The sequence below is a fragment of the Microcystis sp. BLCC-F209 genome, from assembly GCF_041928595.1.
Taxonomy (GTDB): Bacteria; Cyanobacteriota; Cyanobacteriia; order Cyanobacteriales; family Microcystaceae; genus Microcystis.
Window position 1 is genome coordinate 1 of record NZ_JBHFLL010000093.1, and the last position, 51,826, is coordinate 51,826.

Here is a 51,826-nt window from a genome sequence, read left to right on the forward strand (position 1 = left end):
CAAATGGAGAGAATTCTTGTCCATTAAGAAATGTTACAAATTACATGGGTACATTAAGAAAAGTTAAGGGGGTGCATCCATTGATGGATAAGGGTTTTCGGCTATTGTAGTATATATGTATGGGGGGAAGTTCAGATATAAGGCACAACTCACCGCCAAAGATACGGAAATTGCCATCTATCGCCAACAAAGTGTTGATATGATGGAAATTACCAAAACCCTCGCCAACCGTCCCATCCATGTAGAGGCAAAAGCCATGAGCCACAGTAACGACAGTTCCCAAAATATTACCATCCGCGATATTAATAATTCCGCCGTCAATTTCGGCGAAATCATCGGCGATGTAACTAATACCATTAACCAAATTGCAGCCGATGCTTCCCCAGAAAATGCCCAACTTAAAGCTTTACTGCAAGAAGTAACCCAGGCGATTGAAATTGACAGCCATTTAGATGAAGAAGAAAAAGCCGAAGCCGCCAATCAAGTGAAAAAGATTGCCCAAGCTAGTCAAAATCCTGATGATGCCGGATTGCAAAAGAAAGCCCAACGAGCGGTTAATTTTCTTGAAACAATTGCTAAAGCTTTGGAACCTGCCAGCAAACTTGCCCAAGCCTGTCAAAAAGCCTTACCGATAATTTTGGGAATATTAGGCTTCTGATAGGTTTGTAGTTGCGCTTTAGCGCAGTTCTAGTTAGGGCTATAGCATCGACTTGCCGCACTTTTTTTTAGTCCAAACTTGCGCCATTTCTAACATATTAGTAACTCCAATAAAGAATCATCCTCAAGATAACAAATCGATGGCAATTCTCGATGATAGCTGAGATTCTATCACTTGATGACCGAGATTAACCGGTCGAGCATTTCCCTCTACCGGCGCGCAATAACGGGGAATTGGGCTAGAAACGAGGCTAATATGACGGTCACTCACCGCTAATCCATGGGTAGGATCATAACCTTTCCAGCCGCCCCCCGGCAAATACACCTCTACCCAAGCGTGTAAATGTCTTTCTTCTTGGTCTAAATCTCCTTCTTGATAGCCACTGACAAAACGGGAAGCCAATCCCACACAGCGACACACATCCATAAATAAAACCACAAAATCGCGACAGGAACCCTGCTTATTTTTCCAAGTGTTTCCGGGTAGATAGGGTTCCCCGGTAATACGAATAATTTGCTGACAATTTCGGTAAATTTTGTCATTAAGATTAAACAAGAAAGATAGCACCTGTCCTTCGGTTTCCTGCATAATTTCTTGGGCTAATGCTGCCACATCGGGGTCATTAGCTAACCCATAAAATTGTCTGTAGGGTTGTAATTGACTGTGGAGATAAATAGGATAATCAAAGGGTAAACAGGTCGCCCAAGGTTCCAATAAATACTGGAAAGGATTAACCCCATGGGTTTCTACTTCACTCACCACATCAATCAATAATTCTTCCGTCGGTTGATTAAACCAAATTTGTAAACAAGAATTGCCATCGAGGTCGATAATATTAGTTATCGTTAAAGGTTCTGGGTTAATTTTGAGCGTGAACTCTCGCAAAGTTTGCCCACCATCGGATTTTGGTCGCAAGCGCAGCAGATGGGGTGATAAAATCACGGGTTGATTATACAAATAATTAGTTTGATGCCGAATGTGATAACGCATTAAGTTGTTAATTGGGATTGATATTGAAAGTTAGTTACTGGCAGAGTTGAGGCAAGTTCGGGATTAAAAACAAAGAAAGTTTCTGTCATTTTTATTCCCACATCATTAACTCTTTTTTGAATATGGTCGAGGAATTCATGCAATCCCATTTCAATAATATCCTCGATAGTTAGATAGCTCATTTCCGCACAAAGTCGCCCTAAACTTCTTTCTACCGAATTCCCCCAAGTTCCTACAGGAGTACCAGTAACTTGATGCAAACAGTGGTCTAATTCCCGCAGACAAAAGTGAATTGAACGAGGAAATTCTCGATTAAGAATTAAAAATTCGGCCACGTCACTAGGAGTAATCCGTCGTTGACATTTACGATACATTTCGTAGGCACTCACCGACCGCAGTAAAGCAATCCATTGAATTTGGTCTAGAGAAGTTCCTACCCATTGGGCGGAAGGTAAGAGATAATAGTATTTAACATCAAGAATTCTGGCGGTTTTATCGGCGCGTTCCTGTAATCTTCCCATAACGCCAAAATGCCAACCTTCATTATGAGTCATCGTCGCATCCATCACCCCCGCAAAACGGTGACTAGCCAATTTAACTTGGGTAAAAAAGTTCGGTAAAGTAGTTTGAGGATGGTAAGAGGAAGCATCTTTTACCATCAAGAAAAAACCATTAACCTGTTCCCACATTTCCGAAGAAATAATCTCGCGAACTGACCGAGCATTTTCTCGCGCCCAGCGCAAACAAGAGATAATTGAGTTACTATATTCCGTGTCAAATGTCAAGAAATTGATCACATTTTCTGCGGTGGCTGTGCCGTAACGTTCCTTGAATTGTTCTAAATCTCCCGTGGTTAAAACCAAAGGTTCCCACTGCTGCAAAACACTGGTGGGAATATCTAACATTAAATTAAGGTTAACATCCATAAACCGGGCGACATTTTCTGCCCGTTCAATATAGCGATTTAACCAATAAATTGAATCGGCAACTCTACTAAGCATAATTAACCAGGAAAAAGTGAAAAGGAAAAAGAAAAGGGTAGGGTGGGTTAGTAACCCACCAAAATTTTGATTATTGTCCTGATTACTTGGTTAAAACCCAAGTGTCTTTACTGCCACCACCTTGAGAAGAATTAACCACTAAAGAACCCTTTTTCAAAGCTACGCGAGTTAACCCCCCGGGATGCACATAAATTTCATCGCCACGATGGAGAATATAGGGACGTAAATCCACATGACGACCTTCAACTTCCGTGTCAATTAAAGTGGGAACCCGAGAAAGACTTAACACCGGTTGAGCGATATAATTGCGGGGATTAGCGGCAATGCGCGGGGCAAATTCTGCCCTTTGTTCGGGGGTGGATTGAGAACCGACTAACATCCCATAACCTCCCGACTCATTGGCAGCTTTTACAACTAATTTATCGAGATTATTTAAGACATAATCTAAGTCCTTTTCTCGCCAACAAAGATAGGTGGGAACGTTATTTAAAATCGCTTCTTCTCCCAGATAATAACGAATCATATCCGGGACAAAAGCATAAATAACCTTATCATCTGCGACTCCCGTACCCGGGGCATTAGCTAAAGCGACGCGGCCTTCCTGAAAAACTTTTAATAATCCGGGTACACCTAACATCGAATCGGGACGAAAAACCGCCGGATCTAAAAAGTCATCATCGAGGCGACGATAGACCACATCTACCCGTCTTAATCCCTTGGTGGTTTTCATTTGTAGATAACCATCAAAGACGACTAAATCACGCCCTTCCACCAGTTCTACCCCCATTTGTTGGGCGATAAAAGAATGTTCAAAGTAGGCAGAATTATAGGTTCCGGGGGTTAAAACCACCACGGTGGGATTAGGTAATTGGGCTGGGGCTAAATTGAGGAGAGTTTCCAACAGATGGGAAGGATAATCATCCACCGGTTTAACATTCATTGTCTGGAAAATATCGGGGAAAGTGCTTTTCATTACCCGACGATTTTCCAGGACATAGGAAATACCAGAAGGAACCCGCAAATTATCCTCTAAAACATACCATTGACCATCTTTATCGCGGACTAAATCGGTTCCCGTGATGTGACACCAGATACCTCCGGCGGGTTTCAGTCCCAGACAGGGTTTCAGAAATCCCGTCGCCGAGGCGATTAATTCGGGGGGAATAATGCCATCTTTAATGATTAACTGGTCATTATAGATATCGGAGAGAAAAAGATTGAGAGCTTTGATGCGTTGTTTCAGTCCTCTTTCTAAATAATCCCAGTCCTCAGCCGAGACAATTCGGGGAATAATATCAAAAGGAAAGATTTTTTCCACCCCTTGATTGTCGCTATAGACATTGAAAGTCACCCCCAATTCAAACAGGGCCGACTGAGCGGTTTCCCGGTGTTGTTGAAGTTCTTGGGGCGGCAGATTCTGCAACCATTTGATTAAAGGGGACGAGTGGGGACGAGGTTGACCATCATCTAAGAATAGTTCGTCGTAGAAGCCTTCGGGATCGTAGGTATTTAATAGCACGCTGACCTCATTTCATACCTTACCTATTCCCAGTGTCGGACAATTAGCCCGATTTTTTGTAGTCTAGGAGACATTTTAAGGGAAATTTTAGGAAGTTACGTTTTTCGGGGCTGGCGATCGCCAATTGATCCCCACCGGTGGAGAAACCTGACCGGAGCGAGAATTAGCCCTGAAAACTGTGTTACATTTTTTAAAGGTCACACCTTAAATCTTTCATTTTTCTTACTGGTTACGCGATGTTTACCAAACAAGTAACGGATTCTAAAGCCTATCAATGGTTTGAGGAACGCTTAGAAATTCAAGGGATCGCTGATGATATCAGCACCAAATACGTTCCCCCCCACGTCAATATCTTCTACTGTCTGGGTGGCATCACCCTTGTGTGCTTCGTGATCCAGTTTGCCACTGGTTTCGCCATGACCTTCTACTACAAACCCACCGTAGCAGAGGCCCTCTCCTCGGTACAGTACATCATGAACGAAGTTAACTTTGGTTGGTTAATTCGTTCTATCCATCGCTGGTCTGCCAGTATGATGGTCTTAATGATGATCCTGCACGTTTTCCGCGTTTACCTGACCGGTGGCTTCAAAAAACCTCGGGAATTAACCTGGGTCACTGGGGTTGTCCTGGCCGTGATCACCGTTAGCTTCGGTGTCACCGGTTACTCCTTACCCTGGGATCAGGTGGGTTACTGGGCGGTTAAAATTGTTTCCGGTGTACCTGCTGCTATTCCCGTCGTCGGTGATCAACTCGTCACCCTGATGCGCGGTAGCGAAAGCGTCGGTCAAGCAACTTTAACCCGTTTCTACAGCTTACATACTTTTGTACTACCCTGGTCGATCGCGGTCTTCATGTTGCTACATTTCTTGATGATCCGTAAACAAGGCATTTCTGGGCCTCTATAATTCAGAAAAATATCTCTGTCGATCCGAAATCATTTTTAGGAGACATTATCCATGTCCACATTAAAAAAGCCCGATCTCAGCGATCCCGCTCTGCGCGCTAAGTTGGCTAAAGGGATGGGTCACAACTACTACGGTGAACCCGCTTGGCCTAACGATCTGCTCTATGTCTTCCCGGTGGTTATCTTCGGTACGATCGGACTCTGCACCGGTTTAGCGATTATGGATCCCACCATGATCGGTGAACCTGCCGATCCTTTCGCTACTCCCTTAGAAATTCTGCCAGAGTGGTATCTTTATCCCGTTTTCCAAATTCTCCGCATTCTTCCTAACAAACTCTTAGGTATCGCTTGCATGGCTGGCGTTCCCCTAGGCTTGATGTTAGTTCCTTTTATTGAAAGCGTCAATAAATTCCAAAATCCTTTCCGTCGTCCCGTCGCCACCGCTATCTTCCTATTCGGTACTGTGGTCACGATTTGGTTAGGTATTGGTGCTACTTTCCCCATCGATACATCTTTAACTCTCGGTTTGTTCTAAGTTACTGAACTTCACCGGTTTTTTGCCCACGCTTGTGATTCCTGACTTTGGAAGAGCGATCGTGGGCAATTTTAATTGTGATTTCCTCTAACGGGTAATTTGTTGTACCAAAGCGATAACATCGCTGCGGCTGAGTTTTTCCTTCCCTAAAGCTAGGACTTCGAGAGTGCCATGGGCTAAAGCGAGGGGAATCTTACAAAAATCAAGGGCTGGCCCTTTCGGCAGCGATTGAGTGTAATAATCGGCTAATTTCAGATTACGACGGGCATAATTATGAATATCAGTAATTGTCCAACCCTGGGGCAGAAAACTTACCCCCCGGCGCCGATCCTCCCCATGGTTGCGGGCAATATTAACCGCTTGTAAACCCCGGCCAAAACCGATGGCATAACTGCGATTAGTTTCGGTGCCATCGTACCAATTCCAGAGGTCAGACAGCAATAAACCCACGGCACCGGCCACACTAAAGGTATATTGATCTAATTCCACTTCTGTGCGAATATCCCAGTTATTCCCAGCCCAGTAGGCCATGCGATCGGCCATGGCCGCCGTGGCATCCCAGATCCGGGGGGCGATCGAATCCGGTGCTAACATAGCCCATTCGCCAATTCTCAGGGTTACTTCCGGCAAAATCTCCCGATGGACTAAGCCAAAAGCAAAGTTCTCTTCGGTAGAATTTTCGGTACCTGCTTGTAAATTCAGACTAATTTGTCTTAATATCTGAGATTTACTGAAGTTATCTAGGTCGGGATGGTCTTCTACTTCATCGATCGCCCTCATACAGAGATAAGCTGAGGCTACTGCCTCGAGCAGACGATCCGGTAAACGACTTATGGGAATATAAAAAGTTCGACTCGTTTCTTGCAGAATCGTTAAAGCATTATCGCGCAAATTCATTCAGTCCTCTCCTCACGCCAACTTAGGTAACTACGAGTTAAACCAATCAGACAGATCGGTTTAGGTTATGCCGATGTTCCTAAGACCAAGTTGCTGTCCATTGTAGTATGATTCTTCAAAATTTCGAGATTATTCCCGAAAAAATCAAACATTAGGGTATTCTTGACAATTTTTCTTTCTGGGATAGCTGAGGGACAATTACGGCAATTTTTCGAGATTACAGGCTTAAAAAGTGGTTTTTACCCGTTTTTAAACAGGATTTTGCGGCTTCATGGCAGGGATTGAAAGGAGGTCACTTGTAAAACCGGCCCGATCATGGCCATAGTCATCACATCTGAGCGAATTTGACCGATGACTGTCACTTTTGCCTTTGTTTGGGTTAATTCGGCGGGCGGTTCCATTAATTCGTAGGTTTGACCGTTATCGGCAATTAATGCCCAAGTTCCTGTGCCTATTTCGATTCTTTTTACCCGACCCGTTACACTAATACTCATGCTTTAATTTCCCCGATCAATGCGATCGCAATTTCTGACCCTGTCACCAGCATTCTATCGATATCTTTCCTCGGCATTGATTGCCAATTTTGCCGGACTTTAACCCCATCAATCAGTTTTTTTTATCTAAAAAGCGATCACCATTGCCGCCACCATGGCCAAGAGGGATGCCACAATTGACCACGGCCCGACTGAGCGTTCGACAAAAGCTCACGCCGAAGCCTGCCCCCACGAAAAACTTTTTGCCGCAGACCCCAATTAAGCCTAACTGTTAATAGCGTAATGATAGGCGCTACCATTAGATTTCATAGGTGTCAACCACTGGCAGATAGTTTCTAGTTGTTGACGGATTTGATCGAGATGATCCTGCACGGGTTGCAGGAAAGTTTCGTACTGTTGTACCTGAGTTTTTAAACGCAATAATGCCAGATTAGCATCCCGCCATTGTCGCTCCTGTTCTTCAAATTCACGAGTTTTTTGCGCTAAATCCGACCATTGACCCTCAATAATATCGCCGCTTTTTTGTAAATCCTCTTGTAGTTGCTTGATTTCTGCTGCTAAACGTTGACTTTCTTGGAGATTATTTTGATAATTATCGGCCAACAGCATTAATACTGGTTCAAAGCTACATTTTTGGGCATCTTCTGGGGATAAAATACCCTGTCTCCGCTGCAGAATTTTCAGATGTTGAGAGCGAATAGCTTGTCTTTCCTGGAGATTACGTCTTTGTCCGACCAAAGTGGCCGCCAGCATTGCTTTTTTTTCCTGTTCCTCGGCTAATTCTGCTTCTAAATTAGCTCGCTCGGATTCATCTATTGTGGCCATTCTTGCTTCTAATTCTTCCACGGTTTGGCATTGGAGAGTTAATTCTTCCTCTTGGTCGTTGACAAAAATTTCCCAGCGCTTGAGGTCTGTTTGTAAGTTCTTAACTAAGCTCTCCAATTCTTCTAAAGGCATTTTTTCAAGAGCTTCTAGATCGATTTTATCATCAAAATCTAGTTCTTCCCCTTGCAGGAGACGAAGGAGCATTTGTCGAGTAGAATCAGTGGTTTGTAGGGTGAGGTTAAGGCGCTCGAATAATTCCTGTTTGTGACTCAGAACGGTTTCTTGTATTTGTAATTGTATTTTAGCCGTTTCCAACCCACTGCGACTCGTCTGTAATTCCCTAGCTCTTTGTTCGAGATAATCGAGCATTTCATCGTTGGCAACCTGACGATTTTCTACAGCTTTTTTCTGCTCCTCTAAACTCTGCCAACAACTATTTAAAATTGTCTGTTGTCCCTGCACGGATTCAAGAGTGGAATAGAGAATTTGTGAGGGAGAATTGCCCGGATCATGATTATTAGCTAAACGCTCCGCTAGAGAGCGAATAAATTGTTGTTGTTCCAGGGAAAGATTGGGGGAGAAGTTGTCATTTATTTGTCCTTCTTCCAGTTGTCGCTGTTGCTCGTTTAATTGTTGTTTTAGAGTTTCCAGTTCCTGTCTTTTGCGCTCTAAATACTCGAATTCTGCTTCTATTTGCTCAATTTGCTCGATTCTTGCCTCCATTTCCATTTTCTGGCGGTTGAGAATCTCGCTTTGATAGGTGAGGGATTGTTTCCACTGCTCGATTTTCTCTTGATCTTTCTTGCTACGCTCCATCAAACGGGAAATCTTTTGCAGTTGCCGCACCATCTCCGCTGCCGCTAATTCCGGGTTTCCTTGCAGTTGACGATTATTGCTCAAATTGACCAAGAGAAGCGCACCTTCAGCCAAGGGCTTAGTTTCGTCGTAGGTTAAGATATCTTCCTCCGGTATGGCGCTCCAAGTCTGATCCTTATGCTGACAGGCCAATAGTTTCAATTCGGTTTTGTAACCACCGATAAAACCTCTAGTCTGTTTTTTTACTTCTGCAAGGTATAGCACGAGTAGTCGTCCTCTATAATAAAAGTTTTTGTCATCAGTTTTAGAAAGAGTTGGCGATCGAGGGTAGGAGCGGCCTGTCTATGGTTTCAGTGTAACCATCCGATCCCAAAAATTTTTTCATTTCTATCATGGGAGTTTTTCTTTTTAATTCATACATTTGTTCTCAATTTTCCCTCTTCCCCACTGGAAAATTTTTGGAGATTTTTCAGAGCGAATTCACTGTGCTACTCTCAAAAAATTTGGCAGTCAATCTCATCAGCTGACCACACATCTAAATTATCGGTTAAGACGGCCTGAGAATGAGAAGCAAAGATAGAAAGCTAGACCTTTTGTACTAAAAATCTCCAGGGCTAGTTGAAATGCAGTCAAGCTTAGCGAAAAATATGTTACATAATTAGCTTATCAGATTTATTATTAGTGACAAGAGGAGGTAAGAGAGCGTTTCTGATCAAGAGGAAGTATGACGGCATTGGGCATCATCCCCAGACCACCAGCTACTGTTCCAGCCTTCCCCGGTTCCAGCCTTCCCCAAAACCCGAGACTTCCTACCTGACAATTAAGATAACTGCTTCTTCTAGACTAAAAGAAATAGGGTCTATTGGGGTAGATTCCGAGAAATTATGGAAGGAAGCTGCAATGAAATCGAGATTTGCAGTATTTTACTGGGGAATGTCCTCTAAAACCCTAAAACCTCACACCCAACCCCCAAACCCGAAAAAAAATCTCTTGGCTGGTCTTTTTTAACTTATTGTCAGCAGAATTCCCTCGCGCTTAGTGCCATGGCATGGGGCTTTTCAAGGGGCGAAGTAATTCGCGCCAGGGTTTCCCTCAGCGAAAATTTTGGGTCTGAAACCCCGTCGGAGAAGGACGGCTCGACTTTTTCAGTCTAACACTTCAGAGAAAAATGTGTTAAGATGTGAGCTATGGAAAAAGCCTATTCCTTTCGATTTTACCCCACCTCTCAACAAGAATCGCTCTGGCGACGCATCTTAGGCTGTGTAAGATTGGTTGACAACAAAGCTCTCCATGAAAGAACTCAAGGATGGTACGAACGACAAGAAAAAATCGGATATTCCCAAACTATTCAATGTTAAGCTGTTGGAAAAAGCCAGAAGATTTAGAGTTTTTAAATGAAGTTAGTTGCGTCCCTTTGTAACAAGGACTAAGACATTTACAAAACGCCTTTGCTAATTTTTTTTGCGGGTGGGGTCAACTATCCTAAATTCAAGCAAAAACATCAAGGAGGAAGTGCACAATTTACTAGGTCTGCTTTCCAATATAAAAATGGACAAATTTATTTAGCTAAATCTCAGAACCACTAGCAATTAGATGGTCACGGCAAATCCCAGAAGGTTGTGAACCAAGTACCGTAACAGTTAGGTTGCATCTATCGGGAAGATGGCATATCTCTAAAGGTAAGGAAGTAACAACCGTCAAAAAGCTAGAGGGAAAGTAGCTCAAGTTCACTCTAAAATCTCAAGAGGCCGTGAGGATTTTCTCCACAAGCGATCTCCTAAGATAGTTAACGAAAACCAAGTTATTGCTGTAGAAAACCTCAAGGTTAAAGCCATGGTACGCCATCATAATTTAGCTAAAGCCATTAGGGATTGTAGTTGGGGAATGTTTTGTCCAATGCTCAAATACAAGGCAGAATGGCAAGGAAAAACCTATAGGGAAGTTGATAGGTTTTTCCCTAGTTTTAAGACTTGTCATGTCTGTCTAAATCAAGTGGGTAGTTTGTCCCTTAATATTAGAACATGGACTTGTGTATATTGTCAGACAACTGATGACCGGGACATCAAAGGGGCGATAAATATCAGAAATGAAGCCTTACGGAGCTTGTCGTTAGGAAAAGCGCGATACTGCCTATAGAGGGGCTGTAAGACCAAAAACTGGGCGTAAGTCCGTCTTGAGGCAATCCCCTGTGAAAGAGGAAGCTTTCAACTCCGTTAAGAGTAGTTAGCCAGTGGAATGGGGAGCTATAGAGATGAAACCCGAAAGAGTCAATCAAGTCCTTGTTTAGGGGGAAAACCCCCAATAAATTTCAGATTACGTTGGAGGCAAAAATGGGAGCAATTTCGGAGCATCGGGTCAACGGGAGCTATTATCGGGCATCTTTTGCCATTGTTGTCCTTGGCAGCCTAGCTAGGTAGGGAGTTATGAGCGAAATATTGCTGGTAGAAGACAGCCAAACGCAACGGGAACTGATCTGTGGTCTGCTCCGTAATAGCGGCATTAAGGTCACGATCGCCACGGATGGGGTAGAAGCCCTCGAATATATCCAGAGAGGCAATCCCGATCTCGTCATTCTCGATATCGTCATGCCCCGCATGAATGGTTACGAGGTGTGTCGTCGTCTCAAGTCGGATGCAAAAACCAAAAATATCCCGGTGGTCATCTGTTCCTCAAAAGGGGAAGTCTTTGATCGCTATTGGGGTATGAAAATCGGAGCCGATGCCTACATTGTCAAACCCTTTGAACCGATTGAGTTCATTTATACGATTAAACAACTGCTGCGCCGATAAAATTGCCCTTTCCGGGGACAATCTAACTATGGCATAGGTCAAGACAGTTAAAAACGCCACCCGAACTATTAATTGCAAGAGAACGAAACTGATGCTTAACAACGCCGATTTTTTTACTGGTAACGCTGAAAATATCGCCCCCGACAATCAGGAATTAGAAACTCCCGTCGGTGAACTGTACTTGCGATTTTATCTACCCTCTCAGGACGAGTTTGCCCTGAGTGCCGTGGGCATTGGCGAGGTGATACAGCAACCACTCGATCGCATTACCCCCATTCCCAATGCTTCACCCTTGCTCCTCGGCACGATCAATCTCCGGGGTCAAGTGATCTGGGTGGCGGATCTAGGGCAATTTTTGGGGGATAGCAGCCCCTTAAACACCGATCGAGCCGAAATTCCCATAATTGCCATCGAAGAAGAGGAAACGATCCTCGGTTTAGGGGTGGAACGTTTGGGAGATATGGAATGGCTCGACCCAGAGCAACTAGGTAGTGCCGCCAGCATTCCCGCTCCGATCGCCCCCTATGTGCAGGGAGAGTGGATTCTAGAGCAAGAATCAAAAAAAACCTTAAGACTACTAGATTATCTGGCCATAATCCGTTCTGCCCGTTGGGCAGCTTAAAACCTGAAAAAAATAGCAGAATAAGATTTATAGCAATTCTTTCTTTAAGCTACTAACTACTTCACCACTTTAACTTTACTAGGGGAGGGGCAAATGCCGTCAGGGACAGAATACGCGAAACTCTATGGAAAGGCTAACACCGCCTATTGCCAGGGCAACCTTGAGGATGCCGCCCTCATCGTCAAAGAGATGAGCAGCAAGTATCCCGAGGATGCCAATGTCATCCTTTTACAGGGCCACATTCATCTAGGACTACAACAATACAGCTTGGCAGAGGAACGTTACGAAACGGTGCTGCGATTGGCTAAAAATTCCACCAGTCGCTCCGATCTGGTGGATTATGCCAGACGAGGTCTCGATCAGATTCGGCAATTGGGTTTTGAAGTCGAGGGGGGAGATTTTACGATCGCTGCTACGGAAAGCATTGCCTACAGCGAGGCAGCTTTCGATCCGGGTCAAGGTTTTAAGCATTCTCGGTCTGGAAAGTCGCAAGGGGCTGACCCCGATCGGCAAAATAAAGGGATGGATTGGAATAGTAGTCTTTTCAATGAGGAGGATCCCGGCGAGCCTACGGTCAGTAAAGTCCATTCCTATGACGATGATTTTGAAGAATCGGAGGAAACCGGCTTTAGTTCCCTTACCCTAACCAGTTTAGGTTCCTCCGATTCCCAAAGGTCTGACGATTCTGTGGGGGGGGAACCCCCTTTCTCCTTTTTAGAAGCGGCGGAGATTGACTCGCTGCCGGAAGAGTGGGACGGTGAGTTAGGGTCAACGGGAGAGGCCACTTTTATGGTTTCCTCTGACCTGGGGGAAAATCCCCTCACCGGTCGAGATCAGGGGTTATCCTATAGCGATACCCCAGAAGAAAGCGCTTTTGCCATCGACCGACAATCGACCCAGGGACAAGGGGCAAAAACTGGCCTTAATCAGGGCAGAGTCACTCAAAACAGATACCAAGAGGAAGACACTGGAGATTTTAGGGGACCTGAACTCAATGATGAGGATTTAGACAGTTTTTCCCCACTGGGTCTGACGGATAGGATGCAAGGACTGGGGGAATCGGAGCTATTTACCCGTTTGGGAGAGGAAGCTTTAAGTGTTGGTTTTGTCCCCGAACCCAGTGGGCTCCTTAATGCCAGTTCTGGTGTAGGAGAGCCTAGTTTTAATCCTTCTCGTCTAAAAATCCCCAATGACAAAAGAGATAGTCATCTTGCCCATGGTTCCGATCGCTTGCTCAAGCCAGTGGTGGAAGTCAATCCGGGCAAATTAGCCTTTTTTGTCAATGCTTCTTTGGGCAAAAAACAACTAATCCTAGCGGCTTTAGCGGGCATTACCCCTGTAATCTTAATTTTTGCCGTTAGTACCACCTCTTGGCTTTCTACGCTCTTGGCTGCCAAACCAGCCCCGAATAGCCGGGCAAAAACCGAAAAAGTTGCCCCCAAACCAGCCCCCGCCAGCCTTTCTCCTTTTAGTCAACCGGTACTAACCATGATGTTACTAACCGGACTGGGAACCCTGGCCGTGACTTGGCTAGGTTTACAGTTGCTCATTAGTCAGATTAAGCGCAGTCTCAACGATTTGCAAAGCCAATTCGATTATCTCTCGGAAGGTAATGTTAACACTCAAGCGACGATCTACTCGGAAGATGAATTCGGTCAACTGGCCAATCGTTTCAATCAGATGGCCCGGGTGGTGGTAACTACCACCACCGAGGCCCAACGTCGCGCTGCCGAAACGGAACGGGAACGGGAAGACCTACAACGGCAGGTGATTCGACTGCTCGATGATGTGGAAGGAGCGGCTCGGGGGGATCTAACCGTGGAGGCGGAGGTAAGCGCCGATGTTTTAGGGGCGGTGGCCGATGCTTTTAATTTGACTATCCAAAACCTGCGGGAAATTGTCCGACAGGTAAAAAAAGCGGCCAAACAGGTGAATCAAGGCAGTACCAATAGTGAATCTTTCGCCCGCAATCAGTCTAGCGATGCCCTGCGGATGGCGGAGGAATTGGCCGTCACCCTTAATTCGGTACAGATGATGACCGACTCAATTCAACGGGTGGCAGAAAACGCCAGAGAAGCCGAAGAAGTCGCCCGCACTTCTTCGATTACCGCCCTGAAGGGGGGCGATTCCGTGGAAAGAACCGTGGCGGGAATTCTGCAAATCCGCGACACCGTATCAGAAACGGCCCGAAAAGTCAAGCGTTTGGCGGAAGCTTCCCAGGAAATCTCGAAAATTGTCGCGGTAGTCTCTCAGATTGCCTCGCGCACTAATTTATTGGCTCTTAATGCCTCGATTCAAGCGGCGCGAGCAGGAGATGCGGGCCGCGGTTTTGCGGTGGTGGCCGATGAGGTGCGTCAGTTGGCCGATAGAGCCGCTAAATCTCTTAAGGAAATTGAACAGATCGTTTTACAGATTCAATCGGAAACGGGTTCGGTAATGATGGCAATGGAGGAGGGGATTCAACAGGTTATCGATGTCACCGAGCGCTCGGAACAGGCCAAGAAGTCCCTAGAAGATATTATCCAAGTTTCTAACCGCATCGATACGCTGGTGCGCTCGATTACCGCGGATACGGTCAAACAACGGGAAAATTCCCTCAATGTCGCCCAAGTTATGCAGTCGGTGGAGTTAACCGCTCAGGAAACTTCCCAAGAATCCCAACGGGTGGCCGGTTCTCTGCAAAAATTGGTTAGTATCTCCCGGGAGCTGCTTTCTTCAGTAGAACGGTTTAAGGTAGACTCGGAAGATGATCGATAATCGGTGAGCGGTAATCGGTGAGTTATCGATTGGCCGCTATCCCTCAAGATTGACCGCTAGGGTGAGTAAAGTTATGCCTAAACTTAGTCTCTGTATGATTGTCAAAAATGAAGCCGAAAATCTCCGGCGCTGTTTGGATAGCGTTAAAGAGGTGGTGGATGAGATGATCGTTATGGATACGGGTTCGACCGATGATACGATTGCTATTGCTCAAAGTTACGGTGCCATAGTTCCTAGCTACGATTGGCAGGGTAATTTTTCCGATGCCAGAAATGCGGCTTTAAAATATGTTACTGGCGATTGGATTTTAGTTCTTGATGCCGATGAAGAATTAAATCCCGCTATCGTGCCGAAAATGCGGCGGGCAATGGAAAAAGAGGAAAATTTAGTTATTAATTTAATCCGCCATGAAATCGGAGCCGTACAATCACCCTATTCTCTAATTTCTAGACTATTTCGCCGACATCCTCAAGTCACTTTTACCCGGCCCTATCACTCAATTATTGATGACAATGTGGCCATTTTATTAAAAAAAGAGCCAGATTGGAAAATAGTTGAACTGCCAGAAATTGCCATCTTTCACTACGGTTACACTGTTGATAAAATAGCCAGCTTAGATAAGTTTGAACGGGCAAGAAAGGCGATGGAGGGCTTTTATCAGCAACATCCCCACGATCCCTATGTGTGTAGTAAATTGGGAGGGTTATATCTGGAGATTGGCAGGGATAAAGAGGGTTTTAAGCTGCTCAAACATGGTTTAAAATGCCATGGCTCTAATCCGCATATTTTATACGAGTTATATTATCATCTCGCTAATTATTATTATTCAGTGGAGGAATTTAAGCAATCAGCAGATAATTTTATTAAGGCGATTAAGCAGCCAATTTTAGATAAATTAAAACTGGGTGCTTATAATAATTTCGGTGGGTTATTATACGAAGCAGAAAACTACGAAGCTGCCTTATCTGTCTTTGAGAAAACCGTAGAAATTGATCCTAGCTATGCCGATGGTTACTATAATTTAGGACTGGTTCTCAAACAACTGCATCGGCTACCAGAATCGATTAAAGCTTATAAAAAAGCTCTCAAGTTAAACCCCGATAATCCCGCTATTTACCAAAATCTAGGGGTGGCTTATATAACTTTCGGTAATTATAATGAGGCGATCAAGATTTGGCAAAAAGGCCTACAATTATTGAAAGATCAGGGTAATTTCTCTCGCGCTGAAATGCTACAAGAAACCCTAAAAGCTTTGGGAGCAAGTGTATTGAGGGATGAACAGTAACTGTTAACCGTTGTCGCGAAAATCAGGGTAAATAGCTCAAATATAAACTTAATAAAGTTTTAATAGACATTTAAGCCCTAATAGATTAATTTTACTTTTTTTCAAGCCGATATGCTGTCTCGCTAATCCTTGTCAAGCTTGAAAACTGGCTATTCTCTTGTGGGTTGGCCGTGAGAGGGGTCAATTTTCAAGGATAATTTGTAACAGAGTGTTGAAAATTCCTTTAATCTTAGTTATGAGCGATCGCCCACCAGAACTAACCCTAGCCGACCAGGCCCCTGCCAACTACGAATGTCGCTCCTGCGGCTACGTTTACGACCCCAGCAAGGGAGATAGTAAAACCAACACTCCCGCTGGAACCCCCTTCGAGGAATTGCCAGAAACGTGGCGCTGTCCCGTGTGTGGTGTGCGTCGTTCCCAATTTATCAACATCGGAGCTAAAGATGCTCCTTCGGGATTCCAAGAAAATCTTAGCTATGGTTTTGGAGTCAACCGTCTGACTCCCGCACAAAAAAATATTTTGATTTTCGGGGCTTTAGCGCTAGGATTTGTTTTCTTTATTAGTTTATATGGTTTAAACTAACTCAAGCACTCATTATCTTTAATCCAACGGCTCTTATGAGTCTGTTACCCATCGGGTACAAACCTTAATCCCTCCCGATTCCTTGACCAATACCTCTGAACCATTGATGAGAAAACTGAAACAATTCGTAATAGTTCTAGCTGTAGCCTTTTTCTGCTTTAGCTGTAGTAATGTGCCATCCCTGAGCAGTAGTCCTTGGCAAATCCTCACCCTCGACACTGACTCCACTTTTGCCGATATCGCCTTTACCGACGACTCGCAGCACGGTTGGTTAGTGGGGACCAAATCTACCCTCTTTGAAACCACCGATGGAGGGGACAGTTGGCAGCAAAAAGTCCTCAACCTTGGCGACGAAAAAGTTAGCTTTAGCGCCGTCAGTTTCCACGACCAAGAGGGTTGGATTGTCGGTAAACCCTCGATTCTTCTCCATAGCGAAGACGGGGGCAGCAGCTGGTCTCGTATCCCCTTAAGTGAAAAATTACCCGGTTCTCCCTACGGAATTATCGCTCTGAACGACAAAACCGCCGAAATGGTCACGGATTTAGGTGCTATCTACCGCACCAAAGACGGAGGCAAAACTTGGCAAGCTTTAGTGGAAGGTGCTGTGGGTGTGGCCCGGACAATTGTTCGTTCCCATGATGGTAAATATGTGGCCGTTTCCGCACGCGGTAACTTTTATTCCACCTGGGAACCGGGGTCAACAGAATGGCAACCCCACAATCGTCTTTCTTCCCGCCGTTTACAAAAAGTCGGTTATGGTGAAAAAGGGGAACTGTGGGCCCTGGCCCGGGGTGGTCAACTACAATTTACTAGCCCCAATGATCTCGATACATGGGAAGATAAGGTATTCCCCGAGTTTTCCACCAGTTGGGGACTTTTGGACCTCAACTACCGCACCCCCGAAGAAATTTGGGTCGCTGGTGGTAGCGGCAATCTCTTGGTCAGTGATGACGGCGGCCAGTCTTGGCAAAAAGATCGCGCGGTGGAAAGTGTCCCCTCCAATCTCTATCGAATTGTTTTTATCAATTCCGACAAGGGTTTTGTCTTGGGACAAGATGGGGTTTTACTGAAATATAATCCCCCTAGCGAACCGGCCTAAAACTTGTCTCAGGGTCAACAAAGTCTCTATTATAGAGATTGAATTTTTCAAGTCCTATCATTCCGAGGAGAACCGTCCATGTCAGGTAGTACCGGCGAACGTCCTTTTGGCGATATCGTTACCAGTATTCGTTACTGGATTATCCATAGCATCACCATCCCCATGCTCTTTATCGCGGGTTGGTTATTCGTGAGTACCGGTTTGGCTTACGATGTTTTTGGCACTCCCCGTCCCGATGAGTATTACACTCAAGAGCGTCAAGAATTACCGATCATTAATGATCGCTTTGAGGCCAAAAATCAAATCGATCAGTTTAATCAGTAGTTTACTTTAATTAAGGATAAAAACAATGGCTAGTGGTAATCCCAATCAACCCATTTCTTACCCCATTTTCACCGTTCGCTGGTTGGCAGTTCATACCTTAGCGGTCCCCACTGTCTTCTTTATCGGTGCAATTGCGGCAATGCAGTTTATTCAACGCTAGGAGAACAATTATGGAAAGAACACCTAATCCGAATCGGCAAGCCGTCGAGTTAAATCGTACTTCTCTTTATCTAGGTTTACTCCTAGTTGCTGTCTTGGGAATTTTATTTTCCAGCTATTTCTTTAACTAATTAGTCCCGATTTATTGTCATCGCAATTAGGAGGTGTTATTCATGTTCGCAGAAGGTCGTATTCCTTTGTGGTTAGTCGCCACCATCGCCGGTCTAGGCGTTATCGCTGTGCTTGGTCTTTTCTTCTACGGAGCTTACGCCGGTTTAGGTTCCTCTATGTAATTCCATTACGGGTAATTTCCCCCAGCAAAAAGCCGTTAGTTATAGAAATAACTAGCGGTTTTTTCACTATTCGGTGAAAAGTAAAGATCGATCGAACTTTATACTAATACTAAATCCGTTGAGTAACGCACAGAAAACGGGTTTCTCGGAGAAACCCGTTTTCTACTCATGCACTCATGCAAAAAGGGGAGAATAAATAATCAGTCTTTAATAACCAGATTTAGTATAAATCCGTTTTTAATAGTGTGATTAACAAAAAAAAGGAGTCAAAGACTTGACTCCTTTAGTTATATGGATGATTTAGCTAAAACTAAACTTCTTGTTTACGAGTGCTAAGATCACCCAATTTTTGGAATAAACCGAATTCCACTTGTTCTTCCAGATCTGGATCGACCCCGGCGAATACGTCGCGGTAGATGGTACGAGAACCGTGCCAGATGTGACCGAAGAAGAATAGTAAAGCAAAGACAGCATGACCGAAAGTAAACCAACCTCTCGGAGAAGTGCGGAATACCCCGTCAGACTTCAGGGTTTCGGTGTCAAACTCGAAAGCTTCACCGAGTTGCGCTCTACGGGCAAATTTCTTCACATCAGCAGGATCGCTGAACACCTGACCATCGAGAGAGCCACCGTAGAAAGAAACGGTAACACCACTTTGTTCGATACTCAGTTTCGATTCCGCACGACGGAAAGGAATATCAGCGCGAACGATACCTTCCGAGTCAGTCAGGACAACGGGGAAGGTTTCAAAGAAGTTAGGCATCCGACGCACGCTAAGGACGCGACCTTCGCCATCTTTGAAAACAGGGTGTCCTAACCAAGATTTAGCGATACCGTCACCGCTATCCATGGCACCAGTACGGAATAAACCACCTTTAGCGGGGCTATTACCGACATAATCATAGAAAGCCAGTTTTTCGGGGATTGCTTGGTAAGCTTCGGCGATGGTGGCCCCATTGGCGATGCTGGCCTCCACACGACGCTCAATTTCTTCTTGGAAATAGCCCTTATCCCATTGGTAACGGGTCGGGCCAAAGAGTTCGATCGGGGTGGTAGCATTACCGTACCACATGGTTCCAGCCACGACGAAAGCGGCAAAGAAAACGGCGGCGATACTGCTAGAAAGAACCGTTTCGATATTACCCATTCTCAAGGCTTTATAGAGTCTTTCGGGGGGACGAACGGTTAAATGGAATAAACCGGCGATAATCCCGACGATACCCGCAGCAATGTGGTGAGCTACCACACCCCCGGGGTTAAAGGGGTTAAAACCAGCCGGTCCCCATTCGGGAGCTACGGGCTGCACATGACCAGTTAAACCGTAGGCATCGGAAACCCACATCCCGGGACCCCAAAGGCCTGTTTGATGGAAAGCACCGAAACCAAAGCAAAGTAAACCGGATAAGAACAGGTGAATACCGAACATTTTCGGCAAATCGAGGGCAGATTCGCCCGTGCGGGGATCGACGAATAATTCTAAATCCCAGAAAACCCAGTGCCAAACCGCCGCTAGGAATAGCAGACCAGATAAGACGATATGAGCGGCAGCAACGCCTTCAAAAGACCAGAAACCGGGGTCAACACCAGTTTCGCCGGTGACGCTCCAGCCACCCCAAGAACCAGTGACACCTAAACGGGCCATGAAGGGCAGCACGAACATTCCTTGCCGCCACATCGGGTTTAATACGGGGTCACTGGGGTCGAAAATAGCAAGCTCATAGAGGGCCATGGAGCCAGCCCAACCCGCTACCAGTGCGGTGTGCATCAGGTGAACGGAAATTAAACGGCCCGGGTCGTTGAGAACGACTGTGTGTACTCGATACCAAGGTAGTCCCATTGACTACGCTCCTCCTATTGACAATTTAGTGTCCACTTAGACGCTTTTTATATTCAGGGTCAAAATATAAGCCCAACACTCTCGACTGTTAAGTGCAAGAGTTAGCCGACCTACATTATCCCTTGAAAAGTGTATCTATTCTAAAGAAGTGTAACTATTGTTAGAACAGATTTCAAGTCTTTGCGATCGATCTTCCGCCAGAATATTCCAGATAGAGGTGTGGGGTGTGGGGAGAAGGGTGTGGGGTGTGGGGTGTGGGGTGTAGGGTGTGGGGTGTGGGGTGTGGGGAGAATAAATAAAAATAATCTCCCGTCTCCTGAATCCTAACTCCTGAATCCTAACTCCTGAATCCTGATAACTGATCACTGATCACTGATAACTGATCACTGATTACTTCCTCAGCAATTCTTCGGCATTTTGCAGGATTTCGAGGACTTGTTCGGCACTAATCAAGCGTTTTAGCACCACTTGCCCGATGGTGGGGACAGTATCGGCAATTTCGGCACTCTTGGGGGCAACTTCCACCATAATCACGGCTTCTTCCACCTTATAAAGCCATAAAACCTGTTCTCCCTCTAAAATACCGATATTTAATCGCTCTATCTGCGGTGGTCGTCGCCAACTACTCGCGTGATCCCACAAACCGCCAAATTCCCACACCCGTCCTATTGTCCAACCTGCCGTTAAGAAAAAATATTTCACTTTGTTACTCAATCTAGAATCAATCTCTAGCTTTCTGGCTTAATTAGTTTTCAGCCGTCAAATTTTATCAGCTTTTTAGCCCTCAGCCATCAGCCGGAATAGGCAATAGGCAATGGGCAATGGGCAATGGGCAATGGGCAATAGGCAAAAGTCAGCTTTGTTCTCCCTGCTCCCCGCTCGTCAATTCATAATTCATAATTCATAATTCATAATTCCCACTCCTGTCTCCTATGACGGCTAATAGCTAGTTAACGTCCCGTTAATTTCACCACCCCAATGCCCCCAAAGTATAGACCCAAGACCGCCCCTGCTAACAGGGATTGGGTGAGAGGATCTGTGGAAGGGGTTAAAATCGCGCCTAAAATCACCGCCCCTAAAACCACGAAACGCCAGCCCGATAACATCGTTTGCGAGGAAATAATGCCTAAAAAGCTCAAAATCAATTGAATAACGGGAATTTGAAAGGCGATGCCGGTACTAAACAGTAAAAGTAAGACAAATTCAAAATAGCGCTCGATCGACCAAGCTTGTTCGACCACTTCCGCCCCATAACTGACAAAAAAGTTTAAAGCGGCGGGAATCAGGGCAATATAGGCAAAAAATAAACCGGCAAAAAATAAAACACTCGATCCTAAGACTACTGGGACAATTAAACGCCGTTCGCGACGGGTTAACCCCGGCAGCACAAAGAGGATAATTTGCAAGAGAATGACCGGACTAGCCACCAGTATGCCGCTATATCCAGCTACTTTTAGGGAGACGAAAAAAAATTCTCCTGGGGCCAACTGCAAAAATTTTACCCCTTGGGCGGGGACTTCCAGCACTTGTACTAGGGGTTTAACGAAGATAAAACATCCCACCGCACCCACAGCCACGGCAATTAAACTATAAAAAATCCGCCGCCGCAACTCCTCCAAGTGGTCAAACAAGGACATTTCCACTTCTCCGGGTAACTCATCGAGATATTCGGGACTGTCTGGGGGCGGGGTTTTTACTTCTGTCGATGACATGGCTTTGGCTCGATCGTTCTCTACTCAAGCCTTTATCCTAGCATTGTTGACCCTTGGCCTTGAATCAGTTATCAGTTATCAGTTACCAGTTATCAGATGTGAGTTTTTAGTGGACAGTCTTAATCGGGGGTCAGTATTCAGCTTTTATTTATTCTCCCTGCTCCCCATCTCCCCACTTCCCCACTCCCCTTAAAAAAAATTTGCTATGATATAGGGACTTGTTTAGTATTTGGTAAAAATAACCATAAGTGCCACCGTGTTCACAACTGTTCAACCCGCAAATCGATCGAGCTTACCTGATGACCTATTTACGGCAATTAAAGAGCTTAAACGACAATTAAACGCCGTTATTCTGGCTCACTACTATCAAAATTCTGACATACAGGATATAGCTGATTATATTGGTGATTCTCTAGGTTTATCCCAACAGGCTGCCCAAACGCCAGCAGATGTGATCGTATTTGCGGGGGTTCACTTCATGGCAGAAACAGCTAAAATCTTAAATCCAGATAAGTTGGTATTGCTGCCAGATTTAGATGCGGGATGTTCTTTAGCTGATAGTTGTCATCCTGAAGATTTTGCTCGTTTTAAAGCCCAATATCCCGATCATATCGTGATTTCCTATATTAATTGCAGTGCAGAAATTAAAGCCATGAGTGATATTATCTGCACCAGTTCCAATGCAGTCAAAATAGTTAACAAAATCCCTGCCCATCAACCGATTATCTTCGCTCCTGATCGCAATTTAGGCCGTTACGTTAGCCAGCAAACTGGTAGAGATTTAGTTCTCTGGCAGGGTAGTTGTATTGTCCATGAAACTTTTTCCGAACGCAAGATAATAGAATTAAAAGTCGCCCATCCAGAAGCAAAAATTATCGCCCATCCTGAGTGTGAATCATCGGTTTTACGCCATGCCGATTATATTGGTTCCACGACGGCACTATTAAATTATTCTCTAAAAAGTTCTGAAAAAACCTTTATTGTCGTCACAGAACCGGGGATTATTCACCAGATGCAAAAATCCGCCCCAGAGAAACTATTTATCCCCGCACCAGCTTTAAATAACTGTGCTTGTAATGAGTGTCCCTACATGAGACTGAACACTCTCGAAAAATTGTATCTCTGTATGGGAGATAAAACTCCAGAAATTACTATTTCTGAAGATTTAAGAATTAAGGCACTGTTGCCGATTCAAAGAATGTTAGAAATGTCTTAATCAGTTATCAGTGATCAGTTATCAGTTATCAGATGGCGCAATAATATTATTGTAGGGGCGAATTGCATTCGCCCTCTTTTAATAACTTCTGCTGCTCACCAATATGGGAGAGAAAGTTACCAATATGAGATGCAGCCTGTCAGTTTTCAGTTCATTAGACATATCCAAAAATCATAACTCAATCAGAGCTTGCTTTGATAATTTGTACTAATTAGTAGTTCGGCACTAAAATATATATCTGTCTTTGCTAATTCAATTTAACTGAAAAAATCTGGGGACATTAAAATCATTTTTATTTGGGTAAGTTGCTTGTCTAGACAAAATTTTAGTCTTGAGATAATATTAGGTAGAAGTCCACTGATTACTGATTACTGAAATGCTGAAGATAAATTTTTTCATTGTGTTTGATGGATTGAAAAAAATCGACAATGGGACGAGGATAATTAACCCCTAAAATCACGGCATAACGCTTTTGTTCCTCTGGGAATAATTTATAGGGTTCGTGAATTTTATCGCCTTTTATTAGGGCTAATTCGGGCAACCAGTGACGTAAATAATCACCTTTGGGATCATAATCTCTCGACTGTTTAGGGATATTAAAATAACGAAATCCTCGCGCATCATTGCCGACACCAGCAGTGTAATTCCAATTACCCCAATTACTACAGACATCGTAATCAATTAATAATGACTCGAACCATTCTGCTCCTAGTCGCCAATCAATACCGAGATTTTTGGTCAGAAAACTAGCGACATTTTGCCGGCCACGATTTGACATAAATCCTGTAGCGCCTAATTCTCTCATATTAGCATCTACAAGGGGATAACCAGTTTTTCCCTCACACCAGAGATTAAATCTTTCCCAATCTTCTAACCAAGATAAATTAAGTTTTTGCAAACCAGATTGATAGAAGATTTTATTGCCGTGTTTACTGCAAATAAATCGGAAAAAATCTCGCCATAATAATTCAAAAATCAGCCAATAGGTAGAGTCATTTTTTACTCTTGTTTGCTCATATTTTTTTACTTCCTCATAGATATAACGGGGGGAAAGACAGCCACAACTTAACCAAGCTGAGAATTTTGAGGAATAATTAGTCCCTAACATTTCATTGCGGGTTTCCTTATAGGTTTTTAAGGAATCACTATCCCAAATATATTCTTTAACCCGTGATTTTCCTGCCATTTCACCCCCTTGAAACGACAAAACACCTCCCTGGTCTAAAATTGGTTCTGTTAAGCCCAAATCGTTTAAAATCGGAAGATTTCCCCAATCTATTTTAGGTAATTTTGTCAACTTTTTAGGGGTGGGATAAGTTGTTCTTATTTCCCAATGACGTTCTACTTGTTTACGAAAATTAGTAAATAATTCTGGCAGTTGATGAATGGTAAAAGGTAAGTCATCAGGATGATATAAAGTGGCTGTCCAAAAAGTTTTTATCTGCACGGGAAACCCAGATAAAGCCTTATTTACAGCTTTTTCTACCGCTAATTCCTCTGCTGTCACCTCTTGATGATAATAAACCCTGGCTATCTGCAATTCTTGAACTAATTGCGGGATAATTTCTTCTGGTTTTCCCCGTCGGATAATTAAATTACCGCCTAAACTTTCCAGAGATTGTCGCAAATCTGCTACGCTTTCTAATAAAAATTTAGCCCGGAACTTGCCAGTTTTTGGAAACCCGTAGGAAGTAAAACCAAATTGACGCTCATCAAAACAATAGAAGGGAATTATCTCGAATTGTTCTTGAACAGCTTGATAAATTGCCTCGTGATCGTGAACCCGCAGATCATTGCGATACCAAATTAAAACCCGCATTTAACATCAATTAAAAGTTGATAACTGATAAATAAGTAGTTAGGTGTTAAAAACCATCAGACGCCCCCTTATTAAGGTGGGACTCCCCCTGTCCTTTAGTCACATCTTTCTTAACATTTCAAACCTTTGTAGCACAAGGCTTTCAAGACTCGGTTAACAATCTGTAATATTCCTTGTTGACACCCTTACTGACAAGGAAAAAACTGAAATCAAGTCAGGATAAGGGTTGGAGTGCTTACTGAAAAAATTGTTAAGAAAGATCCCTATAAGGGATAGCTTGATAAGGGGGGTGCCGATAGGTGGGGGGATCTGATAACTTTTAACGCCTACCTACTTAAAACACTTTCTAAAGCCGATAATAATCGTTGATTTTCTGCCGGTAAACGGACAGCAACCCGAAAATAATTGCTGCCCAATTCGGGGAAACTGAGACAATCGCGGATAAAAATTCGATGATATTTTAATAAAGCTTCCTGTAGGGGTAAACAGGAAGATTGAGATTGTACTAAGAGGAAGTTAGCGGCACTGGTTTGGGGCTGTAATTGCGAAAAATTAGCTAATCCCTGCCATAAATCCTGGCGGGCTGCCGTTAACCAATCCCAGGTTTGTTGTTGAAAATCCCTATCTTCAATTGCCGCAATAGCGGCAACCACAGCCAAATTATTCACCGACCAAGGATCGCGCCATTTTTGCCATTGTAACAGGCGATCGGGATGGGCGAGGACGTATCCTAGACGTAAACCGGGGAGACTGTAAAATTTAGTTAGGGAACGCAAAATCACGAGATTGGGATATTCCGGCAACAGAGATATTAAACTCTCCTGTTGTTGGGGGGGTAAAAAATCCATAAAAGCTTCATCCACTACCACCAAACCAAATTGCGATAGATAGGGACGAATGGCCGCCACCGTCCAGAGTTTCCCCGTAGGATTGTGGGGATTATTGAGTAATAAGCCTTGTTTTTCGGGATTAACCGGCTTTAAACTGGTTAAATCGAGGGAATGTTGGCAGATTTTCCCGCCAAAACTTTTTAAGGCCCGTTCGTAATCGTTAAAAGCAGGTGTTAGTACATAAACACTATCAAATGAGGCTAATTCCCGACCGGCCCAAGTTAATAACTCGGCCGCACCATTGCCAGGGAGAATCCAATCTGGCCCGATATTGTGCCATTGACCGAGGGCGGAACGCAACTGCCAATACTCGGGGTCAGGATAACGAGTCAGACTGGTTAAATGGCTTTTAATAGCGGTTAGGGTGCTTTCCGGCGGACCGAGGGGGTTGATACTGGCAGAAAAATCGAGAATAGAGGAAACCGGACAGCCGGCAATGGCGGCCGCCCAGTCAAGATTACCACCATGTTTAGGTCTAGGCAAAAGACTTACAGCGATCCAAGCTTAACAGTAATTATTCCTTATCCGGGGCCACTCTGTCTTTAAACAGTTTACCCGCCGAGAAAGCCGGGACGCGAGTGGCCGGAATCTCCATCTTATCGCCGGTTTTTGGGTTGCGTCCTTCCCTGGCCTGACGTTCCCGGGCCTCGAAGGAACCGAATCCTACTAGGGTTACTTTGTCCCCCTCAGAAACCGCTTCGATAATGGTTTCGATGGCGGCAGTGAGAACAGCATCTGCTTGTTTTTTGGTGACAGAGGCTTTGAGAGCGATTTGATCGATTAATTCACCTTTATTCATGCGCTAACTCCTTGTTTTGCGGTTTTTCTGAGTTTAGGGTGGTTGTCAGTAGTTTATGGTTCTCCTGTTGAGGACTCGCCAGAATCGAGAGCAATAAATAATGCCTCAAATCCCCATTGGCTATATATTCCACTGCATTATTCTAAGCGGGAATTGTCTCGATCGGAATCGCTGAAACCTTTAATTTATCTAGATTTCCTCCCGATTCCCCGCCAAGGCGAGTGACAAAAGGGAATAAGCGAGAGATTTACAGCGATATAAGCTAATAAAAAGAGATTAGCTGGCTAAATTGCCGATAAATATTCTCTAAAAGCGATAGGCATCCTAACTTCCCAAAAATCGTTCATCGGTTCTCTCAAAGATTTTTGACTAATTTTGCCCCTAGAAACGTTAAAAAAGTTTACCAAAGCAATTTCTGACCAAAAATTAAGGTTCAGGCCCAGGAGATATTCGCTAGAATTGGAACTTATGATCGTTAAAAATATTCAAAAAAGCAGGATTTAACTGGAAAGTTTGCTATCATTATCTATTCAGCGACAAACTCGCATGGTGATTTACTGCTATCCCCTAGCCGATCTAGGTCAAAGCTTAAGACGTTCTTTTATCGTGACTTTTTTGGCAGTAATCGCCATTCTTGGCGGTCTGATTCCCGAATTTTCTTGGACGACGGAGGTGGTTAGTTTCCAGTCCTCCGCTTATACTCAAGATTTTACGGCTGACCAAATCAAACGTTATGCGACCGCAGTTTTGTTGATCGAAATCCAAAGAAAACAAGCTTATCAGGAAATTTCGCGAATTTTAGGGAAAAGTCCCCCGGCAATTACCTGTAACCAACGGGAAAGCTTTAATAATCTTCCAGCTAATGCCCAAAGAATTGCCGTAGATTATTGTAATAACTCAAAAAAGATTGTCCAAGATAGCGGTCTAACTGCCGCTCAATTTAACGCAATCACTAACCGGATTAGTAGTGATGATAACTTGAGACGACGGGTGCAAAATGAGATGATTCGTCTGCAACGGGAAAATAAATAGAAAAAGTTCCTCAGTTTTTCGGGTCAAGCTGGAGTCGGGGCTACAATTAAGAATGTTTTTTTCCATTGACCACTACCATGTTAACTTTTACCGAGCGCTTACCCCCCCGTCATACCGCTAGTCCACCTCCCCCAGAAACGGTACTTTTTAGCCTTCTACTCACGGCCGAAGAACGCACCCGCAGCCGTTATCGTCTCGACAGTCCCGAAGGTTTTTCCCTCTGTTTTCGTTTACCCCGGGGTACCATTCTACAGGATCGCGATTTCCTGCGGGGGGAAAACGGCGAAATTATTCAAATTATTGCTAAACCAGAACCAGTTATCACTATTACCGCTCCTTCAACCGATTTACTCCTCAAAGCTGCCTATCACCTCGGTAATCGTCATGTAGCCTTAGAAATTAATCCCGATTATCTCCGTCTGGTCCCCGATTCTGTCCTACAAGCAATGTTAGAAGGTTTGGGATTAACTGTAAATGAAGAAATCGCCCCTTTTAACCCCGAAATCGGCGCTTATCAGCATTATCATGACCTGGAAGAGGCAAAAAAGGGATAGTTTAAAAAGAACGGAATCCGGTATCGGTCGCAGTTCCTAGAAAAGCCCTAGGGATAGCTTGAGTATTTATACTTATTGCAAAATAGGTATGCTTTTCCTAAAATAAAGTTGACTGGTAATCGTGCCGAACTAATTACCGAAAATTTGGGTTTAAAACCCTTGGAATGATGTTTTTATTGTATTCAGGAAGTTGAAAAAATGAAGACCAAATCGATCATAAGCTTACTATCCCTTAGCATTATAGGAATGTCAATCTATGCAGGTCAAGCTAATAGTAGTGATTATCGAGCTTTGACCCCGGAAGAGAAATCACGGTTGACCGATGCTCTGCTAAAACAGGGTTGTAGGAATCCTAAAGCGATGAAATTTGATGTTGAGACTAACCTATTTGAAGCAGAAGATGCTGTGTGTGAGGGAGGAAGAAAGTATGATATTTACCTTGATAGAAACTTTAGGATTGTTTCAATGAAACCAGACTAAAAGAGCAAATCCCTGAGAAGCTTTTACCGGTCGCCGCGAAGATTACCAATGAGGTATAACAAAGCCATTCTGACAGCGACACCACTGGTAACTTGTTGGGAAATCAGACTAAAATCGGGATCGTCCATTAAATCGGAACTAATTTCCACTCCCCGATTCACAGGCCCCGGATGAAGCACCTTCACCCCCGGTTGACAGGATTGCAAACGAGGACGAGTAATGCCAAAACTTTGATGATATTCCCGTAAACTGGGCAAAAGATTGGCAGTCATGCGTTCTTTTTGCAGTCGCAGGGTCATGACAAAATCGGCCTTTTCTAAAGCTGGTTCTAAATCCCAGTGGAGAAATAGGCGATCGCACAGTTCCCCAAAATATTTCGGCAGTAGGGTGGGGGGTGCGGACAAATGTACTTCCGCCCCTGCCGTGGTTAAACTCCAGATATTGGAACGCGCCACACGAGAATGGAGTATATCCCCGACAATAGCGATTTTTTTGCCCTCTAACAATTCTAAACGGGGATTTTCTTCATCTAACAGACAACAGATCGTAAACAGGTCTAAAAGTCCCTGAGAGGGGTGTTCGTGTTGACCGTCCCCAGCATTAAGAATACTGACCCCCGACTGCAAACGATCCATTTCTGCGGCAATTAAATCGGGAACTCCCGACTGTTGATGTCGGATAACAAAAATATCCGTACCCATGGCCACATAGGTTAAAGCGGTATCGAGAATCGTTTCCCCCTTAGTCAAACTGGAACTACCCGGGGCAAAATTAAGAACATCGGCCGAAAGACGTTTCGCCGCTAGTTCAAAACTACTACGGGTGCGGGTGGAAGGTTCAAAAAAAAGATTTGTCACCACTTGACCTTGTAAGGCCGGCACTTTCTTGGTACGTCGCGAAAGAACTTCACGAAAACTAGAGGCCGTTTGTAGCAGGGTTTGGTATTCTTCCGGTTGCCAGTCTTGCAATCCCAAAATGTGGTGTCGGATCCAAGTGAAAGCCATAGGAGTTAAGGAGGCGGTAAAAACGGCAAATTTCGTCTATGCTATTGTAGGATTTCTTTGCATCAGGTTGATAAATAGGGTTTATGAGAATTAATTTTTCCTTGTGTCAGATCACTCTCGCGATCGCTTTATTTCTCAATCCCTTGCCGGCGATCGTTGCCCAGACTGCCACCTCTGGGGAAATGGTATCACCGACCACGGGCATTAATTACACTCGCCTGAAAAATTTCCTCGCTCAACAAAATTGGCGACAAGCTAACGATGAAACTCGTAATTTAATGCTGAAAGCAACTGGACGGGAATTACAGGGCTGGTTTACCATGGAAGACCTGCAAAAATTGGCCTGTTGGGATCTGCAAAAGATGGATCAACTCTGGAAAGAAGCTTCCGGGGGTCGTTTTAGTTTCAGTACCCAATTTCGCATTTTTATCGAGACAGGTAATCGACCGGGGCGCTTAGTGGCGATCGAAAATTTTCAAACTTTTGGCGATCGCATCGGTTGGCGTAAAGGTGGTGATTGGATTATCTTTAAAGAAAATCTTAACTATACCCTCAATGCTCCCGTTGGTCATCTACCGGCGCCCCGGGACGAATATCAGATCGCCGGTGGTCGCCTAGAATACTCCACCCTCGCCCAAAGATTAGTCACCTGTAATATTGTTAGCTTAGGGCAAAGCAAACAATAGACCTCTGGTAAAAATCAAAAATTGTTGTTAGGGTTAGGAGTCAGTAGTCAGTAGTCAGTAGCCAGGAGAATTAAGAATGAACAATAATCAATTAAATAGTCTATTTAAGGATTTTAGGCAATTTAATCCTTATTTTTGCCGTTTTTGAACCCTCAAAAATTAATTATGCCAGAGGTTTAATAATCACGGCGATCAATTCTGTAGAGTAAAATTTAAGGAAAAGCTTCTCTCCTCATCTTCCTCTTCCTTTTCCGATTTCCTAGCACTTTTTCCGCTAAAAACCCGTAAATTTAACAATGATTAAACGATCCGTTAACGTATCGAGAGCGATCGGTTCGTCGATCGCCGTTTCCCTAATTGTCGCTGGTTGCGCCCCCCAAACCCCCCAGGCCACTGGACCGGCGGCTGTTCCCGTCAAACTGCAAACCCTCGGCACCGACAAATTAGTGCAAAGTAGCGAATTTGTGGGTACTTTGATCGCCCAAGAGCGTGTTAGCGTCTCCCCTCAGATTACCGGTCGGATTCGGACTATTTTCGTTAAATCTGGCGATCAGGTAACTCAGGGACAAAAAATCGCCGAATTGGATCCCGAACAACAACAGCAACAGGTAAACGCCAGTATCGGCCAGGTAAATTCGGCCAAAGCGAACCTCAACGGGTCTGAAGCAGATTTAAGGCAAAGACAAGCGCAAGCGAGGGCAAATAAAGCCCAAATTGCCCAGAATCGGGCAAATGTGGCCAATGCGGAAGCTAATGTTAAAAGTCAGATCGCCACCTTGAGCGCCGCCGAAGCTGATTTACAGAGAGCGAGAGCTAATTTAGATTTAGCGGAAAAAAACCTAACAAGAGCCGAATTTCTGGTTAAACAAGGCGCACAGCCCCAACAGGACTTAGATGATCGCCGCCGCGACATTCAGGCCGCCAGGGCGGAAGTAGAGGCCCGGTCTAAAAATCGTGATGCGGCCCGTCAACAGGTGACGGCGGCTAGGGCTACCCTACAGGCAAACCAAGAAGCATTAAATATCGCCATTCAAAACGAATTAGCCTCACGGCAACAGGTGGCGGCGGCGGCGGCAACAGTGAACAGTCGTCAAGCGGCAGTAGCCAGCGCTGAGGGGCAATTAGGGGCGACGCGTCAGAATTTAGTTTTTAACACCATTACCGCCCCGATTGATGGTTTTGTCGGCGATTTTAATCAAAGAAAAGTCGGCGATATTATCTCCCTGGGTGAAGAATTAACCTCGTTGACTAATAATAAAACTTTGGAACTAAATGTGCAGATTCCCGTGGAATTACAACCGCGTCTGCGCGTCGGTTTGCCCGTGGAAATTATTAATCCCGATGGCAGCCCGGGGGTTCGCGGTCAAGTAACTTTTATTTCCCCCACCGTTTCCCAAGCTACCCAATCGGTTTTAGTCAAATTTGCCTTTACTAATGATGGCAGTCTTCGCAATAACCAATATGTGCGGACGCGGTTAATTTGGGATCAAAAACCGGGGGTATTAGTTCCCACCACGGCAGTGACTAGCATCGGAGCGCAAAATTTTGTTTTTGTGGCCGAGAAAGAAAAGGCTAAAGAAGGTCAAGAAAATGCCAAGGAGCGTTTAGTGGTTAGACAAAAACCCATTCAAGTCGGAACGATTCAAGGGCAAGCTTATCAGGTTATCTCTGGAGTAAATGCCGGGGAAAGAATTGCTATTAATAATATTCTTTCTCTCCGAGATGGTACAGCTATAACTGTTAGTCAGCAGTAATTTTTATGAGTAATTCGATTACCGTTCGTCCCCTGTCAGCGCAACTAATTACCGCCGAAAGTTTCCGTCCCTACGGTCAATTAATAACCCCTAGCCATGACGGGAAACTGTTTGATGAAAGCGATGCACAACTACATTTAAAAAACGGTGTGCCACGCTTTTATATTATGCGTTTACAGACTCGCGGACGTAAATTTAATCGAATTACTCGCCATAGTCAATGTACCCAATGTCTTGGTTCTTTGGGGGGACAAGAGTGGTTTTTAGGAGTGGCCCCCCCTAGTCCTCATCCTCAACCGGATTTGGAAAAATTAAAGGTTTTTCGCATCCCCGGGGACTGTTTTATTAAATTAGAGGTGGGAACTTGGCACGCTGGCCCACTTTTTGATCAACCAGCGATCAATTTTTATAATCTTGAATTGAGCGATACTAATATTGTCGATCATTTTACCTATAATTTTGCCCAAGAGCAGTCAATAGAATTCGAGATTGTTGATTGAAACAATTAATTTTTTTACTTAACTTTTCGCAATCCTTTAGATAGATAGGCAACGAAAAAAGCTAACACTCCCGTCATGCCTACCTCAAAATAATTGGCCATGAGAATAGCGGTTAAAAACAGGAGCAAGATAATTAATATAGTCCGCTTTTGTTCAGATAATTTCATCTCTAATTGCCTCTAATTCGGTTTTAATACTTAATGGTTGATAACCTAAAGAAAAAGCAAGAGAACTATCAAGAGAAACATCCTGGGGACGGGGCGCACTCATGGGAACATCGGACTGTAAACAGGGTTTTATTTGTTCTCTGGGAATATTAAAAACTGCCGCCATTAGTAAACCAAATTGATAACGAGAAACTCTTTCTTTACCTCCCAGATGAATAATCCCTTGCACTTTTTCTAGGGCTAAAAGTAACCCATCCACCGCACTATTAACCCCAACAGCTGTACGATATTCATCGGTAAATAGAGATAATTCTTTTCCCTCTTGCAGGGTTTTTAAAAAGGGTTGCAAAAAACTATTAGCGCTGGGAGAAGGGGAACCAAACATCAAAGGCATTCGACAAATGGCTGCCCGAGGATATATTGCTAAAATACCCTTTTCCGCCGCTACTTTTTGCTCACCATAGACACTGACGGGAGAAACGGGACCATGTTCGGAATAGGGGGCATTTTTACCATCAAAAACTAAATCGGTAGAGGTAAAAACTAGCGGTATGTGATATTGACTACACAATCGGGCAATTTCTAGAGAAGCTGTCAGATTAATTGCCTCGGATGCTTGGGGAAATTCTTGACAGAGATTCGGTTTTGATTGGGCAGCCCCATGAATTACTGCGTCGGGTTTAATCCGTTGAAAAATTTCTTTAACTGCGGCTAAGTCTGTTAAGTTAATTTTAATTAAATTCGGGTCATTACTATTGACATTGTGATTAAAATATGTACCAAAACTTGCCCAAGATGAGCGCGTTTTTTGGTAAATATGCCAACCTAAAAACCCACTAACTCCAGTGATTAACAGCGTTTTCATAGTTTAGAGATTAAATCCTTTTTCGTAGGCTAAAAACTGCACTTGTGGTTCCAAAGGTTCACTAACTAAACCAATTCCTGCAAATCCCCATCGCTGCATCAGTCCCTTTAATTGTGTTCCTGAGAGAGTTTCCACAGAAAAATTATTGGCTAAATCCTGAGCATGGGTATTGATATAACTTAAAGCATCGTAGGATTCTTTAAACAGAAGCAGATAACTGGCCGGAGTTTCGCTTTCACCTTTTCTCAGACGCGCCACTAGGTATTGTCCGTCTTGTTTTGACCTGAGTAAATAATGCGTAGTTGCTAACATAGTTGGTTAAGTGGGTGGGTGGAATTAAATATAAGATGAACGTAGGTTGGGTTGAAGCATGAAACCCAACGCCTGCATGGGTTACGCTACCGCTAACCCATCCTACAAATAATTGTGCCTCCCTACTTGAGTAAAAAGTGAAAAGGAAAAAAGGGGTTGGGGGTTAGGGGTTGGGTTTTGGTGTTTTAGGGTTTTAGTTGAAATTTACCCCATCTCCCCCCGCAACGCGCACGAAGTGGTCTCCCCCCGCAACGCGCACGCAGTGGTCTCCCCATCTCCCCACTGATAACTGATAACTGATTACTGATAACTGATAAAATTTCCCTATCACCCTACTTTAAATCCTCCAATTTAATCCTAGGATCTACAGCTTTGAGAAGTAAATCAGCCAGGAGATTACCGATAATCAACATAGTAGCCCCCATCATTAAACTGCCCATAACTAAATACAAATCTTTAGCCGTCACAGCTTGCAGAATTAAACGACCTAATCCGGGCCAGTTAAAGAAAAATTCGGCGATAAATGCCCCACTTAACAAACTAGAAAATTCAAATCCCAAAAGAGTTATCAGGGGATTAATAGCATTGCGTAAAGCGTGGACATAGATAACTTTATTTTCCGGTAAACCTTTCGCCCTCGCAGTTTGAATATAATCCTGTCGCAGAACATCTAATAATTGTCCCCGCATCAATCTTTGTAATCCAGCAAAACTGGTAACTGTCAGGGCAATAGTTGGTAAAATCATGTGCCAACCAATATCCAAAACTTTACCGATAGGGGAATATTCCGAATAGTTAATACTGGTCATATCACCCACTGGTAAAAGCGGCGAGACATTTTGGGCGAGAATTAGCAGTAAAAGGGCAGTGATAAAACTGGGGAAACCTTGACCAAGATAACTGATAACTCGGAAAAATTTATCGATAAATTGGTTTTGTTTGACGGCGCTGACAATGCCCAAGGGAATCGCAATCGCCCAGGTTAAAATGATGGAAGTCAAAGACATTAACAACGTCGCTGGAATTCTCTCTAATAATAGGGAAGACACGGGACGAAAATAGGTAAAACTCAGACCAAAATTAAACTGAGTTATCACTTGCCACAACCACTTAAAATACTGGACAATCGGCGGGTCTTTTAAACCAAAAAGGGCAATATATTGTTCTTTAGTTTCCTGACTAATCTTGGGATTAAGGTCAAGCAAAGCTAGAAAACCACCGGGGGTTAATTGGATAATAGCAAAACTCAAAGCCGAGGCCAACAACAGAGTTAATAAACCCTGGAGAACACGCTTGACAATATATAAAAAAGTTTCGCTAGTTAGGAGAGATTGTAACCCATTAGCACTCGATCGAGCGGTTGCATCCTTATAATTATCATCAGTCGCCGTCATAAGTAATCGTGCCAAGTTAATTTCCTAGTGGGGACTCCAATTCAGGAGACAGGAGATAAATAGTGGTGCAGAATTAATTGCCATTTTTGAGATAGGCACTCTTGCCAGAGTGTTAGCAAAATGTGTAATTAATTCTGCTTGGGTACTTAGAAAAAACCTAATAATCGATGAGGGTAATAATCGGTAAATCGGGTAATTTTTCCCGACCACCGAGGTCGATTAACTCGATGATAAAGGCAAATCCTAACACCTCACAACCAATTTTTTCTAATAAATCGGCCGTCGCTTTCGCCGTCCCTCCCGTCGCGATTAAATCATCGACAATTAAGACTTTGTGATGGGCCGCCACCGCGTCCTGATGAATTTCCAGGCTATCGCTTCCGTATTCCAAATCATACTCGATACTATGGACGGCGGCGGGTAATTTACCCGGTTTCCGGACAGGAATAAATCCCGCTTCTAATTGGTATGCTAAAGGAACACCAAAGAGAAAACCCCGCGATTCCATACCGACAATGTAATCGGGGGATAAACCGTAATCGCGACACTTTGCCGTTAGGGTATCGATGGTGTAACGTAATCCTTGGGGATGATTGAGTAGGGTAGTAATATCGCGGAAGACAATACCCGGTTTGGGAAAGTCGGGAATATCGCGAATCAGTGATTTCAGATCCATTCGGTTTCCGTGTCTCGTAAAATGGGGGACAGCTATCTATACAATTTACAATATCCTGACTCGATCGCCCTTGTGTTCTAGTTATCCTATATCATGACCCCTACTAGCCTAACGCCCGAATCTACAGCATCAGCCCCAGAAAAACCAGTTATTTTAAGCGTTTTACCAGATTTTCCGATTGCCAGTCAGCAATGCGCCCTACATATCCAACAGCATATCGATTTAATGCTATTAGCGTTGGAATCCTTAGAAGTCGGCGCCGGGGAGGCCCTGTTAGCCCTCTGTAAAGAACTAGGACTCGATAAAATTGTTAAAAACCGGATTATTTTCTGGCGCCTGCGCTGTACCAATCCGTGGCGAATTTCTTACACTCTCGACCGTCTCACCCTTGACCAAGCAAAAGCTTTAGTTATCATTGCCAGTTATCGGGCCAAACCCCTGGCTATATCCATCCGACAATTACTGTTAGCGCGGCAACAGATGGAATCAAAGGGTTTACCCGTGGATAATAATTTTCTTTTATCAGAATACCTAGAACGATTTCGCTCCAATTTTCGCAGTCGCATGAACCCCCGTCGGGCCAAAGTATCGGTTTATCTAGCGGATGAAAATGCTTTAAATGAACTGGCTTTATCCCTCCTCGATCGGTTATTATTTTGTACTGGTACGACGGGAATGCAGCGGCTTTGGATTAGTTTATTTGATGGGGAGATCGTGTAAAGATGAGAAGACAGTATAGCCTGCCCAATTGTACCCTGATTCTCGATGGTTTCGGCGATGATTTCGCCCCAGCTAAACCCGGGGATAGCCGACCTTTACTCTCAATTTTGACTAACGTAGAATGTCGGTTAATCGGGGCTAATAAAGTCCTGCAAGGTGGTCGGGTTTTCTTGGAAAATTTAGTCCAAGCGGTCAGTCAGTATGCCCAAGAATTTTTAAGTGGTGTTCGTCATCCCCAAGACCCCGTCCAGGAACCAGATCATGTGTACTTAGAAAAGATTGACCAGAATCTCCATCGTCTGGTCTGGTATCCATCAACGGACTTGAACATCCCAGAAAGTCCGGTCAAGATAGAAATCAGTACCGTGCAGTTATTCGATTTAATAGAAGCGATTGACCAATTTTTTGCCGATACTCGCACTTTACCTGACCTAACCCTAAAATTACAGCCAGTTTCCCGTCGCTACCATAAGGTGAATGAATCGGTGGCCAGTCGAACAGTGCCTTTTTTGGCAGGATTAGGCAGTCTTGTCGCTTGCGCCCTACTTTTCTATCTGTTACCCGTCCCCCAAGTCCGTAAACCCGAAAATCCCCCCATTCCTGCCGCTTCTCCCAGTCCCACCGTCCCCACTAATCCTGTCCCCCCTCCCAGATAAAATTAGTCCCTTGCGCTTTTCCCAACACCCCACACCCCACACCCCACACTGTCTCAGTTTTTTAGAAAAAGTAACCGAGAAAAACTGGATCTTTTTTGCACAAGTTAGAAAAATTGTGTTACACTGGTAATTCTGTGAAGGTTTTTCGATAGGGAGTATTGAAAAAAAAATGACCAAACTGGGAACCCATTTGATTGTCGATGCTTGGCAAGTACCTGCTGACCTCCTCAACGATCCCGAGCGCATTCGTCGCGCTATCCTCGATGGAATTACGGCAGGAGAAGCAACGCTGATCGATTTGTGTGTCCACCAGTTCAGTCCCCACGGAGTTACCGCGACGGCGACTTTAGCTGAATCTCATATCGCGATCCACACCTGGCCTGAACACGGCTATTTCGCCGCCGATTTATTCTTCTGTGGTGCCGGTAAACCCGTGGTTGCCATGGAAATTTTGACCAAATCCCTGCAAGCAGGTGAGATTAAAGTCCGGGAACTAACCAGAGGATTCCCCGGTACTGGGGCAGTTTATGAAAGCAAAAAGGAAGAACCCCTGAAGTCTTCCTTGGTTATGGCCTAATTTTTAGGGCCGGCCTTAATAATAAGTTAGCATCACTGGCGATCGCCTAAACTGAAATCGTGATCAGGATAACCTTTGTTTTTATCCTCGCCCTCTTTCCCTCTCTGGTTAGTCTCTGGTTAATTAACCGATTCCAACAGAGATTAAGTAACCGTTTGAGAGGGATTCGCCATCGTCACGAATACAGCACGGTGAGGGCCAGTGGTTTTTTGTCAATCCCTCTAGGGACAGAAAATAAACCGGCATTTATAGGTGATCTTAGTTGTCGTTTTAATGCCTATTCCCCCCACTTGCGTTGTGCGGTTAATCCCCCAGGTCCCTGTGAAGGTTGTCGGCAGTACGAAGCTAAAACTGGCACAGTGTAAGCGGCTTGAGCTTCCAAAAAGTTCCCTATTTGCTATCCTTAAAAATTATCGCTATCGCAATTGAGGAGTGTGGGAATAATGGCGTTCAAACGAAATTTGACCCTCTTAATCATCGGATTAGGATTAACTTGTTTACCCGTATATCCGGCCCAAGCTAACCAAATCAGCACCGTCACCCCGAATACCGCAGCCAATCAAACTCTCGCTACCCATCTGATCCTAAAACTGAAAGAGAGAAAAGTTTACGTTTATCAAGATAGTAAAGTTTTAGCCCAATTTACCGTCGCCGTCGGCAAAAAAGGCTGGGAAACCCCCACAGGTAAATTTGAAGTGCGGGAATTAGTTCGCAATCCCGTCTGGAAAAGTCCCTGGACGGGAAAAGTCAGCACTCCCGGTCCTAATAGTCCCCTAGGGGAAAGATGGATCGGTTTTTGGAGTGACGGCAAAAATTCCATCGGTTTTCACGGCACCCCCGCGGAAAATTCCCTCGGTCGCGCCGCTTCCCATGGTTGTGTGCGGATGCGGAATCAGGATGTGAAAGTGTTGTTTGATTTAGTCCGCATGGGAACCCCCGTCATCGTTCAACCTTAATTCTGGCAGGTACTTTTTTAAGATAGGCAGGTCTTCCGGGCGATCAATATCGGCTAATTTAGGCAGATAAGCGGTCTTTAAAGCTAGTTTAGCGGCGATTGTCTGGGTTTTTGCCAAGACTTCCCCCGTCCCCCAGGGAATACCGTCAAAAAGCTCTGGAAAGACCTGTTTTAAAGCAATTAGGTAGTATCCTCCATCTAACGCCGGCCCTAAAACCATATCGTGGGTTTTTAGGGCCTCAAAGGCTGCTAAAATCTCTTTTTCCCCGATTTCTGGGCAATCTGTGCCAATCATAGCGATCGCTGTCATCCCTTGAGCAAAACCATCGGCAAAAGCGTTTTGCATCTTTTCTCCTAAGTCTTTTCCCCGTTGAGAATGATAGGAATAATGCACACCTAACCAAGTACGCATTTTTTCCTCGCTGCCGCCATGGTAGTAAATGATCAGAGAGAGAAAATTCCTCAAACCCGCTAATTTACTGAGAGTATATTCGGCCAGTTTGCGGTGTAATTCTTCGGCTCCCTTGGCTGCCAAAGCTGGAATCATACGGGTTTTTACTTTCCCCAATTCCGGATAACGGGTAAAAATAATTAGTTGTTGTCTCCAGTCCACGAGTGATTGCGAAGATGATATTAAGTAGGGTTTGCTGAATAATGGTAAAACCCTTTTAAAATAAGGCTTTTGACCTGTTAAAATCCGATGTTCATGCTGCGAAAATCGGATTGGGACCTTCAAAAACCTTGCCTTATCCTTATAATAGTACATAAGTTGGTACAAAAAAGAGAGGGCAACAAAGCCTGAAACTCCCGACTCCTGACTCCTGACTCCTGACTTCTGACTCCTAACCCCACCAACAAACTTTTTGCCGCAAACCCTAATTATTAGTTTTAGCATACTGTAACAAACTTGTTCTCATTGACTCCCTGCAATCACCTATTCATACAAATCTGTTAAGTCTTTTCCCCCTTGAGAATGATAGCAATAATCCTCACCTAACCAAGTAGGCATTTTCTCCTCGCTGCCGCCATAGTGGGACTTAGACAAAAAACAAATCGAGAAAAGCCTTAACCCGAATCCCTGCTTGGGATTTACTTCGAGAAGCCAAATCGCTGAAACCCAGATATATTAACCCCTTGTCCCGTAATAGTTTGAGCCTTTTTTGCTGAACGAAAACGTCTAAGTCTCACTAAAACTAATTTCTGATCCCCCGCCGGCTCTTCTAGGGTCTGTGTGATAAGTTTAATTGACATAGGATCGATCGATCTTTGTGTCCTTTGTGTCTTTGTGGTTCGTTCCACCCCCTCGCTCTTGAGAAATGTATCTTAGAATACATTTTACCCACCAAAGCTGGGAGAGCCCCCCGCCCAAGCCGTCACTAAATGCAAAGCTTTAATTCCTTGATTACGGTCGTAAGAACCACTGAGACTTTGCCCATGTATGGGAACTATTTCGCCAGAAAGAGAGAAGAATCCCCACACCTTTAGGCAACGGGATTGTCAACTAACATGATTTAATAACTTATCTCGTAATTGCTTAATCCGATCACGATATTTAGCTGCTGACTCGAATTCTAGATTTTTCGCCGCTTCTTTCATTTGCGCTTCTAGTTGTTGAATTAATTCGGGAATTTGTTCTAAAGAAATTTCTTCTATATTCTCACAAACCTCCTCTAATTGTTGGGAATTTAGGCGACGGGAAATATCCAGAAAAGCCAAAATTGAATTACTCGACCTTTTAACAATCGGTTGCGGAATAATCCCATGTTTTTGGTTATGTTCCTGTTGAATAGTGCGCCGTCTCTTGGTTTCTTCGATCGCATTAATCATACTATCGGTGAGATTATCTCCGTAAAGAATTGCCTGACCCCGAATATGACGAGCAGCCCGGCCAATAGTTTGAATTAAAGAGCGGGTAGCCCTTAAAAATCCTTCCTTATCTGCGTCTAAAATCGCCACTAAAGACACTTCCGGCAGGTCTAACCCCTCGCGAAGCAAATTCACCCCGATCAGCACGTCAAAGACCCCTTCTCGCAGGTCTTGGATAATTTCAATCCGTTGAATTGATTGAATTTCCGAATGTAGATATCTAACTTTAATTCCCCTTTCTTGCAAGTATTCGGTTAAATCTTCCGCCATGCGTTTAGTTAAAGTGGTAATCAAAACCCGTTCATTTAAACGCACTCGCTCCTTAATTTCCCCTAATAAATCATCCACTTGTCCCTCGGTTGGTCGCACAAAAATCTCTGGGTCTAAAACTCCCGTCGGTCGGATAATTTGTTCAACAATGCGATTTTCTGACTGTGCTAATTCCCAATCTCCCGGGGTGGCCGAAACAAAAATACATTGATTAACTTTCTGCCAGAATTCTTCCGACTTCAAAGGACGATTATCCGCCGCACTCGGTAAACGAAACCCGTGATCGATCAAAACTTTTTTTCGTGATTGATCGCCATTATACATCCCGCGAATTTGCGGCACACTGACATGGGATTCATCCACAACTAATAACCAATCTTGAGGAAAATAATCCACCAAACATTCCGGCGGTTCCCCCGCTAATCTACCCGCTAAATGCCGCGAATAATTTTCCACGCCATTACAATAACCCACTTCCTGCAACATTTCTAAATCATAACGAGTCCGCTGATCCAACCGTTGCGCTTCCAGTAATTTGCCCGCTTTTTCTAACTCCAATAAACGGTTATCTAACTCGGTTTTAATATCCCGACAGGCCACCTCTAAACGCTCCTCCGGGGTAACAAAGTGACGGGCCGGATAAATACTAATTCGCTCTAATTTTTGCAAAACTTCCCCCGTCAGGGGATCGAGATAACGAATACTTTCAATCTCATCGCCAAAAAAATCAATTTTAATCACCCGATCCTCGTAAGCGGGGACAATTTCCAAAATATCGCCCTTCAGACGAAAACGACCGCGAGTTAACTCCAAATCATTGCGATTGTACTGCACTGACACCAAGGCCCGTAATAATTGCCTTTGGTCGAACTCTTGACCAACTGTTAAGGAAATCGCCGCTTTTAGGTATTCCGCCGGCATTCCCAAGCCATAAATACAACTAATGGAAGCGACGACGATCACATCCCTGCGTTCAAATAGCGATCGCGTGGCCGAATGGCGCAGCATATCGATCTCATCATTAATCGAAGAACTCTTTTCGATGTAGGTATCGCTGACGGGAATATAAGCCTCCGGTTGATAGTAGTCGTAATAGCTGATAAAGTACTCCACGGCGTTATTAGGGAAAAATTGCCGCAATTCGTTACATAATTGGGCGGCCAGGGTCTTATTATGGGCGAGGACAAGGGTAGGCCTGCCGATTTTCTCGATCACAGCGGCAATGGTGAAGGTTTTGCCGGTGCCAGTTGCCCCCAAGAGGGTTTGGAAACGCTGCCGGTTTTGCAGGAAATCTACCAATTGTTCGATCGCTGCCGGTTGATCCCCGGTGGGTTGAAAGGGTGCTTGTAGTTGAAAAGCGGACATTAGCGGCTAGGTGTAGAGAACAGGCAAAATAAATTATCAATCAAATTACCAACACTTATAGGGTTTTGGGAAAGAAAGATGTATCTTAATATTAGAGAGGATTTTAAAAAAAGATTAAAAGTCTTCGAGAATACCCTAAACTTAAATCTTATCGTTTCCCCGAAGCTATTAACGGAAAGGAGTATCAGGTTATGACGGTGGAAAATCTAGAAACGAACGGGACTCAAACCCCAGCAACCACAGAAGAAAAGACCAGCAGCTCACGCGGTAAAGCTACTACGGCTAAAACCGCCAAAGATAAAGAAGTGGTCGCCCTTTCGGTGAAAAACAACGCTGAATCGGCTTCCAAAGCCTTAAAATTCTATCAACCTGAACATCGCTTACCCGAAAATCGTCCTGTTGGTACTAGCCATCTTCACTTCACGGAAGATGAAATGTTACCCGGAGGCCGTCCCGTGGAAGTTAGCCATCTGAAAGTGGTTAGTACCTATTCTTCCGTCGGTGGATTGCGTCCTGTCGGCTCTAGTGGTATGGAAGTTAGCAGCACTCTAGCGATTTCTGGCAATCGTCCGATTGCTCTCAGTCATCTGCACATTAGCGAAACTTATACAGTCATGGGTAATCGTCCCGTTGCTTCCAATGAAATCGATGATCCCGAAACTTTAATGGGATTTTTAGACTAATTGTTTTGTTGACCAAGATAGATTTTTTCCCTGTCCCAGACGGGGAATTTATTTTTTCTAGCCCACCGTTTTTAATCCCGATGCTGTTTAAGCAAAAATTTTTCTTAATTGTCTCGTTTCTAATAGTGGTTTTTTGTGGTTTCGGATTATTAAATCTTACCTACGATGCTTCAGTTTTAGCGCCGCAGCAATATTATCAGATTCGATCGCTTCATAGTCGCGATGGTATCGGTAAATTTTATCTAGGACGGGAAATCGCTAAAGTCATGGGACACCAAGAAATGTTATGGTTAGAACGTCCTAGTCGCCGTTTCACAGAAAAACCCGATGATCTGATCACTGCACTACATCTAAAACCCACAGATCTAGTAGCAGATATCGGCGCAGGGACAGGTTATTTTAGTTTTCCTCTGGCGAATTTAGTAGAACAAGTTTTCGCCGTTGATGTGCAACCGGAAATGTTAGGGGCAATTGATTTTTTAGCCGAGGAAAATCAAGTGAAGAATATCACCACAATTCTCGCCACAGAAACCGATCCCCAATTGCCTATAAATGCGATCGATTTAGCTTTAATGGTCGATGCTTATCACGAGTTTTCCTCTCCCCGCGAGATGATGGAGAATCTGCTCAAATCCTTAAAACCCGATGGTAGGGTGGTATTAGTAGAATACCGTCGTGAAAATCCCCTGATTCCCATCAAAGCCCTTCATAAAATGACCCGCAGACAGGTAGAAAAAGAAATGGCTGCTGTCGGTTTAGTGCCGGAAGAAATTATCGAGACTTTGCCCCAACAACATTTAATGATTTTTCAGAAAACAAATTCAAATTAGCCAGTTAACCCGGGCTAATCCGCGGGACTTTGTTTTTGGATTAACACCTCACCAGCGATTAAACGTTGGGCTGCCGACAGTAAAACATCCTCAATATAGGGCTTGACAAAATAACCTTTTGCCCCTTGAGCGGCGGCGAGATGCTGCATTTTTTGCGCCCCGCACGAGGTAATCATCGCCACCGGTATTCCCTGAAGTTGTTCATCCTCTTGCAGACGAGAGAGCAATTCTAACCCATTCAGGCGAGGCATTTCGATATCGCAGAGAAACTGTCAATAATCGTTGTATCGGGGGATCAAGACGGGTTAGGAGTCGCTTTAATACTATTAGCTAGTAACACTTCCCCCGCAATCATTCTTTCAGCTGCCGAGAGTAAATCTCTTTCCGTGTAGGGCTTGGTAAAATAACCACTAGCCCCTAATGTCGCCGCCACCTGACGATGACGTTCCGCTCCTCGGGAAGTCAATAAAGCGACGGGAATCGAGGCTAATTGGGGGTCTTTTTGCAAATTATAGAGTAATTCTAGGCCATTCATGCGGGGCATCTCGATATCGCAGAAAACGATATCACAGGGCAAACCGCCGCGTAATTTTTCCCAAGCTTCTTGACCATCCCGGGCCTGTTCCACACGATAACCAGCTTTACTAAAGCTTAAAGAGAGCAATTCCCGGACAGTAATCGAATCATCGACAATCAGAACCATAGCCCCCGATTTTTGCCTAGTTTTCACCGCTACGGGGGGGAGAGGTTGGCGCCAAGGACCACCGTTATCGGTACGCAGACGACCCCTGGCGATGTCGATTAACTCCAACACATCGCCGATCGGCATCACCGTACCATCGCCCAAAACCGTCGCCCCAGCAATCCCAGCCGTTTTCGGAATCGGTCCTTCGATCTGTTTGATGACGATTTCCAGTTCACCGATCACTTGATCCACCTGTACCGCGAGGAGATTATTACCACCGCGCAGGATCACGATCGAAAAAGAGTCTTCCTCCTGTTTGCCAGTGTAAAAACTACCGCGACTTAGTTGCCGATTGTAGGAAAGCAATTCGCTTAAGGGTTGGAAGGGTAGTAAAGTATTTTGCCAGAAAACGCAGCGACGTCCCTCCCGATCGATTTGTATCTCCCTGGCCCGGAAATCCTTCATATCCTCCACTCCGTCCATGGAGAAACCGATGCGCGCATGATTACTAACACAACACAGGGCCTTACAGATACTCAGGGTGAGGGGTAAACGGATGGTAAAAGTGGTTCCTTTGTCCAGTAGCGAGTCAATAGTAACAGTCCCGCGCACATCGATTAAACTTGTCCGCACCACATCTAAACCCACCCCACGACCGGCAAAATCATCGGCCTGATCTTTGGTACTAAAACCGGGGTGAAAGAGCAGTTCATAGACTTCTTGGGGACTGAGGTTTTGAGCTTCCGGATCGCTGATCAGGCCTTTTTCGATCGCCTTAAGTTTAACCAGATTAGCATCAATACCGGCCCCATCATCACTAACGGTGATCACGGTTTGATTGCCCTGTAGGAATGCCCGGACGGAGATGGTACCGAGGGCCGGTTTCCCTTTGGCCATGCGTTCTTGGGGTGATTCAATGCCGTGGGTGATCGCATTGTTGACCAGATGGGTCATGGGACTATTGAGATGTTCGAGGATCATCTTATCGATGAGCACATCACCCCCCTCCACTTTTAATTTGGCTTGTTTATCCAGTTTCAGGGAAATATCGCGAATTGCCCGGGGTAGGCGATCGGCGGTTTGACTAAAGGGAACCATGCGCGATTTGGTCATCCCTTCCTGTAGTTGGGTGGTGGCCTGTCGCAGACTGCGCGTCACCTGATCGGTTTCATCGACGACAAATTGAATATCAGAGGCCGATTCTCGCACTCGCACGATCAATTCGATCATCTCTTGGGATAATAAATGGAAATCGGTAAAGCGGTCGATCTCTAGGGCATCTAGTTGGCCTGTCATAGCCGAACTGCCCTGATTTTCTCCCTTAACTCTACCGTAACCGATGGTATCGCCAGCATTGCGACTGGCCAGTAAAGCCCCTTCTAGGAGGGTTCTTTCATAGAGATCCTGCATCCGACTGCCCACATCGCTGAGATTTTGGACTTGGTTGAGCAAATTATCTAAAAAGAGACGCAGGCGATCCTGTTCCTCTTCCAGGCGATTGCGTTTAACCACCAGTTCCCCGATCAGATTGCTGAGGTTATCCAACTGTTTGATCGGCACCCGCATCGTCTGTTCAAAAGCTTTACTGACAAGGGGACGCAGGTTATTTGACCCGACCGGTGAACCGAAACTGGCGGCCGGATTTGCTGCCATCACCTGATCAGTTTCTGCGAGGAGTTTTTCTAAATCCCTGAATTCATCCTCTAGGAGGCTTTCTGGGGCAATTTCCAGGGATTCTAACCCTTGTGGATGGTCCCCTTCTGTGGATTCCCAGAGGAGGACTTCTAAAGATTCAAAGATGTCTGGCAGTGGTGATTGGGCCGGTAGAGTCGGTTTTTCCAGAAAAGCTTCTAAGTCTTCGAGGCTGTCGTAAAAATTGGGGTGGCCGATGGTTATAACTGCTTCTGATTCCTGAACCGCCACATTTTCCAGCAGCAGAGATGCTAGATCATCCCCATCTTCCGGTTCTAACTTGGGAGCAGCCCCGCGGGTAGAATAAAGATCATTACTGGGGGCTTCTTCCCCATTGATACTACCGCCAAAAAGTTCTTCTAATTCCTGTTCCCAGGTCCAGGAAGACAGGGTTTGCCGAAGAGAGGCCCCGGACGCTGGAGGGGAACTCTGCTCCCATAAAAAGCTGAGTTCCTCTAGAGCCTCGTCACCGTCGCTGTCTTTGTCTTCTAAACTCTCTAACAGCTGTTCGAGATCCTCGTTAAAGAGATGGTCTGAGTCGGGTTTGATCATGATTTGCTCCCTGCCAAGTCTTCCTTTTTGGTCAACCAATACGCTCTCTCTAGCTTCAGATTACCGAAAATTTTACTCGATAACTCTATCCACTAGCAATTTTTTTATGGCTAATCAAACTCTTGGACTCGATCAACAATTTTATGCCTACTATCAATCTATCTGTCTGCGAGAGTCTCCTATTCTAGCTCAATTACGTCAAGAAACTGCCTCTCAACCCCTGGCAGTCATGCAGATTGCCCCCGAACAAGGTCAATTTATGGCTTTTTTGGTACAGGCGATCGGGGCGAAAAAAACCCTAGAAATCGGGGTTTTTACCGGTTATAGTGCTTTAGTGGTGGCCTTAGCTTTACCCCCAGAAGGCAAGCTCATCGCTTGTGATCTGAGCGCAGAATATACCAGTATAGCCCGCCGTTATTGGCAGCAGGCCGGTGTCGCCGCTAAAATCGATTTAAGAATTGCCCCGGCCCTGGATACTTTAGATCAATTAATCGCCGCAGGAGAAAGTAATAGTTTTGATTTTGTCTTTATCGATGCCGATAAAAGTAATTATGATCCCTACTACGAACGGGCGTTACAATTGGTTAGAAGCGGCGGAATTATCGCTATCGATAATGTTTTTTGGTCGGGACGGGTAGCGGCGGCCGATAGCACCGATAATCGCACCAAAGTTATCCGTTCACTTAATGCCAAAATTCAGCAGGATGAACGGGTCAATATCAGTATTATTCCTATTGGTGATGGTTTGACCCTAGCCATGAAAAAGTGAAGAAGTTAAGGGAGATTAGAAAAGCTTTTGCTCTTAACAATTAGGGTGGATTTTTCTTGTCTAAATTTAGTCACCGGGCCAAAACCAGCCACGGCAAGGCTATAAATTATCAGTTCCACGGAGAGGGTGGGATTTGAACCCACGTTAGGTGTGACCCTAAAGCAGATTTCGAGTCTGCCGCATTCAACCACTCTGCCACCTCTCCACAGGTTTTCAGTCTGGATTATCATTTTAACAGATTACTTGCCCTAGGATTGATTTTTTTTAATCGACCTCTGGCATAATTGATTTTTGAGGTTTTTAAACCCTCAAAAATCAGGATTAAGTGGCATAAAATAGCTAAATAGACCATTTAATCGATTATTGTTCATTCCTAATCCTCCTGACGACCGACGACCGAATCCTCAGCCACCACGACAATTTTTGATTTTTACCAGAGGTCCGATGAATCAAGCTCCTTTTCTTCCAGTTAACCATCCCCAGCCTAACTTTCTCCACCGGTTAGGGAGTCTCTGGAAATTTTCTCGTCCCCATACGATTATCGGCACTTCTTTGAGTGTTTTAAGTCTGTATTTAATTGCTTTAGGCAATATTAGCGATTTTTTTAGCCATTGGTCGGTTTTATTGCTCACTTGGGTCGCTTGTCTCGCAGGTAATGTCTATATCGTCGGTTTAAATCAGTTGGAAGACATCGACATCGATAAAATCAATAAACCTCATCTTCCCCTCGCCAAGGGCGAATTTTCTCGGTTGACAGGCGGGTTAATCGTGGGTTTTAGCGGTATTTTAGCGATTATACTGGCTTTTATCGGTGGTTTTTGGCTGTTAATCACCGTGGGGATTAGTTTAATCATCGGTACTGCCTATTCCTTGCCTCCAGTGCGTTTGAAACGCTTTCCCCTCTGGTCCGCCTTCTGTATTTTTACCGTCCGGGGTGTCATCGTCAATTTAGGTCTTTTTCGCCACTACAACACAGTTATTAATCAAAATCAGTCTATCTATCCCTCGATCTGGGTTTTAACAGCTTTTGTTCTCGTTTTCACCGTTGCGATCGCTATTTTTAAGGATGTTCCCGACCTAGAAGGCGATCGCATTTACCAAATTACCACTTTTACCCTGCTGCTTGGTCCTCAAAAAATCTTAATAATTTCCCTCTTGACAATTTCCCTTTGTTATGCAGGTATGATTGCCGTCGGACTCTTGGGGATAAGGGGAATTAATTCTCCTCTGGCCATTGTCGCCCATCTGCTCCTACTTGTTCTTCTTTGGTGGCGTAGTCGCGGAGTGAATTTAGAAGATAAAAGCGAAATCAGCCAATTTTACCAATTTATTTGGAAATTATTCTTCCTAGAATACCTGATATTTCCCCTTGCTTGTTTACTATGAAAATATCTCCTTTTTTAGCGGCGATTCCCTTACTTTTGCTAGGTGGTACAAGCGCACCTAGTCAAGAAACCATCGATCCGCAATTATTAACCGGCAACCTTCGTTTAACCCTGAAACATGGCGTTTGGAAACTGTGGCAAGATCAACCCGTTTATCAAGATCTTACCCTAGATCTAAGCTGCGATCGCGCTGTTTGTCAGCCATCGGTGTGGGGATACGCACCGAAATTCAATCAAGAAGTGGATCACCAAGGTACAGTAAAAACGATTAAATTAGACAATGCTTGGCGATTACAGGTGAAAATGATGATTCAAAGTCACCCTTGGCAAGCGGAAGTCAGGGAAGCTATTTATAATATCGAAATTGTCCCCTACCAAGACCAACTTATCGGCAGTTATCAAGGCACTTTAGGGGGAAGAAGACGACATAGCCAAGTTAATGGCACAATTTCGCCTTTATGGCCTAATCCCGTCCCTAATTACCACCCCCTACAAGCGCGAGAACATCCCCGTTTAATCTTTCGCAAGTCAGAATTAACTAATCTCAGAGAAAAAGCGAAAACTCCCATCGGTCAGACTATTATCGCCCAATTAAACAACAGTTTACAAGAAAAAATTTATTACGATGGTTATGTTCCTAATGGGGGTTATCATGCCACAGGCCATTGTTTTTTAGCAATTTTAAATCAAGATAGAAAATCAGCAGAAACCGCCTGGGAAATTCTCGAAAAAACCCGTAAAAATCGGGGCAGGAGAATCTTAGAACAATCTCCGATTGTCGCCGGAGTCGCTCTCGCCTACGATCTTTGTTATGATTTTTGGGGAGAAAAGCGCCAACAGGAAATTACTGGCTGGTTATTCAGTGAAAGTAAAAAACTTCTCAAAGGCGATTCACCCAAAAATGACTGGAATGGAGACACAGTTAGTAACTGGAATGCGCGGGCCAGAGGTGCGGCAGGATTAGCCAGTTTAGCGATTCTCAAAGAAGATTTACCGCCCGATCCTCTCTATTATCCCCCTGCACAGGTGGAAATGGCCAAACGTCACATCGAACGCTATTTTACCACAGCTATCGGCGATCGAGGATTTGGCACGGAGGGAGATTTATACACCACCGAACCCATGGTTCTCGCTGTTTTTCCTTTTCTGCAAGGGTATCGAAATAGTCTCGGATTAGACTTAGTAACTGGTTCCTCGGCAGCCCAATTAATCCCCCATTATTTAACCAGAATTGTCCCTAAAAATGGTCAATTATTGATTCCTGCTTATGGCAGACATCAGATGTTTGTAGGAGTATCTTTATTAACTATCGGATTGGGAATTACCGATAAATCATGGCTACCAGCAATAAAATGGCGATTACAAGGTCAAGAAAAACAACTTTTTCACCCCCATTATCCCCATATTGCCCCTTTTCTTCTCGCTGCTTATCCATCTAATCTTACTCCAGAAAATCCCGAACGCCAACTTTCCAGGGTTTTAGTTGATCAACAAAAGGGATTTTATGCTTTTCGTAATCGCTGGCAAAATGAAGAGGATTTTGTCGCTAGTATCTATCTTAAACAGCAACCTTTTGTGAGGGGATGGTCTTTTCCCGATGTCGCTAGTGTGAGAATTTGGGGATTAGGAGGACATTGGGCAAGTTTTGAGGGGTCAGAAGGCGACTGGAACTCGGAAAACACGGTTACTTTCCCGAAAACACCGCCTTGGTCCCAGGCAAAACCGATATCTTTTCAATCTAGTCCCGATGGTTCGGGAATAATTACGTTAAAAACTGATAAAATTAGGGTTAAGGGAGCTAATAAACCGGCAGAAGTGGCTCTAGTTCGTTCTTTCGCTGTCGATTACAGTCTCTCCTCTGGTTCTCCCGGATTATTCGTCTTGATGGATAAATTATTAGGTGAAGTCGAGCAACCAGAATTTATTAATAAAACTTGGGTGATGAATACCCAGGGAAATGTAACTCTCGGAAAAAATAGTTTTACTATCACTCAAAATCGGGCAACTATGCAGGGAACTTTTATCACTCCCGTGACTTTAAAAGTTGAGAAAACTAATACAGGTGAGCGCATTTTAGCCACGGGTAGTGAGGAATTTTTTCTGGTGATGACAGTGCAGAAAAGTCGCCCCCCAGCAGTTAAAATTATCGGTAAGGGATTAGATGCGATCGTGCAAATTGGCTCTCAGGAAATCTCAATTATCAACGGTGCAGTTAGATTAAAAGAGATCAATTTTCAAGAGCCATAAAAATTGGCAAGTGACCACAAAAAAGTTAACAGTTATCAAGAAGCATTTGTCAAAATGATGACTATTTGAGCAATTATTGATGATATAATCAAGATAGCAGACTAAAATAGCCCTAGATTCAGAACTACGGCTCTTCGGTTTTTGTTATGCAATGGACGGGATTATAAGGAATGAAACCCTTATAGAGCTGAGAGGGGGACAAGCGAGCTAGAAAGTAGATAGGGCAAGCGATATCGCTCTTTGTCCTTTGATGTAATCCTTCAACCGATAGCGGCTAATTTGCATTAGCTCTTCTATATTTTTTTGGAACATTTGATGTAGCTGGAG

At 44.4% G+C, this 51,826-nt stretch carries 50 protein-coding genes, 1 tRNA gene and 2 pseudogenes; 31 read left to right on the top strand and 22 right to left on the bottom strand.

What is annotated here, in order from left to right; translation table 11 throughout:
* Nucleotides 1-115 precede the first annotated feature (115 nt).
* Entirely contained in the window at nt 116-658 is a 543-nt protein-coding gene (locus ACE1AQ_RS05905; RefSeq protein ID WP_253257742.1) for a hypothetical protein, read from the top strand.
* A 123-nt stretch (nt 659-781) separates the two neighbouring features.
* Here ACE1AQ_RS05905 and ACE1AQ_RS05910 read toward each other — a convergent pair whose 3' ends face one another.
* The 3 genes from ACE1AQ_RS05910 to ACE1AQ_RS05920 form a co-directional block, all read right to left on the bottom strand.
* Entirely contained in the window at nt 782-1,648 is an 867-nt protein-coding gene (locus ACE1AQ_RS05910) for a transglutaminase family protein (protein WP_110545212.1), read from the bottom strand.
* Entirely contained in the window at nt 1,648-2,649 is a 1,002-nt protein-coding gene (locus ACE1AQ_RS05915) for an alpha-E domain-containing protein (protein ID WP_110545210.1), read from the bottom strand. Before ACE1AQ_RS05915 ends, ACE1AQ_RS05910 begins: the two co-directional genes overlap by 1 nt.
* An 82-nt stretch (nt 2,650-2,731) precedes the next feature.
* Nucleotides 2,732-4,168 (bottom strand): circularly permuted type 2 ATP-grasp protein, encoded by a 1,437-nt coding sequence (locus tag ACE1AQ_RS05920; RefSeq protein WP_110545206.1) that lies wholly within the window; start codon nt 4,166-4,168, stop codon nt 2,732-2,734.
* A gap of 236 nt (nt 4,169-4,404) precedes the next feature.
* Here ACE1AQ_RS05920 and petB point away from each other — a divergent pair, with 236 nt between their 5' ends.
* Nucleotides 4,405-5,073, top strand: a complete 669-nt coding sequence (gene petB / locus ACE1AQ_RS05925) for a cytochrome b6 (protein WP_002738970.1) — start codon at nt 4,405-4,407, stop codon at nt 5,071-5,073.
* A 51-nt stretch (nt 5,074-5,124) separates the two neighbouring features.
* Entirely contained in the window at nt 5,125-5,607 is a 483-nt protein-coding gene (gene petD, locus ACE1AQ_RS05930; RefSeq protein WP_004267928.1) for a cytochrome b6-f complex subunit IV, read from the top strand.
* Nucleotides 5,608-5,694: 87 nt separating this feature from the next.
* Here petD and ACE1AQ_RS05935 read toward each other — a convergent pair whose 3' ends face one another.
* The 3 genes from ACE1AQ_RS05935 to hmpF all read right to left on the bottom strand — a co-directional run bounded on the left by ACE1AQ_RS05935 (nt 5,695) and on the right by hmpF (nt 8,903).
* On the bottom strand, nt 5,695-6,504 hold the full coding sequence (locus tag ACE1AQ_RS05935) for a squalene/phytoene synthase family protein (protein WP_008202329.1): 810 nt from the start codon (nt 6,502-6,504) through the stop codon (nt 5,695-5,697).
* 269 nt (nt 6,505-6,773) lie between these two features.
* A complete protein-coding gene (locus ACE1AQ_RS05940; protein WP_008202331.1) occupies nt 6,774-6,998 on the bottom strand; it encodes a hypothetical protein in 225 nt (74 codons plus the stop codon).
* Between the two features lie 264 nt (nt 6,999-7,262).
* Nucleotides 7,263-8,903 carry a pilus motility taxis protein HmpF gene (gene hmpF / locus ACE1AQ_RS05945; RefSeq protein ID WP_110545204.1) on the bottom strand — a complete coding sequence of 547 codons (1,641 nt, stop codon included), beginning with the start codon at nt 8,901-8,903 and terminating at the stop codon, nt 7,263-7,265.
* 923 nt (nt 8,904-9,826) lie between these two features.
* On the opposite strand from hmpF, the pseudogene ACE1AQ_RS05950 reads away from it, so the two are divergent.
* From ACE1AQ_RS05950 to ACE1AQ_RS06000, 11 genes and pseudogenes are all read left to right on the top strand, one after another.
* Nucleotides 9,827-10,866: pseudogene (locus ACE1AQ_RS05950) on the top strand (RNA-guided endonuclease InsQ/TnpB family protein).
* 196 nt (nt 10,867-11,062) lie between these two features.
* Entirely contained in the window at nt 11,063-11,428 is a 366-nt protein-coding gene (locus ACE1AQ_RS05955; RefSeq protein ID WP_110545202.1) for a response regulator transcription factor, read from the top strand.
* A 91-nt stretch (nt 11,429-11,519) separates the two neighbouring features.
* Nucleotides 11,520-12,050, top strand: coding sequence for a chemotaxis protein CheW (locus tag ACE1AQ_RS05960; RefSeq protein WP_008202348.1), 531 nt, complete (start codon nt 11,520-11,522; stop codon nt 12,048-12,050).
* Nucleotides 12,051-12,143: 93 nt separating this feature from the next.
* Nucleotides 12,144-14,807: a methyl-accepting chemotaxis protein gene (locus ACE1AQ_RS05965; protein ID WP_110545200.1), complete on the top strand. Its 2,664-nt coding sequence runs from the start codon at nt 12,144-12,146 to the stop codon at nt 14,805-14,807.
* A gap of 73 nt (nt 14,808-14,880) precedes the next feature.
* A complete protein-coding gene (locus ACE1AQ_RS05970; RefSeq protein WP_008202352.1) occupies nt 14,881-16,092 on the top strand; it encodes a glycosyltransferase in 1,212 nt (403 codons plus the stop codon).
* 235 nt (nt 16,093-16,327) lie between these two features.
* On the top strand, nt 16,328-16,675 hold the full coding sequence (locus ACE1AQ_RS05975) for a rubredoxin (protein WP_002757647.1): 348 nt from the start codon (nt 16,328-16,330) through the stop codon (nt 16,673-16,675).
* Nucleotides 16,676-16,781: 106 nt separating this feature from the next.
* Complete coding sequence (locus ACE1AQ_RS05980; protein WP_008202356.1) at nt 16,782-17,774, top strand: photosynthesis system II assembly factor Ycf48; 993 nt, start codon at nt 16,782-16,784, stop codon at nt 17,772-17,774.
* Between the two features lie 78 nt (nt 17,775-17,852).
* A complete protein-coding gene (gene psbE, locus ACE1AQ_RS05985) occupies nt 17,853-18,098 on the top strand; it encodes a cytochrome b559 subunit alpha (RefSeq protein ID WP_008202359.1) in 246 nt (81 codons plus the stop codon).
* A gap of 25 nt (nt 18,099-18,123) precedes the next feature.
* Nucleotides 18,124-18,258 (top strand): cytochrome b559 subunit beta, encoded by a 135-nt coding sequence (gene psbF / locus ACE1AQ_RS05990; RefSeq protein WP_002736175.1) that lies wholly within the window; start codon nt 18,124-18,126, stop codon nt 18,256-18,258.
* A 10-nt stretch (nt 18,259-18,268) separates the two neighbouring features.
* On the top strand, nt 18,269-18,388 hold the full coding sequence (locus tag ACE1AQ_RS05995; protein ID WP_002735805.1) for a photosystem II reaction center protein L: 120 nt from the start codon (nt 18,269-18,271) through the stop codon (nt 18,386-18,388).
* Between the two features lie 42 nt (nt 18,389-18,430).
* Nucleotides 18,431-18,550 (top strand): photosystem II reaction center protein J, encoded by a 120-nt coding sequence (locus ACE1AQ_RS06000; RefSeq protein WP_002736108.1) that lies wholly within the window; start codon nt 18,431-18,433, stop codon nt 18,548-18,550.
* Nucleotides 18,551-18,860: 310 nt separating this feature from the next.
* On the opposite strand, the gene psbB is transcribed toward ACE1AQ_RS06000, so the two are convergent.
* The 3 genes from psbB to tatC form a co-directional block, all read right to left on the bottom strand.
* Entirely contained in the window at nt 18,861-20,387 is a 1,527-nt protein-coding gene (gene psbB / locus ACE1AQ_RS06005; protein ID WP_002735904.1) for a photosystem II chlorophyll-binding protein CP47, read from the bottom strand.
* Between the two features lie 390 nt (nt 20,388-20,777).
* Nucleotides 20,778-21,089, bottom strand: coding sequence for a hypothetical protein (locus ACE1AQ_RS06010; RefSeq protein WP_002749272.1), 312 nt, complete (start codon nt 21,087-21,089; stop codon nt 20,778-20,780).
* Between the two features lie 248 nt (nt 21,090-21,337).
* Complete coding sequence (gene tatC, locus ACE1AQ_RS06015) at nt 21,338-22,099, bottom strand: twin-arginine translocase subunit TatC (RefSeq protein WP_008202364.1); 762 nt, start codon at nt 22,097-22,099, stop codon at nt 21,338-21,340.
* A gap of 256 nt (nt 22,100-22,355) precedes the next feature.
* Between tatC and nadA the strand changes: the two genes are divergently transcribed.
* A complete protein-coding gene (nadA, locus tag ACE1AQ_RS06020; protein WP_008202366.1) occupies nt 22,356-23,315 on the top strand; it encodes a quinolinate synthase NadA in 960 nt (319 codons plus the stop codon).
* A 361-nt stretch (nt 23,316-23,676) separates the two neighbouring features.
* Here the strand turns inward: nadA and ACE1AQ_RS06025 are convergent, their stop codons facing one another.
* From ACE1AQ_RS06025 to ACE1AQ_RS06035, 3 genes are all read right to left on the bottom strand, one after another.
* On the bottom strand, nt 23,677-25,134 hold the full coding sequence (locus tag ACE1AQ_RS06025; RefSeq protein WP_110545196.1) for a DASH family cryptochrome: 1,458 nt from the start codon (nt 25,132-25,134) through the stop codon (nt 23,677-23,679).
* Between the two features lie 326 nt (nt 25,135-25,460).
* Nucleotides 25,461-26,507, bottom strand: a complete 1,047-nt coding sequence (cobD, locus tag ACE1AQ_RS06030) for a threonine-phosphate decarboxylase CobD (protein ID WP_008197853.1) — start codon at nt 26,505-26,507, stop codon at nt 25,461-25,463.
* A gap of 31 nt (nt 26,508-26,538) precedes the next feature.
* Complete coding sequence (locus tag ACE1AQ_RS06035; RefSeq protein WP_002759570.1) at nt 26,539-26,823, bottom strand: HU family DNA-binding protein; 285 nt, start codon at nt 26,821-26,823, stop codon at nt 26,539-26,541.
* Nucleotides 26,824-27,369: 546 nt separating this feature from the next.
* Between ACE1AQ_RS06035 and ACE1AQ_RS06040 the strand changes: the two genes are divergently transcribed.
* From ACE1AQ_RS06040 to ACE1AQ_RS06050, 3 genes are all read left to right on the top strand, one after another.
* A complete protein-coding gene (locus tag ACE1AQ_RS06040; protein WP_008197848.1) occupies nt 27,370-27,855 on the top strand; it encodes a DUF4168 domain-containing protein in 486 nt (161 codons plus the stop codon).
* 77 nt (nt 27,856-27,932) lie between these two features.
* The gene (ureE, locus tag ACE1AQ_RS06045; protein WP_008197846.1) at nt 27,933-28,409 is read left to right on the top strand and encodes an urease accessory protein UreE; all 477 of its coding nucleotides are present in this window, start codon (nt 27,933-27,935) and stop codon (nt 28,407-28,409) included.
* 198 nt (nt 28,410-28,607) lie between these two features.
* The gene (locus ACE1AQ_RS06050) at nt 28,608-28,889 is read left to right on the top strand and encodes a hypothetical protein (RefSeq protein ID WP_061433075.1); all 282 of its coding nucleotides are present in this window, start codon (nt 28,608-28,610) and stop codon (nt 28,887-28,889) included.
* 23 nt (nt 28,890-28,912) lie between these two features.
* Here the strand turns inward: ACE1AQ_RS06050 and ACE1AQ_RS06055 are convergent, their stop codons facing one another.
* The gene (locus ACE1AQ_RS06055; protein WP_002738968.1) at nt 28,913-29,893 is read right to left on the bottom strand and encodes an aspartate carbamoyltransferase catalytic subunit; all 981 of its coding nucleotides are present in this window, start codon (nt 29,891-29,893) and stop codon (nt 28,913-28,915) included.
* Nucleotides 29,894-29,976: 83 nt separating this feature from the next.
* Here ACE1AQ_RS06055 and ACE1AQ_RS06060 point away from each other — a divergent pair, with 83 nt between their 5' ends.
* The 3 genes from ACE1AQ_RS06060 to ACE1AQ_RS06070 all read left to right on the top strand — a co-directional run bounded on the left by ACE1AQ_RS06060 (nt 29,977) and on the right by ACE1AQ_RS06070 (nt 32,833).
* Complete coding sequence (locus ACE1AQ_RS06060; RefSeq protein ID WP_110545631.1) at nt 29,977-30,579, top strand: GUN4 domain-containing protein; 603 nt, start codon at nt 29,977-29,979, stop codon at nt 30,577-30,579.
* A gap of 296 nt (nt 30,580-30,875) precedes the next feature.
* A complete protein-coding gene (locus ACE1AQ_RS06065; RefSeq protein WP_008197838.1) occupies nt 30,876-32,333 on the top strand; it encodes an efflux RND transporter periplasmic adaptor subunit in 1,458 nt (485 codons plus the stop codon).
* Nucleotides 32,334-32,338: 5 nt separating this feature from the next.
* Nucleotides 32,339-32,833: an ureidoglycolate lyase gene (locus tag ACE1AQ_RS06070; RefSeq protein ID WP_008197836.1), complete on the top strand. Its 495-nt coding sequence runs from the start codon at nt 32,339-32,341 to the stop codon at nt 32,831-32,833.
* 14 nt (nt 32,834-32,847) lie between these two features.
* Here the strand turns inward: ACE1AQ_RS06070 and ACE1AQ_RS06075 are convergent, their stop codons facing one another.
* From ACE1AQ_RS06075 to ACE1AQ_RS06095, 5 genes are all read right to left on the bottom strand, one after another.
* Nucleotides 32,848-33,000, bottom strand: a complete 153-nt coding sequence (locus tag ACE1AQ_RS06075) for a hypothetical protein (protein ID WP_172456658.1) — start codon at nt 32,998-33,000, stop codon at nt 32,848-32,850.
* Nucleotides 32,987-33,865, bottom strand: a complete 879-nt coding sequence (locus ACE1AQ_RS06080) for an NAD(P)-dependent oxidoreductase (RefSeq protein WP_110545629.1) — start codon at nt 33,863-33,865, stop codon at nt 32,987-32,989. Before ACE1AQ_RS06080 ends, ACE1AQ_RS06075 begins: the two co-directional genes overlap by 14 nt.
* Before the next feature lie 3 nt (nt 33,866-33,868).
* Nucleotides 33,869-34,177 carry a hypothetical protein gene (locus ACE1AQ_RS06085; RefSeq protein WP_002737657.1) on the bottom strand — a complete coding sequence of 103 codons (309 nt, stop codon included), beginning with the start codon at nt 34,175-34,177 and terminating at the stop codon, nt 33,869-33,871.
* Nucleotides 34,178-34,509: 332 nt separating this feature from the next.
* The gene (locus ACE1AQ_RS06090) at nt 34,510-35,571 is read right to left on the bottom strand and encodes an ABC transporter permease (protein WP_106908631.1); all 1,062 of its coding nucleotides are present in this window, start codon (nt 35,569-35,571) and stop codon (nt 34,510-34,512) included.
* Between the two features lie 157 nt (nt 35,572-35,728).
* Entirely contained in the window at nt 35,729-36,247 is a 519-nt protein-coding gene (locus tag ACE1AQ_RS06095) for an adenine phosphoribosyltransferase (protein WP_008197822.1), read from the bottom strand.
* 93 nt (nt 36,248-36,340) lie between these two features.
* On the opposite strand from ACE1AQ_RS06095, the gene ACE1AQ_RS06100 reads away from it, so the two are divergent.
* The 5 genes from ACE1AQ_RS06100 to ACE1AQ_RS06120 all read left to right on the top strand — a co-directional run bounded on the left by ACE1AQ_RS06100 (nt 36,341) and on the right by ACE1AQ_RS06120 (nt 39,156).
* The gene (locus ACE1AQ_RS06100; RefSeq protein ID WP_008197819.1) at nt 36,341-36,967 is read left to right on the top strand and encodes a DUF3038 domain-containing protein; all 627 of its coding nucleotides are present in this window, start codon (nt 36,341-36,343) and stop codon (nt 36,965-36,967) included.
* 2 nt (nt 36,968-36,969) lie between these two features.
* Nucleotides 36,970-37,623, top strand: coding sequence for a DUF4335 domain-containing protein (locus tag ACE1AQ_RS06105; RefSeq protein ID WP_008197818.1), 654 nt, complete (start codon nt 36,970-36,972; stop codon nt 37,621-37,623).
* Between the two features lie 169 nt (nt 37,624-37,792).
* Nucleotides 37,793-38,200 carry an adenosylmethionine decarboxylase gene (gene speD, locus ACE1AQ_RS06110; RefSeq protein ID WP_008197816.1) on the top strand — a complete coding sequence of 136 codons (408 nt, stop codon included), beginning with the start codon at nt 37,793-37,795 and terminating at the stop codon, nt 38,198-38,200.
* 59 nt (nt 38,201-38,259) lie between these two features.
* The gene (locus ACE1AQ_RS06115; RefSeq protein WP_008197814.1) at nt 38,260-38,565 is read left to right on the top strand and encodes a DUF6464 family protein; all 306 of its coding nucleotides are present in this window, start codon (nt 38,260-38,262) and stop codon (nt 38,563-38,565) included.
* Between the two features lie 78 nt (nt 38,566-38,643).
* The gene (locus tag ACE1AQ_RS06120; RefSeq protein WP_008197812.1) at nt 38,644-39,156 is read left to right on the top strand and encodes a L,D-transpeptidase; all 513 of its coding nucleotides are present in this window, start codon (nt 38,644-38,646) and stop codon (nt 39,154-39,156) included.
* Here the strand turns inward: ACE1AQ_RS06120 and ACE1AQ_RS06125 are convergent.
* Together ACE1AQ_RS06125 and uvrB are read right to left on the bottom strand one after the other, a co-directional pair.
* Entirely contained in the window at nt 39,118-39,768 is a 651-nt protein-coding gene (locus ACE1AQ_RS06125) for a TIGR04282 family arsenosugar biosynthesis glycosyltransferase (protein WP_039899551.1), read from the bottom strand. The genes ACE1AQ_RS06120 and ACE1AQ_RS06125 overlap by 39 nt on opposite strands.
* A gap of 884 nt (nt 39,769-40,652) precedes the next feature.
* Nucleotides 40,653-42,656, bottom strand: coding sequence for an excinuclease ABC subunit UvrB (gene uvrB / locus ACE1AQ_RS06130; RefSeq protein ID WP_008197804.1), 2,004 nt, complete (start codon nt 42,654-42,656; stop codon nt 40,653-40,655).
* 191 nt (nt 42,657-42,847) lie between these two features.
* Here uvrB and ACE1AQ_RS06135 point away from each other — a divergent pair, with 191 nt between their 5' ends.
* The gene (locus ACE1AQ_RS06135; protein ID WP_008197799.1) at nt 42,848-43,339 is read left to right on the top strand and encodes a hypothetical protein; all 492 of its coding nucleotides are present in this window, start codon (nt 42,848-42,850) and stop codon (nt 43,337-43,339) included.
* An 80-nt stretch (nt 43,340-43,419) separates the two neighbouring features.
* Nucleotides 43,420-44,169 carry a class I SAM-dependent methyltransferase gene (locus ACE1AQ_RS06140; protein ID WP_008197797.1) on the top strand — a complete coding sequence of 250 codons (750 nt, stop codon included), beginning with the start codon at nt 43,420-43,422 and terminating at the stop codon, nt 44,167-44,169.
* Between the two features lie 14 nt (nt 44,170-44,183).
* Here the strand turns inward: ACE1AQ_RS06140 and ACE1AQ_RS06145 are convergent.
* Nucleotides 44,184-47,098 (bottom strand): annotated as a pseudogene (locus ACE1AQ_RS06145) (response regulator).
* A 106-nt stretch (nt 47,099-47,204) separates the two neighbouring features.
* Between ACE1AQ_RS06145 and ACE1AQ_RS06150 the strand changes: the two are divergent.
* Nucleotides 47,205-47,867 carry a class I SAM-dependent methyltransferase gene (locus ACE1AQ_RS06150; protein WP_008197791.1) on the top strand — a complete coding sequence of 221 codons (663 nt, stop codon included), beginning with the start codon at nt 47,205-47,207 and terminating at the stop codon, nt 47,865-47,867.
* A gap of 118 nt (nt 47,868-47,985) precedes the next feature.
* Here the strand turns inward: ACE1AQ_RS06150 and ACE1AQ_RS06155 are convergent.
* Nucleotides 47,986-48,072: transfer RNA gene (locus ACE1AQ_RS06155), tRNA-Ser, on the bottom strand.
* 239 nt (nt 48,073-48,311) lie between these two features.
* Here ACE1AQ_RS06155 and ACE1AQ_RS06160 point away from each other — a divergent pair.
* Nucleotides 48,312-49,253: a homogentisate phytyltransferase gene (locus tag ACE1AQ_RS06160; RefSeq protein WP_008197790.1), complete on the top strand. Its 942-nt coding sequence runs from the start codon at nt 48,312-48,314 to the stop codon at nt 49,251-49,253.
* Nucleotides 49,250-51,499: a hypothetical protein gene (locus ACE1AQ_RS06165; RefSeq protein ID WP_110545627.1), complete on the top strand. Its 2,250-nt coding sequence runs from the start codon at nt 49,250-49,252 to the stop codon at nt 51,497-51,499. The genes ACE1AQ_RS06160 and ACE1AQ_RS06165 overlap by 4 nt, the downstream gene beginning before the upstream one ends.
* Nucleotides 51,500-51,826: the final 327 nt, after the last annotated feature.

Coding starts and splice junctions, on each gene's coding strand:
- ACE1AQ_RS05905 (WP_253257742.1), top strand. CDS start 116: ATGTATGGGGGGAAGTTCAGATATAAGGCACAACTCACCGCCAAAGAT.
- ACE1AQ_RS05910 (WP_110545212.1), bottom strand. CDS start 1,648: ATGCGTTATCACATTCGGCATCAAACTAATTATTTGTATAATCAACCC.
- ACE1AQ_RS05915 (WP_110545210.1), bottom strand. CDS start 2,649: ATGCTTAGTAGAGTTGCCGATTCAATTTATTGGTTAAATCGCTATATT.
- petB (WP_002738970.1), top strand. CDS start 4,405: ATGTTTACCAAACAAGTAACGGATTCTAAAGCCTATCAATGGTTTGAG.
- petD (WP_004267928.1), top strand. CDS start 5,125: ATGTCCACATTAAAAAAGCCCGATCTCAGCGATCCCGCTCTGCGCGCT.
- ACE1AQ_RS05935 (WP_008202329.1), bottom strand. CDS start 6,504: ATGAATTTGCGCGATAATGCTTTAACGATTCTGCAAGAAACGAGTCGA.
- ACE1AQ_RS05940 (WP_008202331.1), bottom strand. CDS start 6,998: ATGAGTATTAGTGTAACGGGTCGGGTAAAAAGAATCGAAATAGGCACA.
- ACE1AQ_RS05955 (WP_110545202.1), top strand. CDS start 11,063: ATGAGCGAAATATTGCTGGTAGAAGACAGCCAAACGCAACGGGAACTG.
- ACE1AQ_RS05960 (WP_008202348.1), top strand. CDS start 11,520: ATGCTTAACAACGCCGATTTTTTTACTGGTAACGCTGAAAATATCGCC.
- ACE1AQ_RS05965 (WP_110545200.1), top strand. CDS start 12,144: ATGCCGTCAGGGACAGAATACGCGAAACTCTATGGAAAGGCTAACACC.
- ACE1AQ_RS05970 (WP_008202352.1), top strand. CDS start 14,881: ATGCCTAAACTTAGTCTCTGTATGATTGTCAAAAATGAAGCCGAAAAT.
- ACE1AQ_RS05975 (WP_002757647.1), top strand. CDS start 16,328: ATGAGCGATCGCCCACCAGAACTAACCCTAGCCGACCAGGCCCCTGCC.
- ACE1AQ_RS05980 (WP_008202356.1), top strand. CDS start 16,782: ATGAGAAAACTGAAACAATTCGTAATAGTTCTAGCTGTAGCCTTTTTC.
- psbE (WP_008202359.1), top strand. CDS start 17,853: ATGTCAGGTAGTACCGGCGAACGTCCTTTTGGCGATATCGTTACCAGT.
- psbF (WP_002736175.1), top strand. CDS start 18,124: ATGGCTAGTGGTAATCCCAATCAACCCATTTCTTACCCCATTTTCACC.
- ACE1AQ_RS05995 (WP_002735805.1), top strand. CDS start 18,269: ATGGAAAGAACACCTAATCCGAATCGGCAAGCCGTCGAGTTAAATCGT.
- ACE1AQ_RS06000 (WP_002736108.1), top strand. CDS start 18,431: ATGTTCGCAGAAGGTCGTATTCCTTTGTGGTTAGTCGCCACCATCGCC.
- psbB (WP_002735904.1), bottom strand. CDS start 20,387: ATGGGACTACCTTGGTATCGAGTACACACAGTCGTTCTCAACGACCCG.
- tatC (WP_008202364.1), bottom strand. CDS start 22,099: ATGTCATCGACAGAAGTAAAAACCCCGCCCCCAGACAGTCCCGAATAT.
- ACE1AQ_RS06025 (WP_110545196.1), bottom strand. CDS start 25,134: ATGCGGGTTTTAATTTGGTATCGCAATGATCTGCGGGTTCACGATCAC.
- ACE1AQ_RS06035 (WP_002759570.1), bottom strand. CDS start 26,823: ATGAATAAAGGTGAATTAATCGATCAAATCGCTCTCAAAGCCTCTGTC.
- ACE1AQ_RS06040 (WP_008197848.1), top strand. CDS start 27,370: ATGGTGATTTACTGCTATCCCCTAGCCGATCTAGGTCAAAGCTTAAGA.
- ureE (WP_008197846.1), top strand. CDS start 27,933: ATGTTAACTTTTACCGAGCGCTTACCCCCCCGTCATACCGCTAGTCCA.
- ACE1AQ_RS06050 (WP_061433075.1), top strand. CDS start 28,608: ATGAAGACCAAATCGATCATAAGCTTACTATCCCTTAGCATTATAGGA.
- ACE1AQ_RS06055 (WP_002738968.1), bottom strand. CDS start 29,893: ATGGCTTTCACTTGGATCCGACACCACATTTTGGGATTGCAAGACTGG.
- ACE1AQ_RS06060 (WP_110545631.1), top strand. CDS start 29,977: ATGAGAATTAATTTTTCCTTGTGTCAGATCACTCTCGCGATCGCTTTA.
- ACE1AQ_RS06065 (WP_008197838.1), top strand. CDS start 30,876: ATGATTAAACGATCCGTTAACGTATCGAGAGCGATCGGTTCGTCGATC.
- ACE1AQ_RS06070 (WP_008197836.1), top strand. CDS start 32,339: ATGAGTAATTCGATTACCGTTCGTCCCCTGTCAGCGCAACTAATTACC.
- ACE1AQ_RS06075 (WP_172456658.1), bottom strand. CDS start 33,000: ATGAAATTATCTGAACAAAAGCGGACTATATTAATTATCTTGCTCCTG.
- ACE1AQ_RS06080 (WP_110545629.1), bottom strand. CDS start 33,865: ATGAAAACGCTGTTAATCACTGGAGTTAGTGGGTTTTTAGGTTGGCAT.
- ACE1AQ_RS06085 (WP_002737657.1), bottom strand. CDS start 34,177: ATGTTAGCAACTACGCATTATTTACTCAGGTCAAAACAAGACGGACAA.
- ACE1AQ_RS06090 (WP_106908631.1), bottom strand. CDS start 35,571: ATGACGGCGACTGATGATAATTATAAGGATGCAACCGCTCGATCGAGT.
- ACE1AQ_RS06095 (WP_008197822.1), bottom strand. CDS start 36,247: ATGGATCTGAAATCACTGATTCGCGATATTCCCGACTTTCCCAAACCG.
- ACE1AQ_RS06100 (WP_008197819.1), top strand. CDS start 36,341: ATGACCCCTACTAGCCTAACGCCCGAATCTACAGCATCAGCCCCAGAA.
- ACE1AQ_RS06105 (WP_008197818.1), top strand. CDS start 36,970: ATGAGAAGACAGTATAGCCTGCCCAATTGTACCCTGATTCTCGATGGT.
- speD (WP_008197816.1), top strand. CDS start 37,793: ATGACCAAACTGGGAACCCATTTGATTGTCGATGCTTGGCAAGTACCT.
- ACE1AQ_RS06120 (WP_008197812.1), top strand. CDS start 38,644: ATGGCGTTCAAACGAAATTTGACCCTCTTAATCATCGGATTAGGATTA.
- uvrB (WP_008197804.1), bottom strand. CDS start 42,656: ATGTCCGCTTTTCAACTACAAGCACCCTTTCAACCCACCGGGGATCAA.
- ACE1AQ_RS06135 (WP_008197799.1), top strand. CDS start 42,848: ATGACGGTGGAAAATCTAGAAACGAACGGGACTCAAACCCCAGCAACC.
- ACE1AQ_RS06140 (WP_008197797.1), top strand. CDS start 43,420: ATGCTGTTTAAGCAAAAATTTTTCTTAATTGTCTCGTTTCTAATAGTG.
- ACE1AQ_RS06150 (WP_008197791.1), top strand. CDS start 47,205: ATGGCTAATCAAACTCTTGGACTCGATCAACAATTTTATGCCTACTAT.
- ACE1AQ_RS06160 (WP_008197790.1), top strand. CDS start 48,312: ATGAATCAAGCTCCTTTTCTTCCAGTTAACCATCCCCAGCCTAACTTT.
- ACE1AQ_RS06165 (WP_110545627.1), top strand. CDS start 49,250: ATGAAAATATCTCCTTTTTTAGCGGCGATTCCCTTACTTTTGCTAGGT.